Origin of the sequence: Pseudomonas thivervalensis, from assembly GCF_001269655.1 — a bacterium.
In the GTDB taxonomy this organism is placed as follows: Bacteria; Pseudomonadota; Gammaproteobacteria; order Pseudomonadales; family Pseudomonadaceae; genus Aquipseudomonas; species Aquipseudomonas thivervalensis.
In genome coordinates, this window is record NZ_LHVE01000010.1 from 1 (window position 1) to 56,259 (window position 56,259).

The 56,259-nt window shown below is 59.8% G+C and carries 56 protein-coding genes and 3 pseudogenes (1 of these 59 only partly in view); 23 read left to right on the plus strand and 36 right to left on the minus strand.

The genetic code is table 11. The annotated features are described in order from the left end of the window. Both AD659_RS14875 and AD659_RS14880 read right to left on the minus strand, forming a co-directional pair. On the minus strand, positions 1-205 hold a 205-nt coding region (locus AD659_RS14875), incomplete at its 3' end, for a transposase (protein WP_156330588.1). Between the two features lie 120 nt (positions 206-325). Further along, positions 326-895, minus strand: coding sequence for a carboxymuconolactone decarboxylase family protein (locus AD659_RS14880; RefSeq protein ID WP_053122531.1), 570 nt, complete (start codon positions 893-895; stop codon positions 326-328). A gap of 73 nt (positions 896-968) precedes the next feature. Between AD659_RS14880 and AD659_RS14885 the strand changes: the two genes are divergently transcribed. Continuing rightward, complete coding sequence (locus tag AD659_RS14885) at positions 969-1,304, plus strand: winged helix-turn-helix transcriptional regulator (RefSeq protein ID WP_041475962.1); 336 nt, start codon at positions 969-971, stop codon at positions 1,302-1,304. A 98-nt stretch (positions 1,305-1,402) separates the two neighbouring features. Here the strand turns inward: AD659_RS14885 and AD659_RS14890 are convergent, their stop codons facing one another. After that, on the minus strand, positions 1,403-2,041 hold the full coding sequence (locus tag AD659_RS14890; RefSeq protein WP_053122533.1) for a hydrolase: 639 nt from the start codon (positions 2,039-2,041) through the stop codon (positions 1,403-1,405). Between the two features lie 161 nt (positions 2,042-2,202). On the opposite strand from AD659_RS14890, the gene AD659_RS14895 reads away from it, so the two are divergent. Next, a complete protein-coding gene (locus AD659_RS14895) occupies positions 2,203-3,105 on the plus strand; it encodes a LysR family transcriptional regulator (RefSeq protein WP_053122536.1) in 903 nt (300 codons plus the stop codon). Between the two features lie 31 nt (positions 3,106-3,136). Here the strand turns inward: AD659_RS14895 and AD659_RS14900 are convergent, their stop codons facing one another. The 3 genes from AD659_RS14900 to AD659_RS14910 form a co-directional block, all read right to left on the minus strand. Next, positions 3,137-4,171 (minus strand): aldo/keto reductase, encoded by a 1,035-nt coding sequence (locus AD659_RS14900; protein WP_053122538.1) that lies wholly within the window; start codon positions 4,169-4,171, stop codon positions 3,137-3,139. A 97-nt stretch (positions 4,172-4,268) separates the two neighbouring features. After that, a complete protein-coding gene (locus AD659_RS14905) occupies positions 4,269-4,769 on the minus strand; it encodes a DUF2306 domain-containing protein (RefSeq protein WP_053122540.1) in 501 nt (166 codons plus the stop codon). Between the two features lie 58 nt (positions 4,770-4,827). Next, positions 4,828-5,652, minus strand: coding sequence for an alpha/beta fold hydrolase (locus tag AD659_RS14910; protein WP_053122541.1), 825 nt, complete (start codon positions 5,650-5,652; stop codon positions 4,828-4,830). Positions 5,653-5,858: 206 nt separating this feature from the next. Here AD659_RS14910 and AD659_RS29310 point away from each other — a divergent pair, with 206 nt between their 5' ends. Beyond that, entirely contained in the window at positions 5,859-6,266 is a 408-nt protein-coding gene (locus AD659_RS29310) for a helix-turn-helix transcriptional regulator (protein ID WP_162277304.1), read from the plus strand. Positions 6,267-6,275: 9 nt separating this feature from the next. Here the strand turns inward: AD659_RS29310 and AD659_RS14920 are convergent, their stop codons facing one another. The 4 genes from AD659_RS14920 to argC all read right to left on the minus strand — a co-directional run bounded on the left by AD659_RS14920 (position 6,276) and on the right by argC (position 9,704). Further along, entirely contained in the window at positions 6,276-7,226 is a 951-nt protein-coding gene (locus AD659_RS14920; RefSeq protein ID WP_053122546.1) for an AraC family transcriptional regulator, read from the minus strand. A gap of 103 nt (positions 7,227-7,329) precedes the next feature. Next, the gene (locus AD659_RS14925; protein ID WP_053122846.1) at positions 7,330-7,890 is read right to left on the minus strand and encodes a cysteine hydrolase family protein; all 561 of its coding nucleotides are present in this window, start codon (positions 7,888-7,890) and stop codon (positions 7,330-7,332) included. A gap of 220 nt (positions 7,891-8,110) precedes the next feature. Then, positions 8,111-8,455, minus strand: coding sequence for a hypothetical protein (locus AD659_RS14930; protein ID WP_231987670.1), 345 nt, complete (start codon positions 8,453-8,455; stop codon positions 8,111-8,113). Between the two features lie 319 nt (positions 8,456-8,774). Beyond that, on the minus strand, positions 8,775-9,704 hold the full coding sequence (argC, locus tag AD659_RS14935; protein ID WP_053122550.1) for an N-acetyl-gamma-glutamyl-phosphate reductase: 930 nt from the start codon (positions 9,702-9,704) through the stop codon (positions 8,775-8,777). A gap of 114 nt (positions 9,705-9,818) precedes the next feature. Between argC and AD659_RS14940 the strand changes: the two genes are divergently transcribed. Then, complete coding sequence (locus AD659_RS14940; protein WP_053122552.1) at positions 9,819-10,703, plus strand: LysR family transcriptional regulator; 885 nt, start codon at positions 9,819-9,821, stop codon at positions 10,701-10,703. Between the two features lie 115 nt (positions 10,704-10,818). Then, positions 10,819-11,775: a hypothetical protein gene (locus tag AD659_RS14945; protein WP_053122554.1), complete on the plus strand. Its 957-nt coding sequence runs from the start codon at positions 10,819-10,821 to the stop codon at positions 11,773-11,775. A 6-nt stretch (positions 11,776-11,781) separates the two neighbouring features. Here the strand turns inward: AD659_RS14945 and AD659_RS14950 are convergent, their stop codons facing one another. From AD659_RS14950 to AD659_RS14960, 3 genes are all read right to left on the minus strand, one after another. Continuing rightward, entirely contained in the window at positions 11,782-12,108 is a 327-nt protein-coding gene (locus AD659_RS14950) for an antibiotic biosynthesis monooxygenase family protein (RefSeq protein ID WP_053122556.1), read from the minus strand. A gap of 41 nt (positions 12,109-12,149) precedes the next feature. Then, positions 12,150-13,124 (minus strand): zinc-dependent alcohol dehydrogenase family protein, encoded by a 975-nt coding sequence (locus AD659_RS14955; RefSeq protein WP_053122558.1) that lies wholly within the window; start codon positions 13,122-13,124, stop codon positions 12,150-12,152. Between the two features lie 63 nt (positions 13,125-13,187). After that, entirely contained in the window at positions 13,188-13,490 is a 303-nt protein-coding gene (locus AD659_RS14960) for an ArsR/SmtB family transcription factor (RefSeq protein ID WP_053122561.1), read from the minus strand. Positions 13,491-13,661: 171 nt separating this feature from the next. Here AD659_RS14960 and AD659_RS14965 point away from each other — a divergent pair, with 171 nt between their 5' ends. Continuing rightward, the gene (locus AD659_RS14965; RefSeq protein ID WP_053122563.1) at positions 13,662-15,521 is read left to right on the plus strand and encodes an ABC transporter ATP-binding protein; all 1,860 of its coding nucleotides are present in this window, start codon (positions 13,662-13,664) and stop codon (positions 15,519-15,521) included. A gap of 247 nt (positions 15,522-15,768) precedes the next feature. Here the strand turns inward: AD659_RS14965 and AD659_RS14970 are convergent, their stop codons facing one another. The 5 genes and pseudogenes from AD659_RS14970 to AD659_RS14985 all read right to left on the minus strand — a co-directional run bounded on the left by AD659_RS14970 (position 15,769) and on the right by AD659_RS14985 (position 20,744). Beyond that, complete coding sequence (locus tag AD659_RS14970) at positions 15,769-16,419, minus strand: hypothetical protein (protein WP_053122565.1); 651 nt, start codon at positions 16,417-16,419, stop codon at positions 15,769-15,771. A gap of 219 nt (positions 16,420-16,638) precedes the next feature. Next, positions 16,639-17,625, minus strand: coding sequence for a hypothetical protein (locus AD659_RS29795; RefSeq protein WP_153043868.1), 987 nt, complete (start codon positions 17,623-17,625; stop codon positions 16,639-16,641). Beyond that, on the minus strand, positions 17,622-19,160 hold the full coding sequence (locus tag AD659_RS29315) for an AAA family ATPase (RefSeq protein WP_082343563.1): 1,539 nt from the start codon (positions 19,158-19,160) through the stop codon (positions 17,622-17,624). Before AD659_RS29315 ends, AD659_RS29795 begins: the two co-directional genes overlap by 4 nt. Positions 19,161-19,386: 226 nt before the next feature. Then, a pseudogene (locus tag AD659_RS14980) lies at positions 19,387-20,006 on the minus strand (tyrosine-type recombinase/integrase). A gap of 396 nt (positions 20,007-20,402) precedes the next feature. Beyond that, on the minus strand, positions 20,403-20,744 hold the full coding sequence (locus AD659_RS14985) for a DUF6124 family protein (protein WP_053122568.1): 342 nt from the start codon (positions 20,742-20,744) through the stop codon (positions 20,403-20,405). 468 nt (positions 20,745-21,212) lie between these two features. Between AD659_RS14985 and AD659_RS14990 the strand changes: the two genes are divergently transcribed. Further along, a complete protein-coding gene (locus AD659_RS14990; protein WP_053122571.1) occupies positions 21,213-22,106 on the plus strand; it encodes a LysR family transcriptional regulator in 894 nt (297 codons plus the stop codon). Here the strand turns inward: AD659_RS14990 and AD659_RS14995 are convergent. From AD659_RS14995 to AD659_RS15005, 3 genes are all read right to left on the minus strand, one after another. Further along, positions 22,094-23,275: a (R)-mandelonitrile lyase gene (locus AD659_RS14995; RefSeq protein WP_053122575.1), complete on the minus strand. Its 1,182-nt coding sequence runs from the start codon at positions 23,273-23,275 to the stop codon at positions 22,094-22,096. The two genes, AD659_RS14990 and AD659_RS14995, sit on opposite strands and share 13 nt — an antisense overlap. Positions 23,276-23,383: 108 nt before the next feature. Continuing rightward, entirely contained in the window at positions 23,384-23,902 is a 519-nt protein-coding gene (locus AD659_RS15000) for a hypothetical protein (RefSeq protein ID WP_053122578.1), read from the minus strand. A gap of 224 nt (positions 23,903-24,126) precedes the next feature. Continuing rightward, positions 24,127-25,644: an FAD-dependent oxidoreductase gene (locus AD659_RS15005; RefSeq protein ID WP_053122581.1), complete on the minus strand. Its 1,518-nt coding sequence runs from the start codon at positions 25,642-25,644 to the stop codon at positions 24,127-24,129. Positions 25,645-25,694: 50 nt separating this feature from the next. On the opposite strand from AD659_RS15005, the gene AD659_RS15010 reads away from it, so the two are divergent. Continuing rightward, positions 25,695-26,189: a MarR family winged helix-turn-helix transcriptional regulator gene (locus AD659_RS15010; protein WP_053122583.1), complete on the plus strand. Its 495-nt coding sequence runs from the start codon at positions 25,695-25,697 to the stop codon at positions 26,187-26,189. A gap of 66 nt (positions 26,190-26,255) precedes the next feature. Here the strand turns inward: AD659_RS15010 and AD659_RS15015 are convergent, their stop codons facing one another. The 7 genes from AD659_RS15015 to AD659_RS15045 form a co-directional block, all read right to left on the minus strand. After that, the gene (locus tag AD659_RS15015) at positions 26,256-26,699 is read right to left on the minus strand and encodes an HIT family protein (RefSeq protein ID WP_053122584.1); all 444 of its coding nucleotides are present in this window, start codon (positions 26,697-26,699) and stop codon (positions 26,256-26,258) included. A gap of 327 nt (positions 26,700-27,026) precedes the next feature. After that, complete coding sequence (locus tag AD659_RS15020; protein WP_053122586.1) at positions 27,027-27,428, minus strand: response regulator; 402 nt, start codon at positions 27,426-27,428, stop codon at positions 27,027-27,029. After that, on the minus strand, positions 27,425-29,542 hold the full coding sequence (locus tag AD659_RS15025; protein ID WP_231987669.1) for a PAS domain-containing sensor histidine kinase: 2,118 nt from the start codon (positions 29,540-29,542) through the stop codon (positions 27,425-27,427). Before AD659_RS15025 ends, AD659_RS15020 begins: the two co-directional genes overlap by 4 nt. Positions 29,543-29,713: 171 nt before the next feature. Continuing rightward, complete coding sequence (locus AD659_RS15030) at positions 29,714-30,544, minus strand: amidohydrolase family protein (protein WP_053122590.1); 831 nt, start codon at positions 30,542-30,544, stop codon at positions 29,714-29,716. A gap of 29 nt (positions 30,545-30,573) precedes the next feature. After that, a complete protein-coding gene (locus AD659_RS15035; protein WP_053122593.1) occupies positions 30,574-31,863 on the minus strand; it encodes an MFS transporter in 1,290 nt (429 codons plus the stop codon). Positions 31,864-31,985: 122 nt separating this feature from the next. Then, complete coding sequence (locus AD659_RS15040; RefSeq protein ID WP_053122596.1) at positions 31,986-32,717, minus strand: GntR family transcriptional regulator; 732 nt, start codon at positions 32,715-32,717, stop codon at positions 31,986-31,988. 133 nt (positions 32,718-32,850) lie between these two features. Beyond that, the gene (locus tag AD659_RS15045; protein WP_053122599.1) at positions 32,851-33,525 is read right to left on the minus strand and encodes a phosphoribosyltransferase; all 675 of its coding nucleotides are present in this window, start codon (positions 33,523-33,525) and stop codon (positions 32,851-32,853) included. 84 nt (positions 33,526-33,609) lie between these two features. On the opposite strand from AD659_RS15045, the gene AD659_RS15050 reads away from it, so the two are divergent. The 3 genes from AD659_RS15050 to AD659_RS15060 all read left to right on the plus strand — a co-directional run bounded on the left by AD659_RS15050 (position 33,610) and on the right by AD659_RS15060 (position 36,459). Then, positions 33,610-34,098, plus strand: coding sequence for a YeeE/YedE family protein (locus AD659_RS15050; RefSeq protein WP_408003297.1), 489 nt, complete (start codon positions 33,610-33,612; stop codon positions 34,096-34,098). A 2-nt stretch (positions 34,099-34,100) separates the two neighbouring features. Next, positions 34,101-34,520, plus strand: a complete 420-nt coding sequence (locus AD659_RS15055; RefSeq protein ID WP_053122605.1) for a DUF6691 family protein — start codon at positions 34,101-34,103, stop codon at positions 34,518-34,520. 232 nt (positions 34,521-34,752) lie between these two features. Next, the gene (locus AD659_RS15060) at positions 34,753-36,459 is read left to right on the plus strand and encodes an amidase (protein WP_053122608.1); all 1,707 of its coding nucleotides are present in this window, start codon (positions 34,753-34,755) and stop codon (positions 36,457-36,459) included. A gap of 149 nt (positions 36,460-36,608) precedes the next feature. On the opposite strand, the gene AD659_RS15065 is transcribed toward AD659_RS15060, so the two are convergent. Further along, entirely contained in the window at positions 36,609-37,463 is an 855-nt protein-coding gene (locus AD659_RS15065; protein ID WP_053122611.1) for a LysR family transcriptional regulator, read from the minus strand. 74 nt (positions 37,464-37,537) lie between these two features. On the opposite strand from AD659_RS15065, the gene AD659_RS15070 reads away from it, so the two are divergent. After that, complete coding sequence (locus AD659_RS15070; RefSeq protein ID WP_053122614.1) at positions 37,538-38,482, plus strand: DMT family transporter; 945 nt, start codon at positions 37,538-37,540, stop codon at positions 38,480-38,482. 162 nt (positions 38,483-38,644) lie between these two features. Here AD659_RS15070 and AD659_RS15075 read toward each other — a convergent pair whose 3' ends face one another. The 5 genes and pseudogenes from AD659_RS15075 to AD659_RS15090 all read right to left on the minus strand — a co-directional run bounded on the left by AD659_RS15075 (position 38,645) and on the right by AD659_RS15090 (position 43,926). Next, a complete protein-coding gene (locus AD659_RS15075; protein ID WP_053122617.1) occupies positions 38,645-40,699 on the minus strand; it encodes a 2Fe-2S iron-sulfur cluster-binding protein in 2,055 nt (684 codons plus the stop codon). Between the two features lie 272 nt (positions 40,700-40,971). Further along, a complete protein-coding gene (locus tag AD659_RS30520) occupies positions 40,972-41,556 on the minus strand; it encodes a methyl-accepting chemotaxis protein (RefSeq protein WP_411387523.1) in 585 nt (194 codons plus the stop codon). A gap of 3 nt (positions 41,557-41,559) precedes the next feature. Further along, positions 41,560-42,327: pseudogene (locus tag AD659_RS30525) on the minus strand (PAS domain-containing protein); the annotation flags it as partial. Positions 42,328-42,411: 84 nt separating this feature from the next. Beyond that, positions 42,412-42,795 (minus strand): annotated as a pseudogene (locus tag AD659_RS15085) (LysR substrate-binding domain-containing protein); the annotation flags it as partial. A 183-nt stretch (positions 42,796-42,978) separates the two neighbouring features. Further along, positions 42,979-43,926, minus strand: coding sequence for an ABC transporter substrate-binding protein (locus tag AD659_RS15090; RefSeq protein WP_053122623.1), 948 nt, complete (start codon positions 43,924-43,926; stop codon positions 42,979-42,981). A 302-nt stretch (positions 43,927-44,228) separates the two neighbouring features. Between AD659_RS15090 and AD659_RS15095 the strand changes: the two genes are divergently transcribed. The 5 genes from AD659_RS15095 to AD659_RS15110 all read left to right on the plus strand — a co-directional run bounded on the left by AD659_RS15095 (position 44,229) and on the right by AD659_RS15110 (position 47,775). Next, positions 44,229-45,221 carry an aliphatic sulfonate ABC transporter substrate-binding protein gene (locus AD659_RS15095; protein ID WP_053122625.1) on the plus strand — a complete coding sequence of 331 codons (993 nt, stop codon included), beginning with the start codon at positions 44,229-44,231 and terminating at the stop codon, positions 45,219-45,221. A 63-nt stretch (positions 45,222-45,284) separates the two neighbouring features. Beyond that, positions 45,285-46,130, plus strand: coding sequence for an ABC transporter permease (locus tag AD659_RS15100; RefSeq protein ID WP_053122628.1), 846 nt, complete (start codon positions 45,285-45,287; stop codon positions 46,128-46,130). Between the two features lie 3 nt (positions 46,131-46,133). Next, complete coding sequence (locus tag AD659_RS15105) at positions 46,134-46,847, plus strand: ABC transporter ATP-binding protein (protein ID WP_053122630.1); 714 nt, start codon at positions 46,134-46,136, stop codon at positions 46,845-46,847. 122 nt (positions 46,848-46,969) lie between these two features. Further along, a complete protein-coding gene (locus tag AD659_RS29980; RefSeq protein WP_167352828.1) occupies positions 46,970-47,131 on the plus strand; it encodes a hypothetical protein in 162 nt (53 codons plus the stop codon). A 53-nt stretch (positions 47,132-47,184) separates the two neighbouring features. Then, the gene (locus tag AD659_RS15110) at positions 47,185-47,775 is read left to right on the plus strand and encodes a helix-turn-helix domain-containing protein (protein WP_162277316.1); all 591 of its coding nucleotides are present in this window, start codon (positions 47,185-47,187) and stop codon (positions 47,773-47,775) included. A gap of 192 nt (positions 47,776-47,967) precedes the next feature. On the opposite strand, the gene AD659_RS30235 is transcribed toward AD659_RS15110, so the two are convergent. Both AD659_RS30235 and AD659_RS15120 read right to left on the minus strand, forming a co-directional pair. Next, a complete protein-coding gene (locus tag AD659_RS30235) occupies positions 47,968-48,477 on the minus strand; it encodes a hypothetical protein (protein ID WP_082343565.1) in 510 nt (169 codons plus the stop codon). Positions 48,478-48,768: 291 nt separating this feature from the next. After that, complete coding sequence (locus AD659_RS15120) at positions 48,769-49,725, minus strand: threonine dehydratase (protein WP_053122635.1); 957 nt, start codon at positions 49,723-49,725, stop codon at positions 48,769-48,771. A gap of 102 nt (positions 49,726-49,827) precedes the next feature. Between AD659_RS15120 and AD659_RS15125 the strand changes: the two genes are divergently transcribed. The 6 genes from AD659_RS15125 to eboE form a co-directional block, all read left to right on the plus strand. Next, complete coding sequence (locus tag AD659_RS15125) at positions 49,828-50,634, plus strand: helix-turn-helix transcriptional regulator (RefSeq protein WP_408003296.1); 807 nt, start codon at positions 49,828-49,830, stop codon at positions 50,632-50,634. A 242-nt stretch (positions 50,635-50,876) separates the two neighbouring features. Then, positions 50,877-52,751, plus strand: a complete 1,875-nt coding sequence (locus tag AD659_RS15130; RefSeq protein WP_053122641.1) for a 3-dehydroquinate synthase — start codon at positions 50,877-50,879, stop codon at positions 52,749-52,751. Further along, on the plus strand, positions 52,748-53,638 hold the full coding sequence (locus AD659_RS15135) for a UbiA family prenyltransferase (protein ID WP_053122644.1): 891 nt from the start codon (positions 52,748-52,750) through the stop codon (positions 53,636-53,638). Before AD659_RS15130 ends, AD659_RS15135 begins: the two co-directional genes overlap by 4 nt. Further along, complete coding sequence (locus AD659_RS15140) at positions 53,635-54,408, plus strand: EboA domain-containing protein (RefSeq protein ID WP_053122647.1); 774 nt, start codon at positions 53,635-53,637, stop codon at positions 54,406-54,408. The genes AD659_RS15135 and AD659_RS15140 overlap by 4 nt, the downstream gene beginning before the upstream one ends. A gap of 39 nt (positions 54,409-54,447) precedes the next feature. After that, entirely contained in the window at positions 54,448-55,332 is an 885-nt protein-coding gene (locus AD659_RS15145) for a TatD family hydrolase (RefSeq protein ID WP_053122650.1), read from the plus strand. Continuing rightward, on the plus strand, positions 55,329-56,259 hold the 5' portion of the coding sequence (eboE, locus tag AD659_RS15150) for a metabolite traffic protein EboE (protein ID WP_053122654.1). It continues 299 nt past the right edge of the window; 931 of the gene's 1,230 nt are visible here — the first part of the coding sequence; its start codon is at positions 55,329-55,331; its stop codon lies off the right edge, out of view. Before AD659_RS15145 ends, eboE begins: the two co-directional genes overlap by 4 nt.

Genomic DNA, 56,259 nt, shown 5'->3' on the forward strand with positions numbered 1-56,259 from the left:
TTTGCTTCTGATCGGCGGTGATTGCCTTGGTACCGACAAGCGTCGATCCGGCGCGCTCTTTTCGCACCTGCTCGACCCAGCGGCGCAGGGCTGTTGGGCCGATATCCAAGCTGGCACAGATCTCGGGAATCGGCTGATCCTCATCGAGCACCATGCTTGCAGCTTTGAGTTTGAACTCACTGGAATAGGATTTTCGCATCATCATGCACACCTCAGATTTGGGCGCCATCATAGCGCCCTATTGATGTGTCCAAATTCATTAGGCCAGATCAAGCTCGCTCCCACAGGGGTACGTCAATGACCGAAAGACTTCGACCAAAAGCACTCAATGCCCGGCCGCTCCGCCTTTGCGATATTCACTGAAGCTCGCTGCATTTTGCTCGAGCGGCAATGCAAGGCCATTCGCAATGTAGGAGACCGTACGGTAAAAGCCCGCGAGCATCAGGATCTCCAGGATCTGATCGTCGTCGAAGTGCTTTCTGAGGGCCAAGAACTCTTCATCGCTCAACGTTGCTCGATCATGAAGCGCATCGACCGCAGTCAGTAGAGCGACCTCTTCCTCCTTCCAATGCCCTGAGCCAAGGGGATATTCCAACGTGCCGGCAATCTCTTCCTTGGAGAGCCCGGCGGCCTGGGCGAAGGCCATTACATGTACCCCCCACTCGTATTCACACCCTGTGCGAGCACAAACCCTATCGATGACGAGTTCTCTCTGGCGAAGCGTCAACAGCGCGCCATCCAGCAGCGAACCGCCCTTGAATTTTCGCCACGCGCGATCGCTGCTTGCAAGGGTCGAGAATAGAACGAGCGGCGGTACCCCTACGCCCATTATCTTGTCGAAATCCGCCCTGACCTCGGCTGGGTAGGGTTCATTGAGTGCTTTGATTCGTGCCATCGCTTATCCTCCGCTATCAAATGTGTAGCAAGGATAGTCGCTACTGAATCTGTAGCAAACAAGGGCAATAACGATGAATGATAACCAGGGCTGCGCTTCATCAATACTCAGGGGACGTCGGCCAATCATGGCGCTCCTGGACTTACTCGGACAAAAATGGGCGCTGAGGGTGCTTTGGGAACTGCGCGATGGCGCGTTGAGTTCCAGGGCTTTGAGAAGTGCGGCGGGAGACATCTCTCCCACCGTGCTGCAAAGCAGAATCCATGAGCTGCGCGATGCGGGCATTGTCGAACGAGTCGACGGTGGCTACAGCCTCACGCCACTTGGCTTGGAGCTGTCGGAGGCATTCATGCCCCTCTACCGGTTTGCGGGTAAATGGGCGGACAGCCTGGAGCGGGAACCCCGCTAGATGCTCCCGCAAACCAAACCTTGCGAGTGCAAAGTGCTGGAATGAAGGCAGCGACCGTATTCGCAAGCGCCACCTTCATCACGTTCAGTTACGCATTCTTAGCGCGTACCTCCATGGCCCTTTTCGGCGTTGAAACCATCGAAGTTCTCGAAGACGCCCATGAAGCCGGGAACGGTCAACTCTCGCGCCCAGTCGCGCTGGAGTTCGCAATACATCTGCACGCGGCTGATGAGCTTCGCACCCGCCTGTTCCATTCGACGCAACGCCGCCTCGTGCGCGGCGAGTGACGTGCCGCCCACCGCATCGACCGGCACATAGACTTCATAACCTTCCTGAATCGCGTCGAGTACAGGGAATGACAGGCATGCTTCGGTCCAGAGCGCGGTCATGATGAGCTTCCTGCGGCCGATCGCCTTGACCGCCTGCTTGAACTCAGTGTCCTCCCAGCTGTTGATCGAGGTGCGGTCATAGGTTGGCAGGTGGCCGAGCACGTCCTGCAGTTCCTGGATCGGCGGCTTGTTGCGGCCGGTCGCGACGTTGACGGTCGAGTGGATAATCGGGAGGTTGTAATTGACCGCCGCCTTGGCGACGCTCGTAATATTGAAGACGAGCTCGTCACGGGACATCGAGCGGATCGAGGAAACCTGGATCGGCTGGTAGTCGATGATGATCAATGCCGAGTTCCCGGGGGACAGGAGCTGGTCAGTCTGCGGGTTGCGGATATTCTCGCTTGCCATTGGGCAAATCCTTTTATAGGTCACGCTCGTGGGAGAAGTTGATTTTCCGGAAGACAGGCACCAGCGGCGACGCTGCCCGGAAGCAGCATTGTGCTGTTCCCCTATTCGATGCAGTAGTAGCATTGCGCGGCGAGCTGTGTCGCAGAACGAGGAACGCTGGAATGGATATTGAGGAGCTGCAGACCTTCGTCGAAGTGGCTGATGCGGGGGGTGTCTCACCTGCTGCGCTTCGGCTTGGCGTGTCCAAGTCGATCGTCAGTCGCAGGCTCGTTCGGCTTGAAACGGAACTGGGCGTCCAGCTGCTTGCACGCTCCACACGCGGGGCTGCTCTTACGGAAGCCGGGGCGACGTTCCGCGACTATGCAGCCAGGGTCTGCGCCGAAATCGACATAGCCAAGGAAACGATCCTACCCGCCGGAGCCCTTCGTGGCCGTTTGCGAGTCGCCGTACCGCTCTCTTTCGGCCCGACGCATTTCGCGCCCGTGCTCGCGGAAATGGCACGACGTCACCCCCAGCTTCAGATCCAGACCTGCTACAGCGATCGTTTCGTTGATCTCATCACGGAGGGTTACGATTGTGCGATACGGGTGGGCTACCTTCAGGACTCCAACTTGATCGCAAGGCGCATCGGCCCGATCCATGGGAAGCTCCTCGCGAGTCCGGGCTACATCAAGGCGCACGGAGCACCTGAGACGCCGGAGGAGATTGTCGCCCATCAGGCCCTGATGCAGAGCACCGAAGCCTGGCAATTCATGGATGGAGACAAGATCATCACGGTCCGTCCGCAAGGACGCTTCAAGGCCGACAACGGTATCGCTCTGGTCGCTGCGGCAACTGCGGGACTCGGAGTCGCGTACCTGCCCGATTGCCTTACCCACGAACACGTGACTTCGGGGGCACTGGTGCCAATCATGACGCGTTACCCACCACCTCCGGCAGGTGCCTATGTCGTTCGCCCGCCAGGCCAACATCCCGCACGCAAGATACGGGTTCTCACCGAACTGCTGATCGAGTATTTCGGCGAGTCTCCGCACCTTGCGGTGCTGCCCCGGTCAGAGGCATGACCGCTGACCACAACGCTCGTCGTGACTCGATTCATCGAACAACCCGGTTCATCGCATCAATGAAGTCGGCCTTGCCGCCAGCAAGCGAAGGCGCTGAAGCAGCCACCATATCGTGTGGAAATCCAAGGGTGATGGCGCTGGCAGCGTCCAGCTGTGCCAGTTGATCCGCTGTCAGCTGAACCTCGGCTGACGCCAGGTTATCGGCCATCTGCTCCGGCGTGCGTGGACCAATAATCGGCAGTGTTCCCTTGGCCAGCACCCAGGCGATTGCGATCTGACCCGGCGTGTGGCCGGTCTCTTCGGAGATCGCTAACACGGCATCCACCGTCGAGGTCTTGCGCTCGCTGTCCTCGTCGTGGATCACCGCCCCCAAACCCTGCGCACGACCGGTTTCCCCTTTGCGGTATTTACCGGTCAGCAAACCACCGCCTAGCGGTGACCATCCGACAGTTCCCAGATTGAATGCAGCGGCCATCGGCAGGAGTTCGCGTTCGGCCGAGCGCTCCACCAGGCTGTGCTCCAATTGCACCGCCGATATAGCCGACCAACCACGAAGTTCGGCCAGGGTGGCGGCCGTTGCCACACGCCAAGCCGGAAAGTTGGACAGTCCGCTGTAGAGCACTTTGCCCGAGCGGATCAAGTCGTCCAGGCCCCGCACGATTTCGTCGATAGGCGTTACGCCATCAGGCATGTGCACCCACAAAAGATCAATGTGATCCGTCTTGAGGCGCTTGAGGCTGGCTTCCACCGAGCTGCGCATGGCTTTGCGGCTGTTGCCGGCGCGCAGGACGCCGGCACCGGGTGAATCACCGAGCGAGAATTTGGTCGCCAGCACCACTTCATCGCGCTCGGTCGCCATGAAATCGCCGAGCATGGATTCAGATTGGCCAAATTGATATTGATCGGCCGTATCGATGAAATTGCCCCCTGCTTCACGGTAACCGTCGTAGATTTTACGGGCCTCGTCCACGTCGGCCCCGTAACCCCATCCTTTACCGAAATTGCCAGTGCCCAGCGCGAGCGAAGAGACCCGCAGGCCGGTATTGCCGAAAATGCGATAACGCATGGCGAACTCCTTCAAGGCAGGAGCCTTCGGCGACCTGCGCTGGGTTGAAGATTAATGAATGCCATTTGAGCCTACAGTAGCGAGGCAACCCACGGCATTACGCGGTACCCGCCAGTCGTTGTGTCCGGCGGATATTTGCGGCCTGCACGGCAGCGCCCATCAGATAAATCAAGAAACAGACACCGACCAACATCTTGAGCGTCGGGTCTTCTGGCCCCGTGAATACCGGATGACCAACGGGCACTCGCGTTCCTGTTTCCGTCAGTCCGGGGATGAAGTGAAAGAAAAACGTCAGCGAGTAGCCCAATACGGCAACGTAATGGGCTAGCCCGCGTTGGCCGATGCGCGTTTCTGCCGCGTAAGCGATGGCCAAGACAATCAGTGTCGTGATCGCCAGGATATGCGGGGCGCCAAAGCCTCCGTGGTGAAAGATGAACAGCCCGGTGATACAAGTCGCTACGGTGAGCCACACATAAGCTCGGCCTGAGCGTGTGCGAGAGCTGATTTCTCCATGGCGGACAAACGCAAGGATTCCTCCAGCCAACGCCACCAGGGCAATGACCGTGTGCAACAGGCCGAAAGGTGTCATACCCAGCATAAGGCTACCTCCTCGTCAGGCGCGTCGGAGGTCGACGCGCCGGTCCGGTGACGGGCTCTCAGGAACTCACGAACGCCAGAAGATCTGCATTGAGCCTTTCCTTGTGGGTGTCGGTAATACCATGCGGTGCCCCCTCGTAGACGATCAGCTTGCTGTCCTTGATCAGCTTGGCCGAAGCACGGCCCGCGGCGTCGATAGGCACGATCTGATCATCGTCACCGTGAATGATCAGCGTTGGCACGTCGAACTTCTTGAGATCCTCGGTGAAGTCGGTTTCCGAGAAGGCCTTGATGCTGTCATAGGTGTTCTTGTGGCCACCCAGCATGCCCTGCATCCACCAAGCGTCAATCACCCCTTGCGACGGTTTTGCGCCTGGACGGTTGTACCCAAAGAACGGACCGCTGGGAATATCGATGAACAATTGCGAACGGTTGGCCAGGAACCCTGCGCGGATGTCATCGAAGACCTTGACAGGCAGCCCGCCGGGGTTGGCTTCGGTCTTGACCATCAACGGCGGCACCGCGGAAATGAGGCCAGCCTTTTTCACGCGCCGGGTACCATGACGACCGATGTACCTCGCCACTTCGCCGCCCCCCGTAGAGAACCCGAAGAGCGTGGCGTCCTTCACATCCAAGTGGTCGAGTAACTGCGCCAGGTCGTCGGCGTAATGGTCCATGTCATTGCCGTCCCAGGGCTGGCTGGAGCGGCCATGGCCACGGCGGTCATGGGCGATACAACGAAAGCCGTTGGCGGCCAGGTGATACATCTGCGACTCCCAACTGTCCGCGTCCAGCGGCCAGCCATGGCTGAACACCACAACCGGGCCCTTGCCCCAATCCTTGAAGTAGATTTCAACGCCATCTTTGGTAGTGAAGGTGCTCATGGTCTTGTGCACTCCGTGGGGGTTATGACGCCTGAAATACGACCGATGATCCCAATGCAAAAGCGGAAGAACTACGTAAAAACGGCAATTTTGAACTGAGGCGTTGCTGATCCATGCAATCAGTCTGCTTGCCTGTTTTACGTAGTACGGTGCAGCGATTGCAGCAACACTTCTACAACCTGAGCCGAGTGGAATGGCAAGTTGAAATGGATAAAGCCCCCGTCACGAGTAGGCCATCCCCCTTCCGGGCAAAACCGCAAGGCGGGTGGCAAGGTGCAAAACACCAGGCAACCGTCGCCCGGGTGGTGACGCTGCTGCAAGCCCATGAAGAGCGACCGATTCGCCTGTCAGAACTGTGTCGCAATGCCGGCATCAGTGAGCGCACCCTGCGCTCCATTTTCAAGGAGGTCTTCGGCATGGGCCCCAATCGCTACCTGCATGTCCGTCGGTTGCATCTGGTCCGGGCTGCGTTGTCGATCGCCAATGCCAACATCGAGTCTGTCAGCGACATAGCCTTGCGCTTCGGCTTTTCCGACAGCGGTCGGATGGCGTCTGATTACCACGCACTGTTCGGCGAATACCCCAGCCAGACCCTAATGCGAATGCTGCCTTGAACAGTGTGCCTAGCGCTGCGCGACCGCTTTAACGGACCTCAGGGAGTGTGCCGGCAGTACCCCGAAATGCTGACGATACTGACCGGCAAATCGACCGAAGTCCCAAACACCAAAGCGCGAACAAATACTGGTAATCGTGTCGCCAGGCCCCGCATGGCGGATCGCGAAACGAATGGCGTGCAATCGACGCACCATCAGATAGCGATGCGGGCTCATGCCCAGGTACTCGTTGAAGACATTGCGTACCGTACGCTCTGAGGCACAGGTCGCATGGCAAATGTCTTCGGTGTATACCGACTGGATGTCCAACGCTTCGAGCAACTCCAGGGCCCGCTTGAGTATTTCCCTGTGGTCGCGACTGTGCCGGGCTCCGGCGTGTAATGGATCGATAGGCAGCAACAGGCGGAACACCACATCCATCACCTCCATGCGCGCGTCATGCTCGGCGCTCTCGGTATGCAGCACTTCGGGTGTATGGGTTTCGATGTAGAACAGACGGCGCGCCAGCCAGATCAGCGGAGCGATATTGCGATGCGCGTTGCTGACCATGTTGCGATGGAGCATGGAAAAGTCGAACTCATCATTGCGGACTGCCGCCCAGCGCAAAACCCGTTCGCAGGACATGGCGACGGTCAGCCAACTGGCGGGACGTTTCGCATCGATGTGAAACATGGCGTTCGGCACCATCCAGCCGATTCTTCGTCGATTGAATGCGTGACCATCGACCACCGTGGTGTCGTGCCCTGTCAGGGGCACGAAAATATTGAAATAACCTGGCAGGCCAACGCCGGTGTACACCGTTGCGGCGCCTTCGCGACCGCTCATCAGCGCCACGCCGTTCAAGTCGACAACGTTGAGTTGCCAGTCGCGCTGCTGCCTGGCGTGTAGGACATAGCGACCCTGCACGCCATACAGGGCCTCTTCGAATTCATCGAATTCGGAACACACCAATTGGACCATTGACGTAACCTCAATGCCTTGGCAGCCTCCTTGCCAGATCGAAACTGGCAATCAGCATAGCTCACGAATTCGATGGCAAATGGACGATGCCGCCGTCCATCTGCTATCCGCCTGCTCGACCGGCCAGGTATTCGTCCGTGGAAATGACAGGCGCATAACCAAAAGCGAGTGCGGCCATGAAGGCTGCATGCACCTGAGCAGCGGGCACTGTCACACCATTGAACGCCAGGTCGAGCGTGGCGCAGGCGTCGTGCAACACGGTGGTCTTGTAACCAAAATCGATTGCAGCGCGCGTCATGCCGTCCACACACATGTGGCTCATGTTACCGACCACCACCACTTCGTTGATGCCATGCTGGTCGAGGATGGCCTTGAGATCTGTTTCGCGAAACGAATTGATGAAATGCTTGAGTACCACCGGTTCATCCGCGCGATTCTCTACGCTTTCGTGAATCTGCGCGCCCTCACTATAGGGCCGGAAAAACGGCGCGTTCTCGTCTTTGAACTCATGACGGATATGCACCACCAGATCGCCTCGCTCACGAAAGCGGTCTATTACCCGCGCCGCTTGAGCAGCCGCCTCTTCAACACCGCAAAGCGCCCATCGCCCTCCGGGAAAGTAGTCGTTCTGGATATCGACGACGACCAATGCTTTCTTGTCCAGATTGGAGTTGCTCATGATCTTTCTCCATTGACCCGCCAAATGTCCTGTACGAGTGCAGGCCCCGAGGGCCGGCGGTTTGAATACTGGGGTTATCGATGACCGGCGCACCAGTGAAAGCGAACACTTGGGCCTTACCCGCACCCAATTAAACCGGTGCTTGGGCGAGCATAAACAGGGGTACTCATTTGAACTCCCGGTACTCGCGAAAACAGGGCCAGGCTTACTCGTTCATCTTCCACGTAGCCGGCAATGAAAGATCGCCCGACGCAACGTCCCATACCGAACTGACGCAAAGCAGTGGGTCGTGCAGATCGGCATTGACCTTCAATCCAGCAGTAACGCCGTCGTAGTTGAAGGTTTCAGGAAAGCCAATGGCAGCCAACGGAACTCCGAAGGCTTTTGGCGTATTGGCGCCTGCTGTGCCGCTCACGACCTGTTGAAAGACAATGTTGTCGCCGACGCGGTAGATATGGGTGTGCGCCAGGTCGAAAGCCGCGTCGATCTGACCTTTTGCACTGTTGATGCCTCCAGGCTCATGCGCCATCAAAGGAAAGCTCAACGCCATGGAAATGACCAAACACGACAGTTTCCGCATACCCTGCCTCACAAAGGAGATGAACAGTGCAATCCGTGTCGGGCTCTCACATCGGGTTCTACGCTATCGTTTTGGAACACGTAGACGCTGACGAGCACGCCGCTTGATTCACTGCCATTGTTTTTCTCGGGAAAGCACTATGCGAAAACGCTACGGCGCAGACTACGTAAAAACGGCAAATATAGGATTTGATGCCAACCAAAGTTGGGGTTTCTAAGGTCCAGGTCGGCGAATGTTCCCGCTACACATTGAAGTCAGGGCATCACGCTGATTTGCGTGCCCATCGGAGTCATGCGCCTGCAAGCATCAAGTCCAGATTCTGCACCGCCGCGCCAGCGGCGCCCTTCCCAAGATTGTCAAACACCGCAGCCAGCAAAATTTGTCCGGTCCCATCGTTCTCGAACACTGACAATCGCACATCATCGGTCCCGTTAAGCGCCTGAGGATCAAGGGTCGTCAGCGCTTTGGCTTCCTGCATCGACATCACGTGTACATGGCGCGCATCGGCATAGTGCTGCACCAGACACGCATGCAACTGCAGCGCACTCACGCCTGGCGCCAACAACCGGGCTTGCACAGGTATGGTCAGCACGATTCCCTGCCGGAAAGCGCCATAGGCCGGCACGAACATCGGCCGCTCCGTCAGGCCGCTTTGCTGCTGGATTTCCGGAACATGCTTGTGTGCCAGCCCCAGCCCATAGACCTGAAACGCCAACGCCTGCGCTGCGCCCGCGCCCTCATGCTCTTCCACGCCGGCCCGTCCTTTTCCGGAATAACCCGACACGGCATGAATGTTCACCGGGTAATCCCTGGGCACTAGTCCCGCCTCCAGCAACGGGCGCAGCAACCCGATCGCCCCCGTTGGATAACAACCGGGGTTGCTGACCCGTCGTGCGGCGGCGATGCGTTGGGTCTGCTGCAAGCTCATCTCCGCGAAGCCATACGTCCAGTCTGGATGGGTACGGTGCGCCGAACTCGCATCGATCACCCGAACGGCTGGGTTTTCGATGGCCCCTACAGCGTCGCGCGCAGCCTGGTCGGGCAAGCAGAGGATCGCGATGTCGCAGTGGTTGATGGCTTCGGCGCGACGTTGCGGATCCTTGCGATATTCGGCGCTGAGGGTGAGCAGCCGCAGATCGTTCCGATCGCGCAGGCGTTGATGGATTTGCAACCCGGTGGTGCCTTGGTCGCCATCGATGAATACAAGGGGGCTCGCCATGGAATGCTCTCGGACATTGGAAATCAGGAGCTCCAATGTTCAGCGAGGCGCTAAGATAGGAAAAGTTGAATTTATAAACGCTGAAATTCAGATTTTCTGAACAAGGACTCACTTATGCGGGAAATCAGCCTGGACCGTCTGCGCACGTTGGTGGCGATTGCCGACCTGGGGTCGTTTGCCGAAGCGGCCCGTGCCCTGCACCTTGCGCCACCCACCGTCAGCCTGCATATCGCCGACTTGGAGTCGCGCGTGGGCGGCAAGCTGTTGTCGCGCACCCGTGGGCGCGTTCAGCCTTCAGCGATAGGCAACACGCTGGTGGAACGCGCGCGGCGCCTGTTGGCAGATGCGGAGCAGGCGCTTGAGGACGTGAAGCGTCAGGTACAGGGATTGGCCGGGCGTGTGCGGCTAGGCGCCTCCACCGGGGCCATCGCCCAGTTGCTGCCGAACGCTTTGGAAACGTTGAGCCAACGCCACCCCGCGATCGATGTGCAGGTGGCGGTGCTCACCTCCCAGGAAACCTTGAAGAAGCTTGCCGAGGGCGCCTTGGAGATCGGTTTGGTGGCGCTGCCGCAGCCGCCGGTGAAGGGCTTGCGGATCGAGCCGTGGCGACGGGACCCGGTCATGGCCTTCTTGCCGGCTCGCTGGGAATGCCCGGCGGTGGTGAGCCCCGACTGGCTGTCCGCTCAGGCGTTGATCTTGAATGACACCACCACTCGCCTTTCGCGCTTGACGTCGGAGTGGTTCGCCAGTGACGGCCGGCAGCCCGCGCCGCGCATCCAACTGAACTACAACGATGCGATCAAGAGCCTGGTGGCGGCGGGTTATGGTGCGACATTGTTGCCCCATGAAGCCTCCACGCCATTGCCCGATACCCGGATCGTCATGCGGCCATTGAAGCCCTTGTTGTGGCGTCAACTGGGTATAGCCCACCGCAGTCAGGACATCGAACGGCCTACGCAACATGTGTTGGATGTGTTGTGGGAATTAAGCGCGGAGTGATTATGTCCGGGCATGCGGTATCCTGCGCGACGTAAAACACGATCCAGGCCTGCGGCGTGCCACCGCTTGTCACGCCCCCTTGATCGATCTAAAGGCGGCGCACCAGGAGGTCAGCATGTTGTTTGGACATCGATTCGAGCGCACCGCGCAGGATGATCTGCACATTCACTCGCGTAACCTGGTACAGAGCGCCTTCGTGCTGCTGACAGGCGCGCTTGCCTTCATGTTGCCGATGGCGTTCGCCGTGTTTGTGATCATTGATGAAAACTCGCCTCTGACGGACCTGGATCCGCTGACTTCACTGCTGATCGTGCTCGGGCTGCTGCTGATTCCGGCCCTCGGCCTGCTCCTGATGGTGTACACCGGCATGCGCGAGACCTTGCTGCTATCGCGACGCGACGGTGAAGGCAAGCGCCGCACCCGAAACTTTTTTGGACGCCGCGAGCGTGTGCATTCGGTCTTTAGAATCGACACCCCCAAATGCCTCGAACTTCGCCGTCGCCCGGATGCCAGGCCAGCCTACACCCAACTGTGGCTGGTGATGCGCGATGGCACCGAGCAGCGCCTGACGACCGACAACGTTCCGGTGGTACCGGGAAGCAAACACACCGATGTGTGGCTGCGAGAGCTGGCCAACTACCTGAACGTGGCAGTGCCTACTGAAGTCGTCGTGGGTTCGACGGCGGCTGTGAAGGCCACCTACAAACCTGCTCCAGCCCCAACCAGCGGTAAAGCGGTGAGGGAAGCCAGGCAGCGCAGAGCCAAGGAACTCAGGCCTTCCCATGAGGCCACTGAAAAACTCGGCACGCCCGCACGCGCCCTGCTCCTTCTAATGGGTGTTTTCCTGGCACTATTGGAGCTGAGTCGCGTCATCGCATTGGTGCCCGCTCTGTTTGCCGGACGGCTGCGTGTCGGCGGTCGAACGGGCACGACCACCTTCTACTGGGCCGAGCAACCGCTCACCTTCTCATTCAACATGCTGGTGGGCATGGCCGAGGTGTTGATCCTCGGATTCATCGCCTGGGGTTGTCTGCGCATGGCAATCCGGGGCCGGATGAGTTCCAATCCCTGAGGGTGGTCAATTCGGCCGCCGCTCGGTCAGAAACGGTGAGCAGGAAGCTGCCCCGTCAATATGGTAGACCCTCGGTTCTTCCGAAAAATATTCCTCCAAACCCATCATGAACATCCGATGGTCTTCACTCGCTTCGAAACCCGGCGTGTGATCCTCGAGTGACTGCCATTGCACGATCAGGTTGAATTGCTCGGGGGTCTCAATCCCTTGCGCCAGCAGGTGACCGCCGTAACCCTTTGCCCGGGTGAGCAAAGGAGCGACCTCGGCAAATGCACGCCTGAACATTTCAATGCGTTCTTTGTGAATGGGGAGCAGAGCGATCTCATAAATCATGGCCTTCCTCGAAAATGACTTGAACGGTTAAAAGTGCGCACTTACGCGATGAGCGATGGCTCGACCGCTATCGCGATTTTTCCTTGAACACCGTTGTTGAGACTCTCCAGCCGGGCATGGGCGAGCGCAATGTCGGCAAGCGAATAGACGGCGCCAACATGTGGCCGCAGTTGACCTCGCGCGACCAACGCGCTCAACTCATCGAGCTTGCCGCGGTTCTGCCTTGTGAAAACGAAGTGATAACTCGCGTTCTTGCCCCAGGCCTGGACAAGGTTTTGTGGCTGTGCAATGTCCACGATCGAGACAACGCGGCCAAGCTGTGCCAGCGCGTCGGGGCTGCGCGACAAGGTATTGCCGCCGATGGTGTCGAACACAACATCCACTCCGCGACCACCCGTTTCCAGCAGGATGGCGTCGACGTAATCCTCCTTCTCATAGTCGATGACCACATCGGCCCCCAGACTTCGCACGAACTCAGCGTTTGTCTCGCGCACGGTCGTGAACACCCTTGCCCCCATGGCTTTTGCCAGTTGGATCGCCACATGACCGACGCCTCCCGCGCCGCCGTGGATCAGAACGCTTTCGCCCACCCTGAGCGCCGCACGCACGATCAGTGCTTCCCATACCGTCCCGCCAACCAAGCTCAGGCTTGCCGCCTCTAGATGGCTTAGCGAGGGCGGCTTCTTCCCAATGATGGTTTCGGCAGCAACGTGGTACTCGGCATAACTTCCTTGCCCATCAAATATTTGCGGGGTGTACCAGACTTCGTCTCCCGGCGCGAAGGCTGTCACGCCGGGTCCAACGTCTTCGACGACGCCCGATACATCGTGTCCGGTAATGGCCGGCAGTTGCACCAGGTCGGGATAGTCGCCGCGTCGAACCTGATAATCCAACGGATTGATGGAGGTTGCGTGTACCCGGACCAGGACTTGTCCCGCCTGCGGCACAGGCTTGGGCACATCGCAGAGTTCGAACGAACCCGACCCGCCAAATGATTTAAGTACCATTGCTTTCATCGTAAAATCCTCGAATCTAGAAAAAGGAATATCGAGATATCTCGATATATTACGGTAAAAAAACTACAGTTCTTTCCCTATGACCTCGGCAAGCGCGCGGATGGCTGCTTCATTGCGCTTGTAGTAGGTCCACTGACCGATACGCCGGACTTCGACCAAGCCCACTCGTTGCAGCGTTGCAAGGTAACCAGACACCGTTGACTGCGACAGTCCGATACCTTCTTGAATACTGCTGACGCAGACACCCACCGTGAGAACGTCACCTTCATCCTGTGGAGGGAAGTTCTTTGCGGGATCCTTCAAGCCTTTCAAGATTTGCAGGCGTGTAGGGTTCGAGAGTGCTTTGAATATTTCGATCAATTCCATGGCCCGAGAATATCGAGATTTTTCGATATGTCAATACAAGGTATCAATGCGGTTCAGATGCCAGTCTGGACGACAGAAGACTGGCCACTCAGAGCCATACACATCCCACATAACCCTAAAAGCACCTTTTAAATGGCAGAATCCCCGTAATCGATCGTTTCGGAGACCACGATGCTTCGCGTATTTGAACAAAGACTCGACCCCTTCCCGCCTGACGAGGTCCCCCCGCCACCCAACGGCCTGGCTCGATTTCTTTGGGCCTGCACCCGGGGCGCCCGCGGTTACATCCTGGCATTTGCGCTGCTCAGCGCCGGTGTGTCGATCTACGAAGCCTGGCTGTTCGCTTTCCTCGGCCAGGTGGTGGATCTGCTTTCGACCTGGCAGGCAGGTGGTGACGCGGCGGCGCAGGAAAGTCGCGTGCTGTGGGGCATGGGCATCGTCATGGTGGCCAGCGTCGGGCTGGTGGCGCTGCGTACAATGGTGCAGCACCAGATATTGGCGATCAATCTGCCGTTGCGGCTGCGTTGGGACTTCCACCGCCTGATGCTGCGGCAGAGCCTTTCGTTCTTTTCCGATGAGTTCTCCGGCCGGGTCACCACCAAGGTGATGCAGACTGCCCTGGCCGTGCGCGACGTGTTGTTCACCCTGATCGAGATCGCCCCTGGAATCGGCGTGTATTTCATCGCGATCATCGCACTGGCCGGCGGCTTCGCCCTGAAACTGATGCTGCCTTTCGTGGCCTGGATCGTGTTATTCGGGCTGGCCATGCTCTACTTCGTGCCCCGCCTGGGGAAAGTCGGACAGGAACAAGCCCATGCGCGCTCCTCGATGACCGGACGGATCTCGGACGCCTACACCAACATCACCACCGTGAAGCTGTTTTCCCACTCCAACCGTGAAGCGCACTTCGCGCGCGCGGCCATGGAGGATTTCAAACAGACCGGCTTTCGCCAGATGCGTCTGGTCAGCCAGTTCGAGATCGTCAACCAAGCGTTGGTGGTGGGGTTGATCATGGCCGCAGGCGGTTATGCGCTTTGGCTGTGGCATCAGGGCGATGTCGGCGCCGGCGCGGTGGCGGCGATCACCGCCATGGCGTTGCGCATCAATGGCATGTCGCACTGGATCATGTGGCAAATGACCTCGCTGTTCGAGAGCATCGGCACCGTGCAGGATGGCATGGCGACCCTGACTCGCGGCCCCAAGGTGCAGGACGCGCCGGACGCGGGTGTACTGGTGACCTCCGGCGGAGCGGTCACCTTCGACAACGTGAGCTTCAACTACAACGGCGAACGCCAGGTGCTCGATGGCCTGAGCCTGGACATTCGCCCGGGTGAGAAAATCGGCCTGGTAGGCCGTTCCGGCGCGGGCAAATCCACGCTCATCAACTTGCTGCTGCGCTTCTATGATGTCGACAGCGGGCAGATCCGCATTGACGGGCAGGACATTGCCCACGTGACGCAGGACAGCCTGCGCAGCGCCATCGGCATGGTCACCCAGGATACGTCCCTGCTGCACCGTTCCATTCGCGACAACATCGCCTACGGCCGACCTGATGCAAGCGACGCACAAATCCGCCGCGCCGCGGCCAATGCCCAGGCCGATGAGTTCATCAGCCAACTGAGCGACCGCCAAGGTCACTCCGGCTACGACACCCTGGTGGGCGAGCGCGGCATCAAGCTGTCGGGCGGTCAGCGCCAGCGCATCGCGATTGCTCGTGTGATGCTCAAGAACGCCCCGATCCTGCTCTTGGACGAGGCGACCAGCGCGCTGGATTCGGAAGTCGAAGTGGCCATCCAGGAAAGCCTCGATGAAATGATGCAGGGTAAAACTGTCATCGCCATTGCTCATCGACTGTCGACGATTGCGGCGATGGATCGACTGATTGTCATGGATGATGGACGCATCATTGAACAGGGTACCCACGCTGAACTGCTCGCCAAGAACGGTATTTATGCGCGTCTGTGGCACCACCAGAGTGGCGGGTTCCTGGGTGAGGATCGGTGGGTGACGGAGGCGATGGATCAGGTGTGAGGGTAGATGGCCTGGGGTGATCTGCAGGTGGGTGTTTTGGGTCGGAAGCTGTCCTCCACAACGGGCAGGTTTCGGCCAGAAGCAGACGTTCAGACGAGGGCCGTCTCCAGCCAATAGCCGTCATTGTGGAGCTCTTTAATCAACCCGTTCCGTCCCTCCGAAGAACCTACAAAGCCAGTAGTGATTAGTTTTGATGAAGGACCAGCGTATAGCTAATGCTAAGCCATTGCCCTACAACGTGTTAACTCTAAACTAGAAAATATTGCGTAAATATAGCTTTTAACCAAGAAAAATAGTCATCATCAGTCATTGCTTTCGTAATGCTCTCGCCTTTCCGACCAATCGTGAAAGAATCAAGGCTACCGCTGTTCATTTTAAAAGTAAAATTATTCGGCAACTCTAGCGTCGAATCATAATACTCATCTTGCATCAGGGAAAAATCGATCTCATATGGAAATCTATCGAGGATTTGCCCGACCGCGAAGATGAATAGCTCCACAATATCAAGATAGTCTTCCACCTGCTCCGTAGTAGGCACAATGTATTCGTGCTCGACACGGTTTCGTGTCTTATTTAATCTGGACAAAATGCGAGGTGACAATACCCCGCATTTTGAAAGGTACTCCAGTCGCTTATCAAATCCTAGCTGCTTATTTTTGTAGGCAACTTTCCACCCTAGGGCATCGCACAGAGTTTCTGTCTGCAGATGGAAAGCTCTTTTGGCGTTTCCAACAGCGTTAATTAAAGTCCGCCCCCCATCCTGCTCGTCAAAATCCTGCCTTGCATATTCCAAATAAGTTGATGGCAAGATTTTTGCTTGATGATTCACCCAGCTATAAGTCCCTCCATCATTGATGTAGTGGGAAATGTACTCTGGTTTTAAGTTCTTAACGTTCATTTACAGTTCCCAAATACCTGTCAAATTGGTGCTCTATAGTACACAGACGCTCGACAGTATTGAATCGCCCCCGGGTTCCATAGACATCTGAATGACCGCTTTCGGCCAATAGCGGACGGTCAGATTTAACCAGATTCCGTCCAACCCCTACGGTCGGAAAAAGCTACATTCGCGCGAAACCGTGTCAGATGCGTCTAGGAACCTCAAGACGATTCAAGGCTAATCTGTTTCAGACCATAATTTATAGGCTGATTTACTGGCAGAAGACTCGCGATTGGCAAGTTCGCCAAGCCTGTCAAATTTAGCGAGAAAAGTACTTCTCGGTAGCGGCGTAGCCCCTAGAACTCGCATTCCATTTCCAACTTGGCACACATGCCGATCAAAGCCTATAAATCGATCATGCGACTCCTTCTTGAAAAAATCTTCATTCGCAGAAATCAGCGTAAGACTTTCAAGTGCGGAGGAGAATTTTTGATTACTACGGAGCAAAGCTGAAAATGCAACGCTTATAGCACAATGAAAATCACTATGCCTTTCCCCTCCATGCGAAATAATTTTGACATTGTATTTTTTTCCTAGCCTAGATAAAAAAGTGAAAAAATTAACTAATGCAGCGTCAGCTTTTTTGTCTTTGGCACCACGCCAAATAGAGTCGAAAAAATACCTATCGATAATCGTAATTTTTTTTGAAAAGCGAGCAAGCGGTTCGAATCTGGTTCGCCACACCTGCTCTGCCGTATCGAACTCTAAGATGTCTGACTGAGAAAGCCTTAGAGAATTACTGATGTGAGAGGACTCACTGCAGACACCGGCACCCAGCATTTCAAACCCTGTTTTTTGGCATATTCTCTTGCTCGTCTCATCTCCAGATAATAGATAGCCAACATCCTCATCAGCGAAAGCAATTTTAAAAAAAGAGCTTAATTCGCATAGGTTCTCGAAATTTGCGTAATCGCTAAACTCCCACCAACCACGATTGACCTCTGCTTTCTTTCCATATTCAAACGCCTCAACCCAGCGCTGGCGAAACTTACTTGGTAAGTTATCTACAAACTCTAAAAACTCATCACTTCCACCTTGAGGCAGAATCAATACGCCAAGGTCGATCCATGCGTTAGTTAAGTAATCATGAGCTAGGCTTATTGACTCGTTATTGAGAACATCAGACGAAAAAAAGTCTTTATCTAAAGAAAATTCTGAGATCATTTCGTGGTCACCACTTTATCCCGGTACTTTTCTTTAAGACGCTCTTCAAAGAAGCCTTCTGGCCATGCGTCAATAAAATCACCATCACTATCCAGCCGAATGGGTATTATTTCGCCACCAGCTTTAGTGGGCTCCACGTAATATATGGCGACTTTTTTTGGTGAGAGTTCTTTTCTTGCGATCATCGCCTGTAATCTGAGAAGAAGAGATTCACTATGTGTTTCTATGATCCACTGATTGCTATCGCATGTGTTAACAAAAAAATTAGCCAGGTTCGCTTGAAGTCGCGGATGAAGGTGAATTTCCGGCTGCTCTACACAAATAACGCTATCATCTCTAACAAGCCCTTCAACGATTATGGGCAACATTTGGCCTATGCCAAATCCGACATCTGAAGGCCCAACTATAACATCAGTCCGCTTGTCTTTTAGCTGAAGACAAATTACAGGCCCTGAAACATCATTACCAATTCCTGCTGACGATAACTCATAGGGAACTTCAAATGATGAAAACCAATAATTTATATCTTCAGTTATTTCAGGTCTTTCGTAAATAAATCGTGCAACGTTTTCCCCTTGCTTACCTACAGAATCATTCTGATCGGTCTTAGGGGCATAAATTCGACTAGGGTGGCTTCGCAAAGGGCCAAGATAGGTAACTGAGCTAAATTTATCTTTTAAGTCCCTTGCCAAGCTCCCGTATGTAAAATTCAGATAAAAAACGCCCTCAGTATCTTTTGCAGGATTCGCCTTTCCTTCATAGGTCGCCATTGATGGCGTTGCGTAGTTAAGGTCGCTTCGAAAAGTAACGTAGTCAAGGAGCTTGTCTATATCAATTTCCTTATTATTAAACCTAGGTCTACCTTTCAAATATTCACTTGCAGACGACCATGCCTTGCGGCCTGAAAATGAGAACGTTTTTGCAGCTGCGATTTTCATAGCGGGTGCTTTTTTTCTAAAATCATCAAGCTGCAGTAAAAATTTGTTTTTTTCTTTATCAGTAGCAGACTCAATGCTTTTTTCAAGATTCAAAAGATCAGACCTAAGCTCTTGGACCTTCCGTGGCAATGCCGAGTTTAATTCAGTATAAAATAGAACAGCATTATCATCCGCATTACTAACCGATACCGACATAGAGTCAATATAAGAAAATCCTTTGTGCTCTTTCTCTCCGTCCATGTGCCTGTATGTCAGCTCGTACTCTCTTTTTCTTGATTTTCCGAACACATCAAAATCAAGACCTGAAACTGATTGCTTTGTTGTAGGAAGGTAAGAAAATTTGAACGCGATAGGATCTTCTCGTTTGTGGCCATGGACCATCGAAGAAAAATCGCCCAAATCAACATATTCGCCGTTTGATACTAAGCCACCCTGAACATTAGGTCTTGTTATGGATTGCTTAAGGAGCATTATGGAGTGAATTATTGAACTTTTACCCGATGAATTGGGGCCATAAATCAGGGTTATCGGAGCAAGTTTTATATCTTGCCAATCTGAAAATGCTTTGAAGTTTTTAATTGATAAAGTTTCTAACATGATTCATCCCTGATCTAAATTTGCGTCAATGATGGCACAATGCCTCACCCGTGCACAGCCTCATGGGTGGTGTTTCTTGCACCTTATTACCCTTCAGACCGTTAACCCGTGGCGCGGTGGTGGCGCCGTTGGTCGAAACTTGATTTGCCCCCCTGTTTTTTGTCGATTGGGGGTGACCGCTTCTGGCCGTTAGCGACGGCCTGACTTCGACCGTCGCTTCGCATAGTCAAACCTCGGTTTGCTCTGCCATTTCCAAGGCGTCATCGACCCCAATCCCAAGACATCGAACGGTGCTCTCCAGCTTCGTATGGCCGAGCAGCAGTTGAACCGCCCGCAGGTTCTTCGTTCTGCGATAGATCAGTGATGCCTTCGTACGTCTCATTGTGTGAGTGCCATACATGGCAGGATCAAGGCCAATGGCTTTCACCCAGCCTTTCACTATACGAGCGTATTGACGGATGGATAGATGCTCTGAGGTAATCAGCCGGCTCGGAAAAAGGCAGTCCTCGCTACGGAGCTGTGCTTGATGTATCCAGGCCGCGAGAGCAGACCGTGTTTGCTCAGTGATCTCGAACTGCACTGGCCGCTGCGTTTTCTGCTGCTTCACCATGGCTCGCGATGACACGTGTTCGCCATGGGCAATGTCGCGCACACGCAGCTTAGTTAAATCGCAGGCTCGAAGCTTGCTGTCGATCGCCAAATCAAAGAGGGCCAGATCACGGGTTCTTTCTGCAATTTGCAGCCTTACTCGGATCGCCAGATATCTCTCAGTCGGAGCGGGGTTTTCTGCCCGACCAATTTCCCTTTGTTCCAGGGTTGACGGCCGCAGGTAGTGATGATTTTCATGGCAAGTCCTCCACGTGTGGGAGGACAAGGATGGCTAGCCAGAGCAATGGTCGCTAACCGACCAAGAGCGGAGTTTGGAAAGTGGGATTATGACGAACAACAATAAGCCGGAATACTGCACGATCTGCAGACGCTTACTCGACAACCCAGCAGATCCGCTATCAGGCAATTGCGGCGGAGATTGCTGGGGATGCATAGGCGCTATCGAGGCGGAAATGGGATGCGCAGAGTCGCTCGCCTACGTACGCAAAGAATACGAGTCAGGACTTCGGCCTGGCTGGATTGATCCATTCAAGCCCTGATTGGAGCTGCGTTACGACCGCTTCGGGTCGGAAGCAGCCCTTCGCTTCCGACCCGATCCATCTTGGGAAAAATGGAATCTATCCCCCCGAACGCCTACCTAGGGTCGATGACATCCAGCGCCCGGTTTGCCAATAGCAGACCTAGTTCAATCAACTGTTGCAACCCTAGTGCAACATGCCGTCGAGAATCCTCCAGATCGAACGCCAAATCGTTGGCCATGGCATTGGCGGAGGCCAAGGTTTCGCTGAGGCTGGCCAACAGGCTTTCAACATCGACACCCTCCACGACGGTGAATAGCTGGTCCGGAGGTGGCTTCTTGTCAGGCTGGGCGGGTTTGGGGTTCAGATAGGAATCGATGACACGTTCGGCGTTGGCGTCGGCCGCGATGTCCAGGTGCAGCGGTGGAACGGGTGGGTCTGGGATGAGTTTGTCCATGGAATGCTCCTAACGTAAATGGGAGCCGCCACGTTCGCTGCTAAACGAGTGGGTGGCAGCCGTGCGCAGGTTAGCAGACCGGTACGTTAGGAAACCGGCGCACCCGAGGATGCCCTGCGCACAGCCGCCATAAGAATTCGAGCAATAAAAATGCCCGCACTGAAGGCAGTTGCCGTGCGCCTAACGTGATTCCGAGCTGCTAAACCCGACCGCTAATTGTTAGCGGTGAGCAAAGACTAGGCACCGAAATCAGCAGGCGCAAGGGACTGGAATTTTCTAGGAAATGTCCTGCAAGTCAATGGGCAATATTCGCCCCGTCGATTCCTACGAGAAGCTCGTTCAACCCTTCCACCACCGAAACGCTGCGCTGCGCAACGGGTGCGATGTGATTGGAAGACCACAATCATGGCTCAGCCGATTAATCCGGCAGATGCCATAATCCTCCCTGCTCATACCAGAGACGGATCAATGACCACCGAACGCTACGATCAACTCGCCATCTTCGCCGCCATCGCCCAGGCGCGCAGCTTCACCCGTGCAGCGGCCAAGCTCGGCATGTCGCAACCGGCGCTGAGCCGGGCGATGCGTCAGTTGGAGGAGCGGCTGGGGGTCAGGTTGTTGTCGCGCACCACGCGCAGTGTCGCCCCGACCGAAGCAGGAGAACACCTGCTGCGGGTGGTCGCTCCGCGCTTCGAAGAGATCGATAACGAGATGGCGATGCTCAGTGAGTTTCGCGATAAGCCGGCGGGTAAGTTGCGCATCACTGCTGGTGAGCACTCCGCAATCACGATCCTGCAATCGGTGCTCGCCAGGTTGTTGCCGGACAATCCTGACCTCACTATCGAAATCATCGTCGACTACGGATTTACCGATATCGTCGCGGAGGGTTTCGACGCCGGTGTGCGGCTGGGCCCACAAGTTGCCAAGGACATGATTGCCCTGCGTATCGGCCCTGACATGCGCATGGCGGTGGTGGGCTCCCCGGCGTATTTCTCCCGGCATGCCAAGCCGGTCATCCCAGACGACCTCACGGCGCACAATTGCATCAACCTGCGCATGCCAACTCATGGCGGCCTTTATGTCTGGGAATTCGAGAAAAACGGACAGGAATTGAAAGTTCGGGTGGAAGGCCAGTTGGTGTTCAACACCATCGCCATGCGCCTGGAAGCGGCGCTTCAAGGCTTGGGGCTGGCCTTCATGCCGGAGGACCTGGTGCAGGACGCTGTCGCGCAAGGCCGGTTGATTCGGGTGCTGGAAGATTGGTGCGAGCCGTTCTCCGGCTACCACCTCTACTACCCCAGTCGCCGCCAAAGTTCACCGGCCTTCACGCTGTTGCGCGAAGCCTTGCGCTACGAGGGTTGACTGGCCTGAACGGTGTCCAATGCTTCAGCGGCGCGCTTGGCCGCGGCGGCGTCGCCCTGCTCGCCCAGTAGCTGGATCAGTTGCCGCAGTTGCGCAGCGCTCAAGCCGACGCGCAGGCTGGCCGCCATGTGCGAGCGCAGTTGTGACTCCACGCCGGGAGTGACCGCCAGCGCGGCAACCGTTGCCAGCTCACGGCTTTGCCAGTCCAGGTTGTCACGCTCGAAAATGTCGCCGAACAGGTGCGTCTGCAAGTACTGGTTGATGACCGGAACGAAATCGAACAACGGCCCTTGGACGGGCGCACCGGCAATGCGCGTCTGGTTGGCCTTGCCCGCCGCCAGCAGCGCATCGCCGGTGGGAATCAGGCGAGCGGGCTCGCGTCCCGACTCGTCCTGGACGCCGCGTTGCTTGCGCGCCTCCACCACTTTCATCAATTCGCCGAGGGCGTTGAGGCTGCGGGGAAAGCCGCTGTAGGCGTAAAGCTGCACCAGGATTTCCTTCGCCTCGCTGACGGTGAGACCGGCATCCAACCCTTGATTCAAGGCGGTATTGAGGCCGGGCATGTTGCTCGTCGCCATGGCGGCGGCAATCAACGGGATGGCTTGCTGCTTGGCCGATAGGGTTTGCGAAACCGCCACGGTCTCCGGCTTGGCCGATGGCGTCGATGCTCCACCGACGCCATATTGTTCTTCGCTGACCTTCTCCAGCCACTCCACGTTCTTGCCCTCCACCGTGCCGGTCACGGCCAGGTGAGTCATGGCGCTCGTCGGTGCAGCGCCATGCCAATGCTTGACGCCTGGCGGGCAGACGATCACGTCGCCCGGGCGGATCTGCTGTACGGGCTTGCCCCATTCCTGCGTCAGGCCGACACCGGAAATCACCACCAGGCGCTGTCCGGCGGGATGGGTATGCCAGGCCGAGCGCGCGCCCGGCTCGAAGCTGACGTAGGCGCCGGAGGCATTGATTTCATCGGTCGCCGGAAACAGGGGATCAACCCGCACGCGCCCAGTGAAATAGTCCGCCGGACCTGCGACTGAAGCCTGGCTGCCGGCCCGGCTGATCTGTTGCGAAGTCCGCGATTCGCGGGTGTTTTCTGTACTGGCGGCGTCGGCAAAAGGTGCTGCCGCGCATAGCGCAAAACAAAGGCTACCGGTTGAACGCAGAGTCATTTGGCTTTCCTCTCGATTGATATCGTAGAGAACAAATTACCCGCGCTGTATTAATCGATAAACCATGCCAATTACATAGCACTCATATCGCAATCGCATGAATCCGATTTACTTGATCTCGACCAACCGCACTGCCTGTGATCCATCCAGGGACAGGTGAATCACGGCGGCCCGGCTTGGGAAATTCGGCGCATCCTCGTCGGTATTCTCCAACACCGGAATGTCGATCAGCGTCTGCTCACCCGTCGGGTCGCTGACCAGCTTGGCATCGAGTTTGTCGATGGCCCGCCAGCTGTCACCACCGATGCGCATCACGTCCAACAGGCTGTAGTGCGGCACGCCTTCTTCGTTCTCTTCGGGGGTGAAGGCTGCCAGGTATTGGCTGTAGTTGTTGCCCATGCCGAAACCCTCGACGGTGAAGACCGCGAGGGTGACCTGGCTGTCCTCACCGGTGTCCAGCGTCTGCACCAGCGTTGCTTCGGGGTAGCCGGTGGCGTAGCTGTCCTTGATGAGCGCCACCAGGTGCTCGATCTGTTTTTCCAAGGCTTTCGGAATGGGTGTCGATTCAGCGGCGTGGGTCAGGGTGCAAGTGAACAACAAGGCAGCGGTCAGCAGGCGCAATTTCATGGAGGTGAAGTCCAGAGGTATCGGGAGGTCAGCGCGCAATGGTAGCGGTTGGAAAGGGATTGGGTGGCGAATTGTTGATGGGTTTTGTGGTGGGGTGCACAACCTTGTTCGCGAAAGCGGTGGGTCAGTGCGCGTCGATGGCGGTGGTCTCTGTGCATCGATGCTGAATGTATCGCCGCAGGCCTACCCGAACGGCCACTGATTAGCGCTGCGTGCCGTAGACCCTAAGTCAAATCCTCCAACTCGACAGGGTGCAGCCCTACCCGTGCCAAGTAGCTTTTCAGCGCCTCCCCCTCTCCGGCTGATACGAATGCACCGATGTACCCGTCGGGACGAACAAGAACCCAATCGCCCAACGCAGGTTGATAAGCGTCACGAAAATGCCCTTGGTCATCCTGGAGATCACCGCCAGGGCCGATGACATGGATGTGCAATCCAGGACGAGGCCGTACCGTGCTGCGTTCCGCGCCATAACCGAGCAGTGTCCAGTGCGCGCCCTGGAACAGATCGAACAGCCGTTGCGGTTTACCGGCCGCCCCGCGCATGGGTGCGTCCGGTGCGCGGTCACCGGCCGAGGGGCCGCCGGTGCGTTCGGGTTGCTCAAGGGCGAGCGTGGAGTCGGGATAGCCGATGTCGAGTTGGTGCACTTCGCGCCCACGACGCATGTCGCCACGCTGGTGCGCGTCCAGCAGTTTGGTGGAAAGGCCCAGCATCGCCTCTGCGACCGGGCGGCGTTCTTGCTCGTAGCTGTCGAGCAGCGCCGTCGACGCGCCGTTGATGACCGCTGCCAGTTTCCAGCCCAAGTTGTAGGCATCCTGCACGCTGGTATTGAGGCCCTGGCCGCCCGTGGGTGGGTGGACGTGTGCGGCATCGCCGATGAGAAACGCTCGACCGACCCGGTATTGATCGGCCAACCGTGCGTTCATGGTATAGGCCGATGCCCAGGACACCGAATGGATATGGATATCCCCGCGCCCCGTGCGTTGTGCGACCAGGGTCGTCAACGCTTGCGCATCCAGGTCGATGTCCGCGTCGAGGCCTATCGGCGCCTGGATCTGGAACAGTTCAGTCCCGGCCAACGGACACAGGAAGATCTGACGCAGCATGTCGCCGTCGCCGAAGCGATGCCAGCGATCCCGCGACAGGCCCGTAACCAAGACGTCGGCCACCACGGCGCGGATACCGAGCGTCTTGCCCGGAAAACCGACACCCAGCGCATGACGGATAAAGCTGCGACCGCCATCGGCCCCGACAAGCCAGCGCACCCGCAGCGTTTCTTCGTCGGCCTTACTGCCCAACTGAACGCTGACGCCCTCGGCATCCTGCTCGAACCCCGCCAGTTCGCAACCAAACTCCGCCCGGTGGCCCAATTCGAGCAAGCGTTCACGCATGACCTGTTCCGTCAGCCATTGCGGCACCATCAACGGCGATTGATGAGGCTCCGCTGGCGTGGGGTCGTTTTGCTCGACGCTGACGGTGTCGGTGAAACTGCCATCGTCGCGATATCGACGTTCAGTCGGGTAGACTCCTCCCATTGCGACGATTCGGTCGAGGATCCCCATGTCCTCGAATATTTCCTGGGTCCTGGGCTGTAGGCCCTTGCCACGCGAGCCGTTGAACGGCTGGTCTGCCTTCTCGATCAGGCGAAAGGGAATCCCCCTCCTTGCCAACTCGATGGCCATCGCCAGACCGGCCGCGCCCGCACCGCAAATCAATACCTGGATTTCGAATTGCTCTTTCATGACGACCCCACATATGTGCAGAACGCACATACTTAGACGGAGCGGGAACAGTGTCAACAGAAAATGTGCAGAACGCACATATTAATGCCCAATTGCGCGAGCTTCACGGCGCCCTGATGGAAATCGTCGGGGTGATGAACCGACCTCAGCGCGACGAAGCCATGGTTCGGGCGGCCGGAATATCCCTGGATCGCGCCCTGTTTCCGTTGCTGGTGTCGGTGGAGCGGCTTGGTCCTATCGGCGTCGGTGAACTGGCCGATCGCGTCGGGCGCGACTACACCACGGTCAGTCGGCAGGTGTCGAAGCTCGAAAGCCTGGAGTTGGTCGCTCGGGAAAGTACCGCCGACCGCCGGGTGCGCAAGTCGGTCATCACGCCGAAAGGCAAGGCGATGACTGATCGCATCGACGAGGCACGTGCGCGGATAGGACGGGCCATTTTTGCCACGTGGGATGAAGCGGATGTAGAGAACCTGGTACGGCTCATGTGCAAGTTTGCCAACGACATCAAGGATGACACGCTGACCGGTGCGCAGGACCAGGCTTGAGGCAAGGTGATCGCCAGTTCTGATGCGTGGGGCACGCCCTGTGCCCCTACAGAATCTTGCCCAGCGTCAGGCCCCTGAGCGAATCCGCTCGACCAGGCGCGCCTGGAGCTTTTCCAGTTCTTCGGGATCGGCCTTGCCCCGGCCATGCACACCCGCTTCCTCACCTTCCCAGCGAGGAATGATGTGCATGTGAATGTGATAGACCGTCTGCCCGGCCACCGCACCATTGAACTGCGCGACCTGGACCCCGTCCGGCTGCAACTCGTCCACGATGATTCGCGTCAGGCGCTGCACGGCAGCCATCATCGTGCTCAGGATTGCGGGCTCGACCTCAAGAATATTCCGTGCCTGGGCGTTTTTGGGAATGACCAGGACATGGCCGCGCGATTGCGGAAAGATATCCAGGAAGGCCAGCACATCGGCGTCTTCGTAAATCTTGTAGCACGGCGCATCGCCGCGAAGGATCAACGCAAAGATGTTCTGCGGATCGTAATGACCGTGGAGACTCATGATCACTCCTTGAATGGGTTTTTGAGCGGTGGGTTGCCGGTAAGAGATTTAGCACAGTCCAGAGGCGACGTCTCGTAGAGGCCTGCTTGGGAACCAAGGGCTGGGCCCGCTCCCACAGTTTTTCGAGCGTTCGCAAAAGTCGTGCCTGGCCAATATCCCTGTGGGAGCGAGCCTGCTCGCGATGGCGGTGGGTCAGTTTGTACGGGTATTGAATGTGAGATCGCTTTCGCGAGCAGGCTCGCTCCCACAGGGGATTTGTGGCGCCCGCTCAGTCACAGTCCACCGCCGGGCCATTGTGGGAGCGAGCTTGCTCGCGATGGCGGTGGGTCAGTTGGCATCGGTGCTGGATGCCTGGCCACTTGCCCGAGCCTCCTTCAGCGTAACGGCAATCTTCTGCTGCAATTCACTTTCCGAAAACGGCTTGTGCAGGACCGGGCGGCCGGCGTATTCGACCGGCAGCCCGCTGGCACCGTAGCCGGTGCTGAACAGGAAGGGAATCTGGCGATTGCGAAGGATGTCGGCTACCGGAAAAACCCGCTCGCCCGCCAGGTTGACATCCAGGATCGCCAGGTCCACCTGTACCGAGCCGGCAATTTCACAGGCCGCAGCGAGTCTGGCGACCGACGCCACCACTTCGCATCCGAATTCCTCCAGCATCTCCTCGATCAACAGGGCAATGGCGCCTTCGTCCTCGACGACCAGCACCCTGGTTCCAGCCAATGGGGTCATGCCCCGGTCGCTCCAATCAGGAACGAAAAGCGACAGCAAACACCTTGTGGAGCGTAGGTGAGGTCAAACGTGCCACCCAAGTCGCGCTCGATGCAGCGCTTCATCAGGCGCGACCCCAGCCCTTCCCGTTCCGGCGGGGAGACCAGCGGCCCTCCACGCTCTTGCCAGTCAAGGGTCAGCAGCGTTCCGCCTGCTTGGGTTTGCAGATGCCAGGTGACGGCAAGCGTCCCCGTCTCGACCGACATCGCCCCGTACTTGAGCGCGTTGATCGCCAGTTCATTGAGGGTCATGGTGAGATTGAGCGCCACACGGGTGCCGACATCTACAGAAGCGCCCTCAATCACCACACGGCCAGGCTCATGCCCGAACACCGGCATCAGCACGTCATGGGCCAGGGTGTCGAGCGGCGTCTGCCCCCAATGCCGTTTGGTCAAGAGATCGTGTGCTCGCGACAATGCCAACAGCCTGGCCTCGAAGCGCCGGTAGCCGTCTTTCGCATCCTCGGCATTGCGCGCGGTCTGGGCCGCCAGCGACTGCACCGTGGCCAGGGTGTTCTTGACCCGGTGATTGAGCTCATCGATCAGCGTCTTCTGGCGGTTTTCCGCCTGCTTTCGTTCGGAAATATCGACCAGCATGTTGATGGCGCCCACCAGGTTTCCATCGGCATCATGCAACGGCGTGGGAAACGGCGTGAACGGTACACGACTGCCGTCCGGTCGCTCTGCAATCGCCTCGACGCCGCGTATCGGCCGGTTCTCTTTCAGCGCCACCGCCATCGGGCATTGGTCATGGGGAAGTGCGGTTCCATCGGTATTGAACAGCTTCCAGGTCACACACCACATCTCGCCCAACTGCGGCGTGCGCCCCGACAGTTCGACAGCGGCACGATTGAAGAACGTGATGTGCCCCTCGGCGTCGGTGGTATACACCGCCGCCGGCAACGCCTCGAGTAGATTGCGCATGTGCCGTTCGCTTTCGCGGATCTGGTTTTCCATCCGCCGCGCCAGCGTGACGTCCTGCAGCACCCGCACGCCATAACGAAACGTACCGTTGGCGTCCCTCACCGACGAGCTGTGGATGTCGAGGTACACCACCTCCCCATCGGGCTTTACAGCGCGCTTGCGAAGCACGTAGTTATCCAGCTCACCGGCCACCTGGCGAGCGTACAACCCGGCATCCTGCGCAATGCAGTCCGGGTGGGTGTAGTCCAGGAAGGTCATTGACAGGAGCGCTTCCCGCGACCGGCCCAGCATGTTGCACAGGGCGTCGTTCACCCGGAGCAAGCGACCGTCGATGCCAGCCTCGGCAATGCCGATGGTTGCCGCTTCGTAGGTCGCCGAAAGCCGGTCATCGCTGTCCTGGCGCGCCGCCTCGGCCGCATGGACGCAGCTCCTGTCGAGGGTGAAGCAGCGGGTGTTGAAGAGTTTTCCGTCCTCGAACCGTCCATTCGAGGTGATCGTGACATGCTTGATCGAGCCGTCCTTGGCCCTCAGGCGCGCCGGATAGCTCTCCAGGCAGTCGCCACTGCCCAGCTTGGTGAGGATATCGCCGATGACAGGTTCGTCGACATGAAACTCGGTGATGTGCCGCCCGATGTATTCCTCCGGCGGATAGCCCAGCAGTGCCAGCTCCGCCTTGTTGGCGCGCAGGATGACGCCCTCGCCACTGACGATATGCAGGCCCACGGCACTGTTCTCGAAGAAGTCTTCCAGGTCGGCACTCTTGCGCCGAAGCTCCTCGGCCATGGCATGGTGCGCCGAGACGTCCTGGAAGCAATTGATCACCCCTTCAATGGCGCCCCGCCAATCCGTGAGGACGCGGATGTTCATCAGCGCCACGAACCGCGAACCGTCCGGGCGCTCGATGATCACTTCCTGGTTGCGCGGCGCGATACCGGTACTGAGCGCCGAGGCCGTCGGGCAGTGTTCGAAGGCCAGCGGCGTGCCGTCGGTCAGGAACAATCGGTGAGCGCCGCAGAAGCGGTCGCCGTTCTCTCGGAGTGCCGGCGCCCTTCCCCACAGCTCGGCCGCCTCACCGTTGTACCGGACGAGCCATCCCTCGCGATCACAGAGATACACCGCACCGGGAATGGCATCGAGCGCGCTCGTCCCCATTGCGATCAAGCTTTCGTACTCGCTTGGCGTATGTGTTTGCGTGGGTAGCTCTTCAATGTTCGACATCAGTCATCCCCAGACCATCTGGCCGCAACGCGCAGAGTTTCAATGGATTCTAGATCCCTATTCATCGCACGAGTTCAGGAAACTCTTCATCGCGCCTCTCGCACCTCAGAAACCGAATAATGCCCGGGGTGCCTGGACCATTAACGCATGCGTCTGCGACGCCGAACATTCCAATGCACGCAACTGCGCCATGACCGTTTCGAAGCCGACATTGGCTTCATGCTGTGTGTGCGGCCAATCGCTGCCCCACACCAGGCGCTCGGGGCCGAAGCTGCGCTGCAGCAGCGTCAACGAGGCGCGGGCAAATTCGAGATTTTGCGCCGCCGTTGCGCCCAATCGATAGATGCCGGACACCTTCACCCAGACGTGCCCGCCCTGCCCCAGCGCCATCAATTGGGCAAAGCCAGGTTGATCCGGCCCCAAACGCGCCTCCGGGCGGCCGAAGTGATCGACCACCAACTTGATGCCCAATGGCAACAACTGCCCCATCAGTCCCGGTAAATCCGCAAGGCTGGCATGCAATTCGACGTGCCAATCCAGTTCCGCGATGTGGCCCAGGAAACCCTTCCAGGCCGCATCGCGAAAATCAGGCAAGGCTTTGCCCATCAGGTTCAGGCGCACCCCAACCACACCCAGCCGGGCCATGTCGTCCAGCTCGGCTCGGCTGACGTCTCGCGCCACCACCACGACCCCACGCAACTGCTCCGGTGCCTGCCGTAACGCGGCCAGCAGGTAGCGGTTATCGGTGCCGAGAAAACTCGGTTGCACCAACACGCCATGGCTCAAGCCGTGGGCGTGCAAGTGGCTCAGGTATTGAGCAAGCGTGGCGTCATAGTCGGGTGTGTAGCGCCGGCCAGCGACCAGTTCCAGCTCACGACTGAACACGTGGGCGTGGCAGTCAATGCCGGTTAACGGCTTGGTACAGGTATCAACCATGGGTCTCATCTATCGACAATAAGGGGAAATCAGGCTCGGGCGCCCTGGCTGTCACGCTCGACCACAGGCGCCGATGCCGCAGTGGCTTCCAGGCTGCGGCCGCGGGTTTCCGGCAGACACAGCGCCGCGATCACCGCCACGCCGTAGGCAATCCCAGCGTCGATACCAATGGCCGAGCCCAAGGACATGGAATCACTCATGTGACCGACCAGGAACGGAAACACCGCCGAGAGCACCCGGCCGAAGTTGTAGCAGAACCCCACGCCGGCGCCGCGCACATCCGCCGGGTACAACTCGTTGAAAAACGCCCCGAGGCTCGCCGGGATACCGGCCGCGAAGAAGCCGAGCGGGAACCCCAGGAACAGCATCTGGGTGTTACTCAACGGCAGGAACACATAACACTGTACGGTGACCACGCAGCACAGCGCGAACAACACGATGTTCTTCCGACGACCAATGCGATCGATCAACAGGCCACTGACCACGCAGCCACACCAGAAGGCAAAGATGATCACCGCCAGGTAACCACCGGAGTTGAGCACCGACAGATTGCGCTCGGTCTTGAGGAAGGTTGGCAGCCACGTCATTACGGCGTGGTAGCCGCCGTGCGCGCCGAGCCCCAATAACCCGCCGAACAAGGTCACACGGATCAGCTCGGGGCGAAAGATGCCGCCGAGGGACTTAAAGAAATTCTGCGGGATAACGTTGTCTTTTTTCAGGCGCTGGAAGCTGTCGGGCTCTTCCACGTTGCGCCGCACCCAGATGATCAGGAACGACGGCAGCAGACCCACGATGAACATCACCCGCCACGCCATGTCCTGCGGCACCAGGGAATAAATCAGCGTGAAGACGCCGACCGCCAGCCCCCAACCCACCGCCCAGGCACTTTGCACGGTGCCCATGACTTTGCCGCGGTACTTGGGGTTGATGGTCTCGGCCATCAATACCGCGCCGGCGGCCCATTCCCCGCCAATACCGAAGCCTTGCAGGGCCTTGACGATCAACAACTGGTGGAAGCCAGTGACGAACGCCGACAGGAAGGTGAAGAACGAAAACCACAAGATCATCCACTGCAGCGTGCGCACCCGGCCGTAGCGGTCCGACAGCGTCCCGCCGACCCAACCGCCGAGGGCCGAAGTGACCAGGGTCACACCACTGACCAACCCGGCATCGCCCTTGGTCAGGGCAAACGCGGCGATCAACGCCGGGATCGCCAGACCGAACATCTGTACTTCCAGGGCGTCGAGCGACCATCCGCCGAAACAGGCCCAAAAGGTTTTGCGCTCCCGCGCAGTGATTTGGCGATACCAACTGAACATGATTTTTATCCTTATAAGTGGAACGAAAGGCAGCCGAGAGCGAACCGCGCCGCTACAGGGCCAGTCATGGCAAACAAAACGATAAGGACAGCGGCGACCGACGCGCCGCTATCCAGACAGGGTCAGCGGATTTCCACGCGGTAGCGGAAGTGCTCGGCATGCCCACGGGAGCGTCGCCACTCCAGTGGATTGCCGGCGTAGTCCCGCGCCAGGCGCTCGATCACCACCACCGGGCTGTTGACCGGCACCTGCAGCAATCTGGCGTGCACCTCATTCACCGATTCGGCGGTGAGGGTTTCCTCGGCATAGGCGACGACCTGGCCGCAGACTTCTTCATAGATGGGGTAAAGCAACGGGCCCTTTTGATTCAGGTCGATGTCGAGCAAGGCTTGGAAGCGGCTACGGGGCAACCAGATTTCTTCGGCGAGCACCGGCTCCACCTCCAGCAGACGCACCCGCACAATGCGAATCACCGGCGCCTCCACCGGCAACCCCAATGCCTGGGCTACCGCCGAAGGCGCGGCCACCGGTTCCACCGTCAAGATGCGGCTTTCGGGAACCCGGCGTTCGCCCGAAGCGCTTTGAAAGCGGAAGAAACGGAACAGCGACGATTGAAACTGCGGCCGCCGGATAAACGTACCGCGTCCCTGCTGGCGCTCGAGGATGCCCTCGCTGACCAGGGCATCGATGGCCTTGCGCACCGTGCCGGTCGACAACTGGTACTCCGCTGAAAGCGCCGCCTCGGTCGGAATCGCCTCCCCCGGACGCCAGCGGTTATTGGCGATCTGCTCAGCCAACTGATCGCGTAAACGTTGATAAAGCGGCAGACGAGCATCGCTGGAGAGAGCATTCATGACCTTATTCACCTTGTTATCTAGTCATCTATATGAATTTTTCGCGAGTATTCCCGCAGGTGATCGGCTTGTCAAGAATGAGTGCCCTGCCGTACGTCAGCCCGTATGAATGTTCAATGGCGTAACGCAGCAGTTATGAGCGAGGCCGGCTCCGCGCTTTCCGCAACAGCTCGACCACCCTTTCGTCCGGGGTCTGGCTGAAATCTTCATACCAATCGCCCACCGAGCGCATCCACTCGGGCATCAACGGGCACACCAACTCATCAACCTCGCTGCGCAAGGCTTCAGCGGTCTCCACCGGTGCCACCGGAACGGCGACGACGATGGCGGAAGGGTTTTGCAGACGCACCGCATGGACTGCCGCCATCATCGAGGCACCGGTGGCCAAGCCATCATCCACCAGAAGCACCACTTGGTTTTTCAGCTCGACAGGTGGGCGGCTGCCGCGATAACGCGCTTCACGGCGCGCCAGCTCCTGCGTTTCCCGCTGGAGCACCGCATCGAAGGCGGCCTGGTCAACGTGATGGGCACTCAACGCAGCGTCGTTGCGAATCTGGATGGCGCCGCTGGCAATCGCCCCCATCGCCACTTCTGGGTGGGACGGCACGCCCAGCTTGCGCACCAATATCAAGTCCAGGGGCAGCCCCAGGCCTTCGGCCACTTCCCATGCGACGGGCACGCCGCCCCGAGGCAACGCCAGGACAATCGCATCGTCTCGTCCACGGTATTGGGCCAACGGTTTTATCAGGCGTTGGCCGGCCGCCGCTCGATTCGCGTAAGGCGGCGATGCAAAAGACAGAGGATTCATATTCAGGTCTCCTTGCAAAAACGGACACGTCGCACGCACAGTCACATTGTCAGGATACTCAGCACTGGATGACCCAGGCTACAGGTGCCGTCACGCCCATCGACAGGCGGACACACGGACACCGAACAGGAGAAATTCATGAACATCGACTGGCTCAATTTCACCCCTTGGTCGTCCTTGGCGGGCGGCCTGCTGATCGGCCTGGCGGCCGGTCTGTTCGTCGTCGCCAATGGGCGCATTGCCGGCGTCAGCGGCCTGATTGGCAGCCTGCTGCAACGTGGCGCTGAAGGCATTGGTGAAAAGGCGCTGTTTCTCCTCGGCCTGCTCGTTGCGCCACTTCTCTGGGGGGTGTTTACCCACCTCCCAGCGCTTGAATTCCAGAGTGGTGCGGCCGGTCTCATCATCGCTGGCCTGTTGGTAGGCATCGGCACCCGCTACGGTTCAGGCTGCACGAGCGGCCATGGCGTGTGCGGCCTGTCCCGCCTTTCGCCACGCTCGATGGTTGCCACCGCCTGCTTCATGTTCAGCGGTTTCGCCACGGTGTTGGTCCTGCGTCATTGGCTGGGGGTTTGAACATGCTCAAGTTGACGGCATTCATGGCCGGGTTGCTGTTCGGTTTCGGCCTGCTCCTGTCGGGCATGACCAATCCGAGCAAGGTACTGGCGTTCCTGGATCTGGCCGGTGCCTGGGACCCTTCCCTGGCCCTGGTGATGCTTGGCGCGATTGGCACCGCCATCCTCCCGCTGACCTGGGCGCGCCAGCGCCGCTACTCACTGCTGGGACGTCCCATGCAACTGCCAGCCAAGCGCGAACTGGACAGGCGCCTGATCGGCGGCGCCCTGGTGTTCGGCATCGGCTGGGGCATCGCCGGCATTTGCCCTGGGCCCGCCGTGGCGATCCTGTTGACAGGGCACTGGCAAGCCATCGTTTTCACCTTGGCCATGCTGGCCGGCATGATGCTGTTCACGGCGCTGGAAAAGCGACGGGGTCTCTGAGCCAAAACGCTGATCATTGACGCTGTCGAAGCCGTTTATTAACGATATTTGAAGATGAAAAGTTGTGTCACACCCGAGAAATAGTCCAACAAAACTGGGCTGCCATTGCTCGTTCTTCCGTAGTACAGTAGGCAAAACCCGATAAATATCCACTTTTAGATGACCTGAAGTGCCAGGCCCCAACGTCAATGGACCCGCACACCCGTCATCCTTCTACCGCGGCGGTAACTGCATGATCGACATCACCGAAGTTTCCATTGCCCAACTGCGCGCCGCGCTGGAATCGGGCCAGACCACGGCGGTAGCGCTTGTCCAGGCCTACCTCGCCAGGATCGATGCCTACGACGGCCCCGACACGCCCACCGCCCTCAATGCGGTGGTGGTGCGCAACCCGGAAGCGCTGAAGGAAGCGCAGGCTTCCGATGCCCGCCGGGCCAACGGCCAAACCCTCGGTCCACTTGATGGCATTCCCTATACGGCCAAGGACAGTTACCTGGTCAAGGGACTCACCGCCGCTTCCGGCAGCCCGGCGTTCAAGGACCTGGTTGCCTATCGCGATGCGTTCACCATCGAACGGTTGCGTGCCGCCGGAGCCATCTGCCTGGGCAAGACCAACATGCCGCCCATGGCCAATGGCGGGATGCAGCGCGGGGTGTATGGCCGGGCGGAAAGCCCGTATAACGGCGACTACCTCACCGCGCCCTTTGCCTCCGGCTCCTCGAACGGTGCGGGCACCGCGACCGCCGCGAGTTTCGCGGCATTTGGCCTGGCTGAAGAAACCTGGTCGAGCGGACGCGGCCCGGCTTCGAACAACGGCCTGTGCGCCTACACGCCGTCGCGTGGAGTGATTTCGGTGCGGGGCAACTGGCCGTTGACGCCGACCATGGACGTCGTCGTGCCCTTCGCCAGGACCATGGCCGACCTGCTCGAAGTGCTGGACGTGGTGGTCGCCGAAGACCCGGACACCCGTGGCGACCTGTGGCGCCTGCAACCCTGGGTGCCGATCCCGAACGTCGACTCGGTTCGCCCCGCCTCGTATCCGAGCCTTGCCAGCGACCCGGGCGCGCTGGCCGGCATTCGGTTCGGCGTGCCACGGATGTACATCAACGCCGACCCTGAAGCCGGTACGGCCGAGACCCCCGGCATCGGCGGCCCGACGGGGCAGCGCATCAATACCCGTGCCTCGGTGATCGACCTTTGGCAGCAAGCTCGCAAGGCCCTGGAGGCCTGTGGCGCCGAAGTGGTCGAGGTGGATTTCCCGCTGGTGTCCAACTGCGAAGGCGATCGCCCCGGCGCACCGACGGTGTTCACCCGTGGCCTGGTTTCCAAGGAGTTCCTGCACCATGAATTGTGGGACCTGTCGGCCTGGGCCTTCGATGATTTCCTGCGGGCCAACGGTGATCCGCAGTTGAATCGCCTGGCGGATATCGACGGACCGAAGATATTTCCCCACGACCCGGGCACCCTGCCCAACCGCGAGGACGACCTGGCCGCCGGCATGGATGAGTACGTGAAAATGGCCCAACGGGGTATCACGCCCTGGGACCAGATCCCGACCCTGCCCGACGGGCTGCGAGGGCTTGAAGAAACACGCCGGATCGATCTGGAAGACTGGATGGAACGGCTGGGCCTGGACGCGGTGATCTTCCCGACCGTCGCCGACGTCGGGCCGGCGGATGCGGACGTCAACCCAGCGTCTGCGGATATCGCCTGGAGCAACGGGGTCTGGGTCGCCAACGGCAACCTCGCCATCCGCCACCTGGGCGTACCCACGGTTACCGTGCCGATGGGCGTCATGGCGGACATTGGCATGCCCGTCGGGCTGACGTTTGCCGGGCGTGCCTATGATGATTCGAAGCTGTTGCGACTGGCATCGGCATTCGAGTCCATTGGCTCCAAGCGCCTGGTGCCGCCTCGGACACCACCATTGTCGGCGTGACCCGCTCATTGGGGGGGCTGCTGCGCAGCCCAGCGGGAGCAAGCTCCCTCGCCACAAAAGCAGTGTTCGACTTCATTTTGAGTACGGGCGGCGCCCCGTGGCGAGGGAGCTTGCTCCCGCTGGACTGCGCAGCAGTCCCTAGCCCGGCCCTACAGCCGGAAATGCTGTTGCATGGCAAGAGAAAGCAGGCTCACGGCCTCATCGCCCTGTGACGCCTGGCTCCGCATGAACACCACCTCATGCTCCGCAATCACCGGCAGGTCTTCAAGGATCTGCATGGCATCCGTCACCCGGGCGCGGTCGATCAGGCTGATCGCCAACCCCGCCTCCACGCAGGCCTTCACGGCCTGGTTGGAAGGGCTTTCCAGGACGATGCGGGTCCTGCGCCCACTTTGCCTGAGGGACTCGATCATCGCTTGCCGGTAAGGACATTGCGCCGCATGCACCGCCAACGGCAGCGGCTCCATCGAGGCGGCCGCCGTGTGGGCCGGCCCGACCCAGACCGGCGTGGTGGAAACCAGCACTCGCACCTCTGCGTTCGCTTGACCCTTCGGCTGGGTAACGACCGCTGCCTGGAGCTTGCCGCGCAGCACCAGGTCACGTAGCGCGTAGCTTGGCGCGGTCTTGAGCTCTAGCACGACGTTGGGCCAGGCTGCAGCGAAAGTCGGGAGGATGTCGCGGATGACATGGTCGGCGTATTCATCCGGCACCCCCAACGTGATGCGTCCCGCCAACCGAGTGCCGTGCAGGTCAGCCAGCACCCGGTCATGAGTACTCAGCAGCTCCGTCGTCGCCACGAGCAAACGCTTGCCAAGCGCGGTGAGGGACACCGATTGATTGTCCCGGTTGAGCAACCGCCCTCCCGCCACTGCTTCCAAACGCTGGATATGCACACTGACCGCCGCCGGGCTCTTGTGCAGTTGTTCCGCCGCCGCACTGAATTTCCCGATCCGCGCCACTGCATGAAAAGTACGTATCAAATCGATATCGAGTATGGCTTTCATGATTCAATCTTCGTGAACAACTGATGCATTACATTTTGATTTATTAGATTAGCCGGGTTCCGTAGCCTGTGGTCATGAACCCGAACAAATCGATGATCTGCACGTCCCTGCCCCGGCCCGCCTGGTACTGGCTGATTCCATTGCCGTTGCTGGAAGCGGCATTGCTTGTGTCGTGGAGCTCCGGCTTCATCGGCGCGCGCTTTTCCATCGAATACGCGCCGGCCCTGCTGGTGGTGTTCTGGCGATGCGTCGTGGTCACGCTCGTCCTGTTTCCCTTCGTCGCCAGGCAACTCCGCCGAACCTCGCCCGTCGCGCTGTTGAAGAACGCCGGCATCGGCCTCCTGGCAATGGCGGGCTACCTGGGCGGCATCACCCAAGGCATTGCCCTGGGTGTACCGGCGGGCCTGGCCGCACTGATCGCCGACCTGCTGCCGATGGGCCTGGCACTGCTGTCCGCCGGCGTACTCAGGCAACGACTGGCCTGGCAAGTCTGGGTGGGGCTGCTCATCGGCCTGGTCGGCGTCATGCTGGTGACCCAAGGCGCATTGGCGTGGGGTAACGCGCCCTTATGGGCCTATGGCCTGCCGCTGCTGGGCATGCTCTCACTCGCCGTCGCGACCCTGTGGCAGAAATATCTACCCCCTTCACAATCGCTGGGTCTGCTGCCCAATCTCTGGCTGCAATGCTGCGTGTCAGGCCTGGCCTTCGCCCTTGTCGAGGGTGCCCAGGGCAGCCTGGCCCCGCTCCCCAGCACAGGCTTTGCGCTGAGCGTTTTGTGGACCGCAGGCCTTTCGACAATGGGCGGCTACGGACTCTATTGGTTGTGCCTGCGTCGTGCGACAGCCACCCGCGTCGCCAGCGTCCTGTACCTCAGCCCACCCATTACGATGCTCTGGGCCTGGGCCATGTTCAACGAACCGCTTTCATGGCAAATGGTGGTGGGAATGGCGGTGTCCGGGGTGGGCATCTGGCTGGTCGTTGATACCGAAGCACGGCAGGCCACCAGCTCAAGACCATGACCGACACACCAAAGCACTACCAATCCCGGATGCAGAAGGTGCTCGACTACATCGACCTGCATCTTGATGATTGCCTGGATCTGGCTTGCTCGCGAGAGGCCAGCCCATCCAACATCTTCATCGGCTGTAAAACCGCCACAGTCGGGTCGCCAGACCTCAAGCCTAAACCTCAAGCACCAACGACTCGCTCCCTTGGGCCGGCACGGCGCAGCAGATCAGCACTTCACCTTCGCCCACCGGTTCGGCCGGCTGGCTCAGGTAATGCACCTGGCCGCGGCTCAAGCGGGTTTTGCAGGTGCCACAGGAACCGCCGCGGCAACTGAACTCCGGGTTCAGGCCGCGCGCTTCGGCCAGCTCCAGCAGCGTTCCAGCGCCGGGTTCCCAACGGGCTTCCTTGCCGGAACTGGCGAACAAGACCTTCACCGCTTCAGTCGCGGCAGGCACTTGCTGGGGCGCCGGCATGCTGACTTCCAGAGCTCGCACCAGGGTGGAAGGACCGAAGGTTTCCGCGTGAATACGATCATCAGGGATGCGCAACTTGCGCAGCCCGTCGTACAGCGCCTGGGTAAAGCTACCTGGCCCACACAGATAGAAGTCGTAGTCGTTGAGCGGCAACAGTTTCTTCAGCAACTCCACATCGATCCGGCCCGCCAGGTCGTAGCCTTCCGCGCCCTCTCCCTCCGTGGACGGTTGACTGACCATGCGCACAACCCTGAGCTTGTCGCCGGCACGGGCGGCCAGTTCATCGATTTCTTCACGGAACGCCAGGTCGGCCACCGAGCGAGCACTTTGCACCAGCCAGACCGGGCGCATGCGGCTGATGCGTTGCCCCTGGTAAACCACCTCGCGCAACATCGACAACAGCGGCGTGATACCCACCCCCGCCGCCAGCAATACCAACGGACGCCGCTCGGTGGGCTGGACCGTGAAGTGGCCCTGGGGCGCCCGCGCTTCGATCTCGTGCAGCGCCCGCACCTGCTCATGCAGGTGCGACGATACCGATCCATCGCGCTTGACGCTGATGCGCAAAAAATCATCCGACGGCGCGCTGGAGACGCTATAGGTCCGGATCGACGGGGCGTTCTGCCCCTCCAGCTGGATCCGCACCGGCAAATGTTGCCCGGCTTCAAACCGGGGCAACCCCAAGCCATCGCTCGCCTGTAGATGGAACGAGCGAATGTCGGGACTCTCATCCACCACCCGCGCGACCCGCAACGAACGCCAACGGCTACGCAGCGCCTCGGCTTGCAAGCGCTCGGCGGCCTGCTCCCAACTGCCGGTCATCAATGAATTGGGCGAGTCACCTTCGTCCTGATCCTTCCAGCGCAGCGCAATGGCGGCCGGGCGATGGACGATGCGCTGCGGCGTGAAGCGCAGCAGCCGCTCGGCGCCCTGGAAAGCATTGATCTCGGGATCGTCCAGCAACACTTGCGCCGAGCCGCTCATTTGCAGCAGATCGCCGCTCTGGAAATCGACGAACACCAGCCCGGCCCGTGGGTTGAGCAGGATGTTGCCCAGGGTGTTGAAGAACAGGTTGCCGGAAAAATCCGGAATGGTCAGCGAGCCGTCTTCATCCATGCGCACGAACCCCGGCTTGCCGCCGCGATGAGAGGCATCGACCTGCCGCTCGCCGTCGCGGACCACGTAGGTGGCGATATAGAACGAATCGGCCGCCGTCACCAGGCGCCGCACCAGCGGGTCTGAGACGGTCAATTGACGCGGCGCGACAGCCTGCGCATCGACAAACTGGTACTGGCGCAGGTTGATGTAGCGAGGGCAGTTGCCATAGGCCTGGCTCACTGCAATCTCCAGCCCTGGGACAAGCTGACGGCGCACGACGCCGTTCATGCGATTGCGCCGACGGGTGTGCAATTCGATCCCCAGCATGCCGATGGCATCGCCCTCGCCCATGCCCTCCTGGGCCGGGTCGTTCGGCTCGGGCTCGAGGTTGATGTGCAGGGTCTGCGGATCGGGCGAGTTCATGAAGCCCGGTTGCCCCGCGCGCAGAGTCGCCCAGACGTCGCCTTGGTGATCCACCGCACCCAGCACCACAAACGGCAGTTGGGCGTAGAACTCACGGTGCTGGTCCGGCATCCACGTACGCGCCAGTTGCCGTTGGCCAACACCGGCCATCATGTCGACGGCCCCGACAGAGCGCTGCAAGGTCAGCTCTCCTTCGTGCCAGGGCGAGGCTTGGGCTTTCACGACTTCGTCCATCAGCTACTCCTCGTGCTCGCAGCATGAATGCCTGCGCCAGTGCGCTACGGTTAGGGATTCTCCGCCACCGTCTGCACGGGTGTGCAAGTGGCTGGGATCATCTTCTGCCCAAAGCGGCTGCGAAGGAATACGCACAAACTGCAATCCACCGTTTCATAAAATGGAAGGGTGGGAGACGAGGTTCATGAGAGATAGAGTTACCGCGTCAGGTTCCACATCAGTTGATGCGGCGCATGGCGCGGATGAAGCCTGGATCGCGGAGTCGACGCCCTTCAACCCACCCAGCCGATAGCCGTCTTTGGAATCACCTCGGACTCGTCGAGCTTGGACGCAAACATGCTCACCGCATCGAGGGCATCGGTGGTCCCGTTCCGGATCTGCACGATGACCGATCCCGCCTGATCTGCCAGGGTGACGCCACGCAAGGCGCCCTCATGGGTCACGTTCATGCTCGCGACGGCATCGCGGGTTTCGGAGAGGATCATGCCGATCATTTCGGCAATCTCCGAGGTGGAGCGACTGGTGCGCCCAGCCAGTTGCCGGACCTCGTCGGCCACCACCGCGAAGCCCCTCCCCTGGTCGCCGGCCCGCGCCGCCTCGATGGCCGCGTTGAGGGCCAGCAGGTTGGTCTGGTCGGCGATGCCGCGAATGGTGTTGACGATGGCCGTGATCTCTTCCGAACGCGCGCCCAGTTGCCCAACCAAACGTGCGGAGGCGCCGATGTTGTCGGCGATCTCGCGCATCTCCTTGGCCGTCTGATGGATCACCTGGGCGCCCTGTTCGGCCACGCGCTCGGTCTCGGCGGAGATGTGGTAAGCCCGGGACGCGCCGCGCGAATCCTCTTCGAATTTCTCCACCCGCTCGGTGATGTCACTGGCGAACTTCGCAATTTTGCACAGCTTGCCTTCGGCGTCGTAGACCGGGTTGTAGCTGGCTTCCAGCCAGACGACTTTGCCGTTTTTGCCGAGGCGCTTGAATTGCCCGCTGAAAAACTCACCGGCGTTGAGGCGACGCCAGAAATCGCTGTACTCCGAGCTGCCCACCAGGCTCGGTTCGCAAAATATCCGGTGGTGCTTGCCCTTGAGCTCAGCCAGTGAGTAATTCATGACATTCATGAAGTTGTCGTTGGCGGTCAGGATGTTGCCGCCCAGGTCGAATTCGATCACTGCCATGGCACGGTCGAGGGCCGCCAGCCGGCCACGGGTTTCGGCCTCAGCGGTCACTTTGGCAGTGACATCGAGTGCGTACTTGACCACTTTTACGACGCGGCCCTGTTCGTCCACTACCGGGTTATAGCTGGCTTCCAGCCAAACGCTCTGGCCTGACGCGCTGCGGCGCTGAAACGTGCCGGAAACGAATTGTCCGGCGCGCAATTGGTTCCAGAATTCACGGTATTCGGCGCTGCCCGCCAGCGCCGGGGTGCAAAAATCCCGATGGGCCATACTGATCACTTGATCCGCACGGTAGCCCATCGTTTTCAGGAAATTCTCGTTCGCCCGCAGCACCTTGCCGTCGGGACTGAACTCGATAACCGCCATCGAACGCTCCAGAGCGCCGACCAGTCCTTTGTAGGTTGCTAATTCGGCCGTCCTAGCCGTCAGTTCATTTTTTAGCGTTTTATTAAACATGACGTACCCTCGGTGAACCCTGAAAGTAACCGGACCTTCTATTCATATCGGCGGGTTGGCGTGGGGCTGAACGGTACGGCGTAATTATGTTTCGGCGCCAGAATCCACCGAATCCATCAACCAGCTTCTAAAGGCCTGAACTTTTGGGGAATCGGCCAATTCATGCGGAGTAACTAGGTAAAAGCCCAGGTCGGACTTCAATCGCAGGTCAAAGGGTGCTACCAGTCGTCCGGCCCTCAGGTCCTCCTCGACATAAGTTGAACGGCCGATGCATACCCCCAGGCCGTCAACCGTTGCCTGTACGGCCATCATGGCCAGGTCGAATGTCAGCCGGCTGCCTTCGGCCCGTTTTTTCGGTTGGCCGGCTGCGCTCAGCCACGCACTCCAGTCGCCGCGGGTCACCCCGCTGACTTGCAACAAGGTGTGCCGGGCCAGGTCGCCCGGGGTCCGCAAGGCGGTCGGACCTCGCTCCCACAAGGAATTTTGGGTGGACCTCAAAATCTCGTAATCACCCCGGAAAACTGTGGGAGCGAGCTTGCTCGCGATGACGGCGGCACAGCCAACACCCCCCGCAATCTGACCCACCGCTTTCGCGAGCAAGCTCGCTCCCACAGGGGCCCGCGGGTGGATCAAAAAACGGGTTCGCTCGGGCTATTCGCCCAGGGCCTGACTGAAAGATGTGTCGATAATCCCAGCAGTGGCCAGCGGGGCTGGCAGTGCCTTGACCTTGAACAGGAAGTCCGCCGTGCTTTGCAGGTCGGCAGCGGCCTGTCGGTCCACCGGGCCGACGCTCATGTGGGCCTGGCGCAACCAATGGCGCGAGACATTCTGGTCGAGGTTTGCCTTTTTCGCCCACAGGTCCGCGTATTGGTCGGTGTGATTGTCGACCCAGGCACGGGCCCGTTTCACGCGGCCGAGGAAGTCGGCGATGGCTTCGCGCTTGCTGTCGATGGCCGGCGTCGAAGCGGCGATGGCGCTGAGCCCAGGCATCAGGTCCTTAGCCGTCAGGAGCGGTCGGGCGCCGGAGAACAGGATCTGTTGCGAGATGTAGGGTTCCCACACCGGAAAGGCATCGATGCTGCCCTGGGGCAAGGCCGCCGCCGCGTCGATCGGCATCAGTTTGATGAAGTCCACATGGTTCTCCGGCAGGCCGGCCTGCTCCAGGGCGCGCAAGGTCAGTTGCTGACTCCAGGCGCCCGGCCAGTAGGCGACCTTCTTGCCCTTGAGGTCGGCGATGGTCTTGACCGGTGAGTCCTTGGGTACCAGCAGCGCGATGGTGTCCGGGTTCTGCCGCGAAACACCGATCAATTTCACCGGTGCCTGCTTGGCAGCCAGGAACAGGAACCCCGAATCGCCGAGGAAACCCAGGTCCAGGTCGCCGGTATTCAGCGCCTCGGCCAGGGGCGCGGCAGCCTGGAAGTGTTTCCAGTCGACACGATAGGGGGCGCCCTCAAGCACACCCGAGGCCTCCACCGAGGCCCGTACGTTGTAATAGTTCTGGTCGCCGACGTGCAGGACCAACGGCTCGCTGGCCTGGGCCAAAGGTGCGGCGAGCAATGTGCTGAGGAGCAGACGATGCAGGGATCGGGCGAACTTCATGAAGTCATTCCTGAATGAATTTCATAGAACATAGCGCTCTTACAATCCACCTTAGAAATTCTTTAAACGCATAAGCTCATAGTCACAAGCAGCCCGTGTCCGTGACGCAACAGTGCCGCAACAGACTGTTGGCTGGGCAACAGCACGCTGAGGCCCGAACCCCGAGAGGACGCCCGCAAACCGCCCTTTCCCAGGCTATGGCACAGAGCCTGCAATATTCCTTTCAAGCGTGATTCTCATCCGCTGTCCGATCTTTCGGAAATAAGAACATTGCCTTCCACCGCCTTGTCTGGAGCTGTTCCATGAAACCCGACGTCCGCTTCTCCCTGGCCCGCGCCAGATACCTGATCAGCGTCTGCGCCCTAGTCCTGGGCCTGCCGTCCATGGCCCTGGCCGCGGAAAACCCTCCGGCCGAAGTGCACCTGGATTACGCCTACTATTCGCCGGTCAGCCTGGTGCTCAAGCACTTTGGGTACCTGGAAAAGGCCCTGCCCCAGACCAAGGTCACCTGGGTCCTGAGCCAGGGCAGCAACCGCTCCCTGGAATACCTCAACAGCGGCGGCGTCGACTTCGCGTCGTCCGCCAGCCTCGCCGCGGTGCTGAGCCGGGCCAATGGCAGCCCGATCAAGTCGGTGTATGTCTACAGCCGCGCCGAATGGACCGCCCTGGTGGTGCGCAAGGACTCGCCGTACCAGACAGTCGCCGACCTCAAGGGCAAGAAGATCGCCGCCACCAAGGGCACCGATCCCTATCTGTTCACCCTGCGCAGCCTGCAACAGGCCGGGCTGAAGAAAGACGATGTGGAACTGGTGCACCTGCAGCATCCGGATGGCCGTACCGCTCTGGAAAAAGGCGACGTCGACGCCTGGGCCGGTCTCGACCCGCACATGGCCGCCAGCGAAGTGCAGGCCGGCTCGCGCCTGCTGTATCGCAACCCCGCCTTCAACAGCTATGGCGTGGTCAGCGTCACGGAAAAATATGCCCTGGAGCATCCACAGACCATCGACACCGTGCTCGCGGCCTACGAACAGGCCCGGGCGTGGTCGGTGGAACATCCGCAGGAGCTGGCCAAATTGCTCGCCGACGAATCCGGACTGCCGCTGGAAGTCGCCCGCCTGCAACTGTCCCGCACCGACCTGGGCAGCCCGCAGTTGAGTGCCAAGGATGTGCTGGCGTCCAAGGCTGCCGCGCCGATCCTGGTCTCCGAGGAATTGGTACGTCGCGGAGTCAATGTCGACCAGGTGATCGATCAACTGCTCGACACCGGCCGCCAGCAAGCCGTGGCCCGTCAATAACCCCTAGCCCAGGCGACAACCGATCCGCGCCTGGCGCGGATTCGGCGTTGCCGGAGAACCGCCATGAGCAGCAACAGCAAAGACCTCTCCAGCCCGCGCCTGGCCCTGTCCGCACCGGGCAGAACGCCCCTGTTCAACCCCGACCATTGGCGGCTGCGCCTCAAGGGTTTGGCCCTGCCGGTGCTGATCATCGTGTTCCTGGAGATCATCGTGCGCATCGGCTGGCTGCCCGCCTACCAGATGCCGGCCCCCAGCGAGATCGCCCTGACCCTCGGCGACCTGGCCGAAGGTGCGCTGTGGAAACACATCAGCGCCAGCCTGTTGCGCGTCTTGCTGGGCTTTGCCATCGGCGCCAGCCTGGCCTTGGTCTTCGCCGCCTGGGTTGGCTTGAGCCGGGAAGCCGAAGCCTATCTGGAACCGACCTTCGCCGGCCTGCGCTCGATTCCCAGCCTGGCCTGGGTGCCGTTGCTCCTGCTGTGGCTGGGCATCGACGAAACCTCGAAAGTGGTGCTGATCGCCATCGGCGCGTTCTTTCCCGTGTACCTCAATGGCGTAGCCGCGATTCGCAATATCGACCGCAAGCTGGTGGAGGTCGGTCACATGTACGGCTTCAGCCGCCGCCGTCTGGTGCGCCGGATTCTCCTGCCCGCCGCCCTGCCCGGCCTGTTCACCGGGTTGCGCAGCGGCATGAGCCTGGCCTGGATGTTCCTGGTCGCCGCCGAACTGATCGCCGCTACCAAAGGCCTTGGCTACCTGCTCAGCGATGGCCGCGAAACCTCGCGCCCGGACATCGTGCTGGCGGCGATCATCGTGCTCGCCCTCCTGGGCAAACTCAGCGACGGCCTGCTTGCCGGCCTGGAAAAACGTTTCCTGGCCTGGCGCGACACCTTTAACGGCACCGAGGAGTGAGCCATGACCCAAGCCCTGCTGGAGCTCCACGTCGAGCGCAAGACCTTCGCCACCACCACCGTGCTCAATCACATCCACCTGCAATTGCTGCCCCGGGAAACCGTGAGCCTGCTGGGCCCCAGCGGCTGCGGCAAAAGCACCCTGCTGCGCATCGTCGCTGGCCTGGAGAAGGACTTCGAAGGGCAACTGCTCAGCCACACCGAACAATTGGCCTTTGTGTTCCAGGAGCCGCGGTTGATGCCCTGGCTGACGGTCCAACAGAACATCGGCTTCGTTGACGACGACGATTACGACCAGGCCTGGGTCGCGCAGTTGATCGAGGAAGTCGGCCTCAGCGGTTTTGCCGACGCCTTGCCCAAGGCGTTGTCCGGCGGTATGGCGCAACGGGTGGCGATTGCCCGCGGCCTGTACTCGCGACCACGGGTGCTGTTGCTGGACGAGCCGTTCAGCGCGGTGGATGCCTTCACCCGAATGAAACTGCAGGACCTGTTGCTGCAACTGGCCGAGCGGCACGCCATCGCCCTGTTGCTGGTGACGCACGATGTCGACGAGGCGCTGTACCTGAGCGACCGGGTGTTGGTGATGGATAACCGCCCCAGCAGCATTCGCCAAGAACTGGCGGTACAACTGGAACACCCGCGAGACCGGCGCGACCCGTTGCTGGCCCGACTCAAGGCGCTGGCCCTGACCGAATTGCATCGCGCTCATGTGATTTGATCAGAGCGCCTCTCTAATCACTTAAAAGCATTAATAAATAAACAATCAGTATTTATGGTTATAAAAATAACCACGTACTCTCAGCTCATCCCGCCCGATTGGTCACGACAGTGAAGTGCCTTATGAAACCGACTGACAACGTTATCGACTTCGTCCAATTCCGCAAACGCAAGCAGGCCCAGCAACTGGCCCGGGCCATGTGGGAAATGTACGCGCGTAATGCCGGTTACCAGGCGTTCCAGTGGGTCCAGGCGTCCCAACCGACCCGGACGTACCAGGCGTGAGCGCCCAGGAACCCTCGCGTTTTTTGGCGAGTAGCGACGACCCTGAAGTGGACCTGAACAACCTGGAAGCGTTGGATGAAGATCCGATCTGCGAACGGGTTGCGCAGAACCTGCAGCGCCTGCGCGGCAAGCGACACCTGTCCCTCGACGCCCTCGCCCGTCAATGCGGCGTCAGCCGGGCCATGCTCGCGCAGATCGAGTCGGGACGCAGTGTGCCGTCGATCAAGGTGCTGTGCAAAATCGCCAAGGGCTTGAAGGTGTCGGTCGCCGCGTTCCTGGAACACCGGGCTTTCGAAGGCGTGGCGGTGCTGTCGGTCAGCCAGAGCAAACGCCTGGTCAGCGCCAATGGCGCCTTCGTCAGCCGCGCCCTGTTCCCGTTCGATGTGGCACGCCAATCGGAATTCTACGAACTGCGCCTGAGTCCCTTGGGCGAGGACCGGTCCGAAGGGCACGGGCCTGGCGTCCAGGAGAACCTGGTGGTGGCCCAAGGCGTGCTGGAGATCAGCGTCAACGATGAGCGTTACCTGCTTTCCACGGGCGATTCGATTCTGTTCTACGCAGACCAGCCGCACCGGTATCGCAACCCGGCTGACAGTGAAGCGGTGGCGTATCTGGTGGTCACCTACCCGGAACGCCTGGATTGAAAAAGCCCGGCCGTATCACCGGCGCGGGCTCTTCAGGAATTGACTTGATACACGCAACCTGTGGCGAGGGAGCTTGCTCCCGCTGGGCTGCGTAGCGGCCCCTTTTTGTGAGCGCTCCGCACTCAAGCGGGAGCAAGCTCCCTCGCCACAATGGATCGTGCCCGCTTCAAAAGGGAACTTACCCGGTTGTAATCAGCAGGTGCAGCACATCATCGGCATGCCATTGCAGCTCATCATCATCGGCATGCCGCAGTCGCCCATCATCTTCATCATCAGGGCGCAGCAGTTTTTCATCATGTCCATGTTCATGCCCGCCATCGGCATGACTTTGCACATCATGCAGTCCGCCATTACCGTGCATTCCATCACGCACTTCATCGACGGCATCGGCATGCCCATCATCGGCATTGGCATCATCACGCTCGCCATCGGCATGGCCATGCTCGCCGGGGACATGCACATCATGCTCATGTTGCCGCAGTGCATCATCATCGGCATGCCGCAGTTCATCATCATCTGCATCATGTCGGCGCTGTTCTTGAACATGGCCATGTCCATGCCGGCGGCTGGCATCATTTTGCACATCATGCCGTCGTCCATCATGTCGCAGGTCATGGTCGCCATCATCATCGGCATGCCCATCATGGGCATCATCGGCATGTTGGCGTTCATCGGCATGGGCATCTGCATAGCGTTCATCATGGTGGTGTTCCCTGTAAGTTCGAGAGTCGGACAAGCTGATGGGGCGGATTCTAAGGATTGGCCCGGGCCCGACAAGATGGCGATCGAACAGCAGGAATGAACGTTCAAGCAGGCTTACCGGAGTGACGAGTGCCAAGTCGTCTGCTGATGCATGCCAAACGCTTTCATGGCAGACAGTTCCTGAACGACAGCTTCGATTCTTCGGTCATGGATATGCCATCCAGCGCTATATAAATAACCATAAGAAATAATCGATCTAAACTTGGCCCTCGAAGTGCCCACCACGCTGGCTCAGCCGATCAACCTCGCATAAACCGGCCGATCGATATTCCCCCCGGACAGAATCACCCCCACCTTCTTCCCCTGCATCGCTTCACGCTCCTGCATGAGCGCTGCCAGGGCCGCGGCGCCTGCACCTTCGGCGAGGTTGTGGGTGTCGGTGTAATACACCCGCATGGCCTCGGCAATTTCAGCGTCGCTGACCGCGACGATCCGCGCCGCAGCGGCTCCGTAGATGGCAAAGGCCTCGGGAATGGGTTTGCGCACGGCCAGGCCGTCGGCGAAAGTATTCGCCGACGCGGTCTCACACAGTCTTCCCGTTTCAAATGACGACTTCGCCGCGACCGCCTCGGTGGACACCACGCCCACCACATGGGTTTTCAGGCCCAAGGCATCACGGGCGGCGATGACTCCACAGATTCCCGACCCACAGCCTATCGGCACGTAGACGGTGTCCAGGTCTGGCACCGCCTTGAACAGCTCAAGCCCATAGGTCGCCACGCCCTTGACCAATTCGGGATGAAACGGCGGCACCAGGTAGAGCCCCTGCACGTCGGCCAGGCGAGCAGCCTCTTCGCGGGCCTCATCGAAATCACGGCCATACTCGACCACCTCGCCACCAAAGCCACGCATGGCATTGTTTTTCTCCACCGAGTTGCCTTCCGGCACGACAATCAGGGCTTTCAAACCCAATGCGGTGGCCGCCAGCGCCAGGCTCTGGCCGTGATTGCCGCGCGTCGCCGTGACGATGCCTTTGGCCTCCGGGTGCTCGCGCTTGAGCCAATGCACGAAGGTCAGCCCGCCACGCACCTTGAAGGCGCCTGTCGGGGTGTGATTCTCATGCTTGACCCACACCGTGCAACCCAGCCGTTGCGCCAGCAAGGGCCAGGCATACTGCGCGGTGGCGGGCATGACTTGATAGAGATGGCGGGCAGCGTGTTCGATGTCGTCGCGGGTCAGTGTGTGCATGATGGGTCTCCAGGTTTTCGCCCAGTCTAATCAGCGCGTCACCGACAGGTTTTCAGAAAACTGACCTGACTTTCAGTCCCCCTCTTCACTACTATGGGCTCCATGAGCCCTCGAAACCGCCCATCGCAGCCCTCATCCGAACCGGTCCGTCGTATCGTGGCGGGGCCTTGGGCGATCGAATTGCTGCCCGGCTGCGCCTACGCGACCCGCTATGTCGCGCCCCAGTCGGCAATCGGCTTTGCCTTCGACAGCCAGCGCGGCCTGCACGCCATCGGCAGCGACCGGGTCCGGCCGTTCGACGCGCTGCCCAACGGCCTGGCATTCGTTCCTGTCGGATGCGACGTGTTCTCCGAATCTCCCAATGGCGGTGAATACCTGCGGGTTGTGCGCACCGACGGTATGGCACTGCCGGGGACGCAGGCGTTCAACAATCGCATCGACCCGCAGGCCATCACCCTCGCGTCGAGAATGCGCAGTGCGCTGTTGCGTGCCAGCGCAGTAGACGATTGGGAGGCCTGGGCGCTCGGACTGGTTGAGCGAGTGACGGACGCCAAGCCATTTCCCGCGCCCTCGCACGGTTCCATCACGGACGGCCGGATGCGCCTGCTCGATGAATTCATCGACGCTGGTCTCGACGCTCCGCTGGGGGTCAAGGACATGTCCGGCCTGCTGGGCTTGTCCGAGGGTTATTTCATGCGGGCCTTCAAGCAAGCGACCGGCAAAAGCCCTCACAGCTACCTGATCGACCGACGCCTCGCCAAGGCACGGGCACTGATGCGTGATTCAACTGCCAGGTTGGCCGACATCGCACAGGCCTGTGGTTTTAATTCCCAGGCACACATGACCACGCTGTTCAAGCAGCGCCTGGGCGTCAGCCCGGCGCAGTTGCGCGGGTATTCGCGGCCCTGAGCGAGCCAGTCACGCCACGAATTCAGGTCAGTTGAGGCGCGAAGTGGCACGCCAAATCAAATTGCCATCAGATGGCCTTGCAAAAACACCCTGGCCGTCTAGATTCAAACCTGTCTTCAACCACATCGTCCATCGCACCTGACAGCCCCTCCGGCGAGAGCGTCTATTGGCATAAAAAAAATACCTGGCGTTGCTTTTAACTACTGACACGGAATCAGTCATAACAACAAGAGGGATGCTTGATGAAGCATGACCGTGGGTATCGTTTGCTCTCGCAAAAAGGACCAGCCGGACATTTCTGGTTGTCATTGGTGTGCTTTTCGGGCCTGGTGATCGCCAGCTTCCTGTTGTTCGAACAACAGATCCAGGACTTCCTGACCCATCTCAACCTGTACCTGCCTTCGACATCCTCGCAGAAACTCAACCTGGCGTTGTTGCTGATCGCCCTGCTGGCACTGGACGTGGTGTTGCCGGTGCCGTCGAGCATGGTCGCGCTGCTGGCCGTGGCGATGCTCGGCAGCCTGGGGGGTTACCTGGTGATTTTCGTCGGCCTGTGCCTGGGGGCCGGGCTGGGTTATGCGCTGGGGGCCGGCTATTTCCGTCTGCTGTCCGGCCGCCTGGGCCTGCATCAGCGCCAACCGGGGCAACTGGGCTATCGGTTGGGCACGCTGTCGTTGATCTGCCTGCGCGGCGTCCCGGTGCTGGCGGAAACCTCGGTCGTCGCCGCCGGTATGCAGCGCTATCCACTGCCTGCGTTCCTGCTGGTCACCACCCTGGCCAATGCCGGCCTCGCGTTGGCCTACAGCGCCATTGGCAGCTTTCTCGTCGAACAGAACGCGCTGTTGGTGACGCTGCTCGCCAGCATGGTATTGCCCGGGCTGTTCATCGCCGGCTACAGCCTGTTCAAAACCCTTCGCCGGCACGACGCGGAGCCTTCCTTGCACGGGCGCTTCAAGGTCAGCTACGACTATCCTGTATTGTTCACCGATCATCTGTTCGACCCGCTCAATCCCTGCCTGCACCGTCAGCTCACCGCCGAGCACCGGGGCCAGGTCACGGTGCTGGTGTTCGCCGATGAACAACTGCTGCACAGCGCCCCGCACCTGCTCGAACAGATCAATGCCTATTTCGCCCACCACTCAGACCTGCACTTGCAGGCGCCGCCGATCGCGGTCCCGGCCGGCGAGTCGAGCAAGGATTCACAGGTGCTGCAGCAGCTGTACAGCGACATGCTGCAACATGGCCTGGACCGGCATTGCTATGTGCTGGTCCTCGGTGGCGGTGCGGTGCTGGATGCGGTGGGCTACGCCTGCGCCACCTTCCACCGCGGCATTCGCCTGATTCGTATCCCGAGCACCGTGCTCGCCCAGAACGACGCCGGTATCGGGGTGAAAAACGGCATCAACGCCTTTGGCCAGAAGAACCTGTTGGGCGCCTTCTACCCCGCCACCGCAGTCATCAACGACTTTCAATTGCTGACCAGCCTGACCCGACGCGACCAGATCGCCGGGCTGGCCGAGGCAGTCAAAGTGGCGCTGATCAAGGACCAGGCGTTTTTCCAGTGGATGGAGCAACAGGCCGACGCCCTCGCCCACTTCGATCACGCGGCCAGCCGCTACGCGATCCGCCGCTGCGCCGAACTGCACCTGGCACACATCACCGGGGCCGGCGATCCCTTCGAGCGCGGTAACGGGCGGCCATTGGACTATGGGCATTGGGCGGCTCACAAACTGGAAAACCTCAGTCAGCACCGACTGCGCCATGGTGAGGCCGTCGCGGTGGGCATGGCCCTGGATGGGCTCTATGCCAATGCCCTGGGGCTGTTGAGCGACGCCGACAGCGACCGGGTGCTGCGCCTGTTGCTCAAGCTCGGCTTCTGCCTGAACCCGCCGGAACTGGCCTTGAAAGATGCCCAAGGACGCTCTTTGGTTTTGCTCGGGCTGGAGGAGTTCCGCCAGCATTTGGGCGGGCAACTTTCCATTCCCATGCTCAGCCGGATCGGCGAGTCGGTGGACTTGCATGAGATCGATCCCGCGCGCATGGAGCAGGCCTTGCAACGGCTGTCCACCCAGGCCGATCTAGCGCCGCTCACCGTGGACGAGGGCTGTGCGCAATGAACCAGATATCGCCAGGCCTCAAGACCTGGATGACCCTCGGTCGCGTGTCCAACCTGCCCACGGTGTGGACCAATACCCTGGCCGCCGCCCTGCTCGCCAGCAGCGCCGGCGCCCTGGCACCGCCGTCGTCCCTGGTGTGGCTCCTGCTGCTGGCGGCGCTGTCGCTGCTGTACCTGGCCGGCATGCTCTTGAATGACCTGCTGGACGCCGATTGGGACAAACAACACGACAATCCCCGCCCCATCACCCTGGGCCTGGTCAGCCGCCAGCAAGTGCGCCTGGCCACGGCGCTGTTGCTGGTGTTGGCCGCCGCCTCGCTGTTGGGCCTGAGCCAACTGATCGAGCAGCCGCATTGGCTGCTGGGCAGCGCGACTCTATTGGTGGGCTGCATCCTCGGCTACAACCTGCTGCACAAGAAGTATGCCCACAGCGTCTGGCTGATGGGGGCCTGCCGCTCGGCACTCTACCTCACCGCAGCCGCCAGCCTGGCGATGCCCCCCGAACCGATCTGGCTCTGCGCCCTTCTGCTCGGCGTCTACATCAGCGGCCTGACCTACCTGGCCCGCCAGGAACACCGTAACCAATTGATCAGCCGCCTCCCGCTGCTGCTGATGCTGAGCCCACTGGCCTTGGCGATCTACGCAGACAGTGCCTGGTTCTGGCCGGTCCTGCTGATATGGCTTGGCTGGTTGGGCTGGCACTACTGGCGCAATCTGGCCAACCCGCGACAACGACAGGTTCGCGCCTTTATCGGTGCAGGCCTGGCCGCCCTGCCGCTGTTCGACGCTCTGGTGCTGGCCGTCGCCAACCAGCCGCTGGGCAGCCTGTTATGTGTCCTGGTGTTTTTCCTGCTTCCTCATTTCCAACGCTGGATCAAACCCACATGAACACGGACGTGACTGCGCCGGCATCGGCGGCCCTCGACATGCGCCACGACTGTTTGAACGAACAACGTCGGAATTTCACCCAGTCACTCGATGAAACCGAACGACAGTGGTGGGACTCGGCGCAGGCGCAGCTTGCCCAACGCCCGGACGCCAACACCGCGGCGCTCCTGAGCGGCCAATGCAAGCGCAACCTCAAGGAGCGTGCCCAGCCCGGCACCGACGGCTGGAGCAATGTCCAATTGGCGCGGGCGTTGCTGCTGGCCCAGGTCCTGGAGCAGCAACCCGGCGCCGAGCAGGTGCCCCTGCTGCGCCAGTTGTTCCTGTGGGGCGACGACCAGGAAAAGATCGCTACCTTGAAAGCCCTCGACTGGCTCGATAGCCGTGGGCTGTGCGTCGAGCTGGCACTTCAGGCCGGACGCACCAGCAACAGCCAGGTGTTCGCCGCCCTCGCCCTGGACACCGCCTACCCGTCGCGTCACTACGACGAACGGGCCTTCAACCAAATGGTGTTGAAAGCTCTGGGCATGGGCCTCGATGTACAGCGGCTGATCGGCCTGAAGCAACGACACGGCGTCACCCTCAACCAACTGGCCCTCGACCTGTTGGACGAACAACTCGCCGCCGAACGAACCGTGTCCGCCGGCTTGCCCCACGTGATTGCCTTCGACCTGCTGAGCCCGGCGCAACGTCAACGCCTGGCCGGCCTGAGCCAGCAACGACGCTTGCCGCCGCCATGGCACGAACACCTGGGCGGCGCTTCGCCGAACTGAAGCCCGCTCGTCCCCCTGTCTTTTTGACGAGGATTCACCATGCCCAAGTACTTTGACCCGCATATCCACATGGTCAGCCGCACCACCGACGACTACCAGAACATGGCCGCCGCCGGCATCACCGGCGTAATCGAACCGGCCTTCTGGCAGGGCCAGGCCAGGACCAGCGTCGGCAGCTTCATCGACTATTTCGACACGCTGTTGGGCTGGGAGCGTTTTCGCGCCAGCATGTTTGGCATCCATCATTTCTGCACCATTGGCCTGAACCCCAAGGAGGCCAACGACCTATCGGTGGCCAATGAGGTGCTGGAGATTCTGCCGCGCTACCTGGTGAAGGACGGCGTGGTGGCAGTGGGTGAAATCGGCTACGACGACATCACCCCGGAGGAGGATCGCTTTCTCGCCGCCCAATTGGAGCTGGCCAAACAATTCAACCTGCCGGTGCTGGTGCACACTCCGCACCGCGACAAGATCGGCGGCACCAAGCGCACACTCGCGGTCATTCGCGAGGTCGGCATTGCCGAACACTTGGTGATCATCGACCACCTCAACGAACTGACCCTGCCCCTGGTGCTGGACAGCGACTGCTGGCGCGGCCATTCCATCTACCCCAACACCAAGATGTCGGAACAGCGCATGGTCGCGCTGCTGCAGCAGTACGGCACGGAAAAAATGGTGGTCAACAGCGCCGCCGACTGGGGCATCAGCGACCCGCTCAAGGTGCCCAAGACCGGCCAGGCAATGCTGGCCGCCGGCTTCAGTGAGGCCCAGGTCGAACAGGTGCTGTTTCACAACCCGGTGGACTTTTTTGCCCAGAGCGGCCAGTTGGACAAAGTCCTGGTCAGCACGCCACTGCCCATCGATCAGCGCCGACAGTGGCAGGACAACTCGGCCCTGCGCGGCCAGGAGCCGGTGGTCAAATGAGTGCCCGCACGGGTTGGACGGCGACGCAAATCGGCTATTGCAGCAATGTGCACCCGACCCATGACCTGGGCGGTCTGCGCGCGTCCATCGAGCGGCATTTCCAGACCGTGCGAACACTGCGCGGGCTGGACACCCAGGACAGCGGCCTGTGGATCAGCGCCGGTGCCGCCGCCGAACTTCAACAGCCGCCGGCTCGTGCGGACTTCCTCGACCTGCTGCAACGCAGCGGGCTGCGCCTGACCTCGCTCAACGGTTTTCCCTACGGCCAATTTCACCAAGGCGCGGTGAAAGCCGACGTCTACCTGCCCAGTTGGGCCGATCCGCAGCGGCTGGCGTACAGCCTGGACCTGGCCCGGTTTCTCGCCCAGGCCCTGCCGGCGGACTGTGCCCAAGGGGTCATCTCCAGCGTGCCGCTGGGTTATGCCGCTCGCTGGAGCGCGGCGCTACAACAACGCGCCGAGCATCAACTGCGCGAACTCACCGCCGCGTTGGCGCAGCTGCGATTGGAGACAGGCAAGAAGATCGTAGTCTGCCTGGAAATGGAGCCTGATTGCGTGCTGGAAAATACTGGCCAGGCCATCGCCTTCTTCCACCACTGGCAGGCCACGGACCCGCACCAAGAACACTTGGCGCTGTGTTTTGACGTCTGCCACCAGGCCGTGATGTTTGAAAATTGCTACCAGTCGCTGGAACGATTGCGTCAGGCACGGGTGCCCATCGGCAAGATCCAGTTATCCAACGCGTTGATTTGTCACTTGCCTGCAGACAATCACCGACGCGAACAAGTGCTCGAGACATTGGGCGGTTTTGCCGAACCCACCTACCTGCACCAAGTGAAAGCCCGTGATGGACAGGACCGATTATCTGCCTGGGCCGACCTCCCCGCGGCCCTGGACGATTGCGAGCAGAACCGCTCCTCCCATTCCG

Bases quoted from the DNA above. Each gene is read 5' to 3' on its own strand.
- AD659_RS14880 (WP_053122531.1), bottom strand. From the start codon at position 895: ATGGCACGAATCAAAGCACTCAATGAACCCTACCCAGCCGAGGTCAGG.
- AD659_RS14885 (WP_041475962.1), top strand. From the start codon at position 969: ATGAATGATAACCAGGGCTGCGCTTCATCAATACTCAGGGGACGTCGG.
- AD659_RS14890 (WP_053122533.1), bottom strand. From the start codon at position 2,041: ATGGCAAGCGAGAATATCCGCAACCCGCAGACTGACCAGCTCCTGTCC.
- AD659_RS14895 (WP_053122536.1), top strand. From the start codon at position 2,203: ATGGATATTGAGGAGCTGCAGACCTTCGTCGAAGTGGCTGATGCGGGG.
- AD659_RS14900 (WP_053122538.1), bottom strand. From the start codon at position 4,171: ATGCGTTATCGCATTTTCGGCAATACCGGCCTGCGGGTCTCTTCGCTC.
- AD659_RS14905 (WP_053122540.1), bottom strand. From the start codon at position 4,769: ATGCTGGGTATGACACCTTTCGGCCTGTTGCACACGGTCATTGCCCTG.
- AD659_RS14910 (WP_053122541.1), bottom strand. From the start codon at position 5,652: ATGAGCACCTTCACTACCAAAGATGGCGTTGAAATCTACTTCAAGGAT.
- AD659_RS29310 (WP_162277304.1), top strand. From the start codon at position 5,859: ATGGATAAAGCCCCCGTCACGAGTAGGCCATCCCCCTTCCGGGCAAAA.
- AD659_RS14920 (WP_053122546.1), bottom strand. From the start codon at position 7,226: ATGGTCCAATTGGTGTGTTCCGAATTCGATGAATTCGAAGAGGCCCTG.
- AD659_RS14930 (WP_231987670.1), bottom strand. From the start codon at position 8,455: ATGGCGTTGAGCTTTCCTTTGATGGCGCATGAGCCTGGAGGCATCAAC.
- argC (WP_053122550.1), bottom strand. From the start codon at position 9,704: ATGGCGAGCCCCCTTGTATTCATCGATGGCGACCAAGGCACCACCGGG.
- AD659_RS14940 (WP_053122552.1), top strand. From the start codon at position 9,819: ATGCGGGAAATCAGCCTGGACCGTCTGCGCACGTTGGTGGCGATTGCC.
- AD659_RS14945 (WP_053122554.1), top strand. From the start codon at position 10,819: ATGTTGTTTGGACATCGATTCGAGCGCACCGCGCAGGATGATCTGCAC.
- AD659_RS14950 (WP_053122556.1), bottom strand. From the start codon at position 12,108: ATGATTTATGAGATCGCTCTGCTCCCCATTCACAAAGAACGCATTGAA.
- AD659_RS14955 (WP_053122558.1), bottom strand. From the start codon at position 13,124: ATGAAAGCAATGGTACTTAAATCATTTGGCGGGTCGGGTTCGTTCGAA.
- AD659_RS14960 (WP_053122561.1), bottom strand. From the start codon at position 13,490: ATGGAATTGATCGAAATATTCAAAGCACTCTCGAACCCTACACGCCTG.
- AD659_RS14965 (WP_053122563.1), top strand. From the start codon at position 13,662: ATGCTTCGCGTATTTGAACAAAGACTCGACCCCTTCCCGCCTGACGAG.
- AD659_RS14970 (WP_053122565.1), bottom strand. From the start codon at position 16,419: ATGAACGTTAAGAACTTAAAACCAGAGTACATTTCCCACTACATCAAT.
- AD659_RS29795 (WP_153043868.1), bottom strand. From the start codon at position 17,625: ATGATCTCAGAATTTTCTTTAGATAAAGACTTTTTTTCGTCTGATGTT.
- AD659_RS29315 (WP_082343563.1), bottom strand. From the start codon at position 19,160: ATGTTAGAAACTTTATCAATTAAAAACTTCAAAGCATTTTCAGATTGG.
- AD659_RS14985 (WP_053122568.1), bottom strand. From the start codon at position 20,744: ATGGACAAACTCATCCCAGACCCACCCGTTCCACCGCTGCACCTGGAC.
- AD659_RS14990 (WP_053122571.1), top strand. From the start codon at position 21,213: ATGACCACCGAACGCTACGATCAACTCGCCATCTTCGCCGCCATCGCC.
- AD659_RS14995 (WP_053122575.1), bottom strand. From the start codon at position 23,275: ATGACTCTGCGTTCAACCGGTAGCCTTTGTTTTGCGCTATGCGCGGCA.
- AD659_RS15000 (WP_053122578.1), bottom strand. From the start codon at position 23,902: ATGAAATTGCGCCTGCTGACCGCTGCCTTGTTGTTCACTTGCACCCTG.
- AD659_RS15005 (WP_053122581.1), bottom strand. From the start codon at position 25,644: ATGAAAGAGCAATTCGAAATCCAGGTATTGATTTGCGGTGCGGGCGCG.
- AD659_RS15015 (WP_053122584.1), bottom strand. From the start codon at position 26,699: ATGAGTCTCCACGGTCATTACGATCCGCAGAACATCTTTGCGTTGATC.
- AD659_RS15020 (WP_053122586.1), bottom strand. From the start codon at position 27,428: ATGACCCCATTGGCTGGAACCAGGGTGCTGGTCGTCGAGGACGAAGGC.
- AD659_RS15025 (WP_231987669.1), bottom strand. From the start codon at position 29,542: ATGGGGACGAGCGCGCTCGATGCCATTCCCGGTGCGGTGTATCTCTGT.
- AD659_RS15030 (WP_053122590.1), bottom strand. From the start codon at position 30,544: ATGGTTGATACCTGTACCAAGCCGTTAACCGGCATTGACTGCCACGCC.
- AD659_RS15035 (WP_053122593.1), bottom strand. From the start codon at position 31,863: ATGTTCAGTTGGTATCGCCAAATCACTGCGCGGGAGCGCAAAACCTTT.
- AD659_RS15040 (WP_053122596.1), bottom strand. From the start codon at position 32,717: ATGAATGCTCTCTCCAGCGATGCTCGTCTGCCGCTTTATCAACGTTTA.
- AD659_RS15045 (WP_053122599.1), bottom strand. From the start codon at position 33,525: ATGAATCCTCTGTCTTTTGCATCGCCGCCTTACGCGAATCGAGCGGCG.
- AD659_RS15055 (WP_053122605.1), top strand. From the start codon at position 34,101: ATGCTCAAGTTGACGGCATTCATGGCCGGGTTGCTGTTCGGTTTCGGC.
- AD659_RS15060 (WP_053122608.1), top strand. From the start codon at position 34,753: ATGATCGACATCACCGAAGTTTCCATTGCCCAACTGCGCGCCGCGCTG.
- AD659_RS15065 (WP_053122611.1), bottom strand. From the start codon at position 37,463: ATGAAAGCCATACTCGATATCGATTTGATACGTACTTTTCATGCAGTG.
- AD659_RS15070 (WP_053122614.1), top strand. From the start codon at position 37,538: ATGAACCCGAACAAATCGATGATCTGCACGTCCCTGCCCCGGCCCGCC.
- AD659_RS15075 (WP_053122617.1), bottom strand. From the start codon at position 40,699: ATGGACGAAGTCGTGAAAGCCCAAGCCTCGCCCTGGCACGAAGGAGAG.
- AD659_RS15090 (WP_053122623.1), bottom strand. From the start codon at position 43,926: ATGAAGTTCGCCCGATCCCTGCATCGTCTGCTCCTCAGCACATTGCTC.
- AD659_RS15095 (WP_053122625.1), top strand. From the start codon at position 44,229: ATGAAACCCGACGTCCGCTTCTCCCTGGCCCGCGCCAGATACCTGATC.
- AD659_RS15100 (WP_053122628.1), top strand. From the start codon at position 45,285: ATGAGCAGCAACAGCAAAGACCTCTCCAGCCCGCGCCTGGCCCTGTCC.
- AD659_RS15105 (WP_053122630.1), top strand. From the start codon at position 46,134: ATGACCCAAGCCCTGCTGGAGCTCCACGTCGAGCGCAAGACCTTCGCC.
- AD659_RS29980 (WP_167352828.1), top strand. From the start codon at position 46,970: ATGAAACCGACTGACAACGTTATCGACTTCGTCCAATTCCGCAAACGC.
- AD659_RS30235 (WP_082343565.1), bottom strand. From the start codon at position 48,477: ATGATGAACGCTATGCAGATGCCCATGCCGATGAACGCCAACATGCCG.
- AD659_RS15120 (WP_053122635.1), bottom strand. From the start codon at position 49,725: ATGCACACACTGACCCGCGACGACATCGAACACGCTGCCCGCCATCTC.
- AD659_RS15125 (WP_408003296.1), top strand. From the start codon at position 49,828: ATGAGCCCTCGAAACCGCCCATCGCAGCCCTCATCCGAACCGGTCCGT.
- AD659_RS15130 (WP_053122641.1), top strand. From the start codon at position 50,877: ATGAAGCATGACCGTGGGTATCGTTTGCTCTCGCAAAAAGGACCAGCC.
- AD659_RS15135 (WP_053122644.1), top strand. From the start codon at position 52,748: ATGAACCAGATATCGCCAGGCCTCAAGACCTGGATGACCCTCGGTCGC.
- AD659_RS15140 (WP_053122647.1), top strand. From the start codon at position 53,635: ATGAACACGGACGTGACTGCGCCGGCATCGGCGGCCCTCGACATGCGC.
- AD659_RS15145 (WP_053122650.1), top strand. From the start codon at position 54,448: ATGCCCAAGTACTTTGACCCGCATATCCACATGGTCAGCCGCACCACC.